The following is a 56,306-nucleotide window of genomic DNA, read 5'->3' as shown; positions in this document are numbered from 1 at the left end:
GTTCCAGCTCGGTCTTCGTCGCCATGCCCGGCATCAGAGCCCCGTCGAGGGGACCGCTGTCGCCGTGCCCTTCCATGCCCATCCAGGCCATCGGCTCGGTGCCCGACTCGACCTTCGGCAGACCCCACATGTCCAGCCAGCCCAGCATCATGCCGCGCTGGTTGGCCTGGGTGTTGGCGATGTCGTACGCCAGCCGGCGCACCTCCTCGTCCTGGGTGCGGTCCCGGACGATGAACGACATCTCGACGGCCTGCTGGTGGTGGACCGACATGTCACGGGCGAAGCCCGCGTCCGCCGAAGCCGACACAGGGGTCGCCGGCGCCTCCTCGCGCTCCGCGGAGGCGACCGTGACGGCACCGCCGGCGAAGAGCAGCGCGAGGACGACGGCGGCGATCGACGCCCCGTGCGTACGGGTCAGCTTCACTGGGTGGCCCCGACACCGCCGGTGCAGGCCGCGCCCGGCTCCGGGGTCTGCGGGCCCTGCACGTACTTGGTGAAGAAGGCGTCGACCCGGGGGTCGCTCGCGCTGTCCACGGACACCTGCTTGCCCCAGGCGCTCAGCGTGATCGCACCGGCCTGGTCGTCGACCGGGCTCATCAGCGAGTACGGGGTCTTCCCGACCTTCTCGGCCAGCTTCTTCACATCGGCCTCCGCGGCCTTCTTGCTGTACGTGACCCAGACCGCGCCGTGCTCCAGCGAGTGCACGGCGTTCATGTCGGCGATCTTCGTCTTGTAGACGTCGCCGTCGCAGTTCTGCCAGACCTGGTCGTGGTCACCGCCGACCGGCGGCTTCATCTCGTAGGTGACCGGGGTGGTCACGTGGCTGCGGCCGAGCTTCTTGGCGTCCCAGGACTTCTCGTCCTTGATGGGGGCCTTGGCGGCTGCCTCCTGCTGCTCCTTCTTCTCGGACTGCTCGTTGAGCACATAGCCGCCGAAGCCGACGAGGCTCAGGACGACCACGGTGGAGACTCCGATGGTGATGAAGCGGTTGCGGCGCTCGCGGGCCTGCTCGGCGCGGCGCATCTCCTCTATTCGGGCGCGACGGTCGGCGTTGGAGGAGCGGTTGGCGGCCATGGTGATGTCGTCCTTCTCGGATGTGGGGTGGCGGGGGGCGTGAGCCGTGGGGCTGAGCGGATGGGGCCCGTCGGCTATGTCCGCAGTACTTGAAGGACGTGCAGGTCCGGTGCGCGGGGCTGCGCGTCGGAGCGCGGCGCCCGGCCGGCGTCGTACGACGGTCCGAGGAGCGGGAACCGGCCCTCCGCATGGTGCGGGGGGTCGAGCGGCGGCGCGGTGAGCACCGCCGGGCTGAGCGAGGGGAACAGGGAGCAGTCGCCGCGGTCGTACGGGCAGACGTATTCGTCGGCACCCGTGGTCCGCTGATGGTGCGCCTGCGCGGGCTCGTCGTGGGTCACGGCGTCGCCGGCACCCAGACAGACGAAGAGCGCGGCGAGGAGCGTCGCCACGGCACTCACCAGTGCCATGGGACGCGCGCGCCGGGACAGGCGTACGAGTGGAGTGCCCCCCATGGGCGGAGATCGTAGTGGCCGGAGCGCCTGGAGGGGACAGGCGGGGGGAACGTAGGGGGAACAGACGCACGGAATCGGGCGGTCCCCCGTTACCTGAGTCACACCCGAGCAGGCACTATGGGTGTGCAACGTGCGCGAAACCATGTGGTGGGATGCTCAGGTGCCCTCCGATGTGCCCGAGGCGGTGGGAACAGGCGGCCTGACCAGCAAAGATGGGTGTGGAAATGGACAAGCAGCAGGAATTCGTGCTCCGGACGCTCGAGGAGCGCGACATCCGGTTCGTGCGGCTGTGGTTCACCGACGTCCTCGGCTTCCTGAAGTCGGTGGCCGTGGCGCCCGCCGAGCTTGAGCAGGCGTTCGACGAGGGCATCGGCTTCGACGGCTCCGCCATCGAGGGCTTCGCCCGTGTATACGAGTCGGACATGATCGCCAAGCCGGATCCGAGCACCTTCCAGATCCTGCCGTGGCGCGCGGAGGCCCCGGGCACCGCCCGGATGTTCTGCGACATCCTCATGCCGGACGGCTCCCCGTCCTTCGCGGACCCGCGCTTCGTCCTCAAGCGCATCCTGGCCAAGACCTCGGACCTGGGCTTCACCTTCTACACGCACCCCGAGATCGAGTTCTTCCTGCTGAAGGACAAGCCGCTCGACGGCACGAAGCCGACCCCCGCCGACAACTCGGGCTACTTCGACCACACCCCGCAGAACGTGGGCATGGACTTCCGCCGCCAGGCCATCACCATGCTGGAGTCGATGGGCATCTCGGTGGAGTTCTCCCACCACGAGGGCGCCCCGGGCCAGCAGGAGATCGACCTGCGGTACGCCGACGCGCTGTCCACGGCCGACAACATCATGACCTTCCGCCTGGTCATGAAGCAGGTCGCGCTGGAGCAGGGCGTGCAGGCCACGTTCATGCCGAAGCCGTTCTCGGAGTACCCGGGCTCGGGCATGCACACCCACCTCTCCCTCTTCGAGGGCGACCGCAACGCGTTCTACGAGTCGGGCGCGGAGTACCAGCTCTCCAAGGTGGGCCGCTCCTTCATCGCCGGCCTGCTCAAGCACGCCGCCGAGATCTCGGCCGTCACCAACCAGTGGGTCAACTCCTACAAGCGCATCTGGGGCGGCTCGGCCCGCAGCGCGGGCGCGGGCGGCGAGGCCCCCTCGTACATCTGCTGGGGCCACAACAACCGCTCGGCCCTGATCCGCGTCCCGATGTACAAGCCCGGCAAGACGGGTTCGTCGCGCGTCGAGGTCCGCTCGATCGACTCGGGCGCCAACCCCTACCTGACCTACGCGGTCCTGCTCGCGGCGGGCCTCAAGGGCATCGAGGAGGGCTACGAACTCCCGGCCGGCGCGGACGACGACGTCTGGGCCCTCTCGGACGCGGAACGCCGCGCGATGGGCATCGAGCCGCTGCCGCAGAACCTGGGTGAGGCGATCGCCCTGATGGAGAAGAGCGAACTGGTCGCCGAGACGCTGGGCGAGCACGTCTTCGACTTCTTCCTGCGCAACAAGAAGCAGGAGTGGGAGGAGTACCGCTCCGAGGTGACGGCCTTCGAGCTCCGGAAGAACCTGCCGGTGCTGTAGGCGCCGGTCATAAGGGGTGGATCCCCGAAACGACGATCAGGGCCGACGGTGGCGAACCGTCGGCCCTGAGCCGTTTCACCGGGCCTGGGCCGTCTCCGGGCCGTCCGCCTCGACATCCTCGAACACCAGGGGCCGGAGCCGTTGCCCAGGCAGGTACGTGAGGTGGAGCTGAGTCGCCGGCGCGCCGCTAGGCGGCGGCTTCTGTGACGAGGATGGCAGCGGTTGCCGGGCCCGGGGTGTCACCGGTCGGTGCGGCGGTTACGGCTGCCCGGACGGCGCGGGCGACTTCCAGAGGATGGTGGCCGGGCGCGACCGCGAGCTGGACCTGGATATGTCGACCGGGTGGATCGTCCTGTCGCTCCACCTTGACCGGGCGGCCTCCCAGCGGGGCGGTGAGGCGAGCGACGCCTGGCACGGCCGACGCGACGCCGGCCAGCTCCCCGATGGGCCCCCGCAAGGGCTTTGTTTCGGTCGAGGGGGCGGAGCTTCGCGTGGGTGGAGCTTTCGACGGGGGCATCTCCGGGCCTTCGTGGAGACCCGTGACGCGCAGATCCACTGCCACGATGGTCAGGCCGAGCCGTTCAGCGGCCACGTCGAGCAGAGTGGTCCTCAACTGTTCGGCGGCCTGGTGCACCGGCCGCTTCGCGGATGCGGTGAGGGCGGCCTCGATCCTGAGCGGTCCAGGCGGTAGCGCGCTGGCCGGCGGGCGGACGGCCGGTTCGGATACGGGTTCGTGCGGTGCCGGTCCAATGCGCATGCTCCTCAGCGTGACGCCGGCAGTCTCGGCGGCCGTGGGCCAGAGGGCAAGGACGGCCGCTTGCTCGGTGATCCATGTCCCGTCTTCGGGCCCTCCGAGCGGCAGCAGTCGACCCAGATGGAGCTGGTCGCGTACTGCCTGCGCCCACGCCTCGGTTTCCACTGGTCCACCCTCTCCCAGGGTTGTTCCTGCAGCTGAGCCGGGACGCTCGTGGCGCCCGTCCGACCGCCCCGGCGCGCGGTCGTTCCTCCGCGTATAGGGGGTCGGCCAGCGCGAAGCCGGTGTCGCCGACGAACCGCGCCCGGTGGCCGATCCGGCCCGCGCTATAAAATGAGGATAAAGCCAATATTGTCAGGTATGCCCGCCCAGGGAGGAATGACCTGATGACTGAGAAGTCCGACGTAAGGCACGGCGTTGCGCCCGGCTCTCGTGGCCGGACGACCATCGCCGATGTGGTGGTCGAGAAGATCGCCGGCATAGCGGCACGGGACGTGCGCGGCGTTCATGCTCTTGGCAGTGGATTCTCGCGCTCGATGGGCGCGATGCGGGAGCGGGTGCCCGGCGCCGGCAGCGGCAAGTCCGTCACCCGCGGGGTCGGTGTCGAGGTGGGAGAGGTACAGGCGGCGATCGATCTGGAGATCGTTGTCGACTACGGCGTCTCGATCACGGACGTGGCCGGTGAGGTACGGGAGAACGTCATCGCCGCGGTGGAGCGGTTGGCAGGGCGGGAAGTCGTGGAAGTCAACATCCTGGTCAGTGATGTGAAGCTGCCCGACGAAGAGGACGAAGAGGAGGAGCGGCAGCGGATCCAGTAGCCGGACGGGTTCGGCCACTGAGTGAAGGAGCGCGTGATGAGCAGAGCCGTGGTGGGCTTGATCGCCGGAATGGCGCTGGGTTTCGCAGCGTACTTCGGTGGCTTCTGGGCATTCTTGCTGGTGCTGGCGCTGGGTGCCGTCGGACTCGTGGTCGGGCGGTTGTCGGAAGGTGATCTCGAACCGGGTTACTTCGTCCGCCGCCGTGACGACCAGCAGCGGATTCGCGATGACCAGCGGCGGGCCCGGAGAGACTGGCGGCAGTGACCAGGGAAGCCGCTCGGCGCCCGGCCGTCCCCCGCGGGGAGCGGGGCGCGACCACGGTCGACGACCGGGTTGCGGCGAAGATTGCTGCCCAGGTGGCGCGCGAGGCGCTGAGGCGGTTCACCGAGTCGGCCGGTCACGTACCTCCCGACCGCCGGAAGCCACGCGTCACGGCGTCCGTGCGGCGGGCGTCGGAGCGGAATGGGGCGGGGCGGGAAGTCGATCCTGTCGGGAGTCGACCGATGCTTGGCGAGGTCCGGGCGCGTATCGCTGTGGAGCTGGGCTATCCCTCGGACATCGGGGCTCAGTGCGCTGCGGTGCGCCGACAGGTCACCGAACGGCTGAGGGCGTGGGCCGGCCTGGATGTCTCCGACCTCGTGGTGTCGGTCGAGAGGCTGCACTCGGTGCATTCGCGGCGTCCGGACCAGGAGAGGGTGACATGAGTGCGAACCCGTGGCGCCGGCCGACCGGCGACAGCGACCCTCCCGATCCTGGGGAGGCAGCTTCGCCCCGGGGGGACCCCCGGGACCCCGGCGCTTCAGCGGCAGTCCGAGAATCGGGCAAGTCGCCCCGCCGATTCTGGTCCGCGCGGCGGATCCCCGCGGTCATCGTGGCCCTGCTGCTCGTCGGAGCCACTGGACTGCTCCTGTACGACGTGGTCTCGGTGCGGGCCGGCCAGCCCGGGATGAGCTGGCGGCGGCGGCTCGCCGATGAGTTGGCCACGCGACCCTTGGACGACATCTGGATGATCGTCGGAGCCGCGGTGGCAATGGCCCTCGGGCTGTGGCTCCTCCTGCTGGCGGTGACGCCGGGGCTGCGCAAGCTGCTGCCCATGCGGCAGCCCACCGGTACCCGAGGAACGGGGGAGGTCCGCGCGGGGCTCGACCGCCGCGCAGCCGCACTGATCCTGCGTGACCGGGCCATGCGGGTGTCCGGTGTCGAGTCGGCTCGGGTCGACGTCGGGCGCCGGAAGGTCAAAGCCCAGGCGCAGGTGCATTTCCGTGAACTCGACGAGGTTCGAGCGGACCTCGATGCCGCGCTGGGCGAAGCCGTGGCGGCCTTGGGGCTCGCCCGGCCACCCACGCTGTCCGTGCGTGTCCGGCGCCCGAGGAAAGGCTGAGGTCGATCCCGATGCTCAAGACGGTGAACCGGGTGATGCTGGGGCTGCTCGGCCTTGGACTGTTCGCCCTGGGCGGCAGCGTTCTGCTGGGCGGTCTGGATCTGCAGCGCCACTGGGATTTCGACGTGCCGGACTGGTGGCCCTTCCGCGGTCCGGCCGATGTAGTGCTGGGCATCGAGGGACGCACCCAGTGGCGGGAGGAGGGCTGGTGGTGGCCGACCGTCATCGCAGTGCTCGCCGTGCTGTTGGCGTTGCTGCTGTGGTGGCTTGTTGCGCTCCTGCGCAAAGGCCAGCTGGACCGGGTCCTCGTCGACAGCGAAGACGGCGCGACTGCCCGACTCGACGGCCGTGCGCTTGAGGAAGTGATCGAGGAGGAAGCGCAGGCCCTGGACGGAGTCTCGCGGGCTCATGTCCGGCTGGCGGGCCGGCGTACCGCTCCGGTCGCACGAGTGCGGCTGTGGCTGGAACCTCACGCGGACCCGGAGCAGACCCTGGGGCGACTCAGCCGGGAAACGCTCGCACGCGCCCGGGACTCGGCAGGCCTGGACGGCCTCCCCTCGAAGGTCAGCCTCCGGGAAGTTCGCCACAGGGCCCGTCGCGTCGACTAGGGACCCTTCGCCGCATCCAGGCCGGAATCCCGCCGAGCCCGCTTGGAGCCGGGCCTCACTTCCTGCGCAACAAGAAGCAGGAGTGGGAGGAGTACCGCTCCGAGGTGACGGCCTTCGAACTGCGGAAGAACCTGCCGGTGCTGTGAGCAGAGGTCAGCGGGGGCACCTTCCGGAAACGACTCAGGGGTGGATTCCGAGCGCGCCGCGTTCCCGGGCAGCAGTCGACGGATGGCTTGGGACGAGTACGAGCACCGGATCCCGGGGCTGTGGGATGGTGGGCATGTGACCAGCTTGGAAGACCTCGTTCGGCTGCGCCGGGCCCGTGACCTGATGGACCGGGAGTACGCGGAGCCGTTGGACGTGCCGGTGTTGGCGCGGGTCGCCCTCATGTCGGCGGGGCATTTCTCCCGGAGCTTTCGCGCCGCCTTCGGCGAGACGCCCTACAGCTACCTGATGACGCGCCGGATCGAGCGGGCCAAGGCGCTGCTGCGGCGCGGGGACCTGTCGGTGACGGAGGTCTGTTTCGAGGTCGGCTGTACGTCGCTGGGGTCGTTCAGCTCGCGGTTCACCGAGCTCGTCGGCGAGAGTCCCAGCGCCTACCGGGCCCGTGACCACGGAGACGGCGCCGCCATCCCCGCCTGCATCGCCAAGATCCACACGCGACCGGTCAGGAACGGAGAAGCGAAAGCCGACCGCCGCTCGTAGCGTGAACGCATGGACATCAACCTCTCTCAGTGCTTCATCGCCGTCGACGACCACGACAAGGCGCTCACCTTCTACCGGGACGCCCTCGGCCTGGAGGTGCGCAACGACGTCGGGTTCGAAGGGATGCGCTGGGTGACGCTCGGCGCACCCTCGCAGCCCGATGTGGACATCGTCCTCGAACCGCCGCTCGCCGACCCCAACGCCTCGTCCGCCGACCGGGAGGCCATGGCGGAGCTGCTCGCGAAGGGTCTGCTGCGCGGTGTCATCTTCCGGACCGACGACGTCGACGCCACCTTCGAGCACATCCGCGCCGCGGGCGGCGAGGTCCTGCAGGAGCCGGTCGACCAGCCGTACGGCGTCCGCGACTGCGCCTTCCGCGACCCCTCCGGCAACATGGTCCGCTTCGCCCGGTCCCGAGGGCAGTGAGCCCACCCACGCGGTGTCCTGATACACGCCGTTGACGCTCCGTCGGGGACGGCGGAAACTGCCCCGATGAAGATCACCTCGTTCGTCACCGGGCGTCTGCTGCTGCACCCGCTCACCGTTGCCGAGGCCGAGCGGATCGTCGCGCGGGCGCCCGCCGAGGAGGACCGTTGGGCGCCGGGGTACCCGGCCGACGGGGACGTGGCCGGAGCACGCGGATTCCTCGGCGTGTGTGCCGCGCAGGGGGATCCGGGCGTGTTCGGGGCGTACGAGATACGGCGGCGGACGGACGGGGCCGCCGTGGGCGGGATCGGGTTCCACGGGCCGCCGGACGACGAGCGGTTCGTGACCGTCGGGTACGGGCTGATCCCGGACGTACGGGGCCTCGGGTACGCCACCGAGGCGCTGCGGGCCCTGCTCGAACTGGCCAGGGAACAGGGCGTCGCCGGCGCGAAGGGCGACGCCGATCTCGCGAACGTCGCCTCGCAGCGCGTGATGGAGGCCGCCGGGATGCGGTACGCGGGGGAGGACGAGCGGGTGCGGTACTACCGGGTGGACTTCACGCTGCCGGTGGTCTGAGGAGGAACGGGGGTCGGAGGAGGAACCGTGGCGCAAAGGGTGGTCTGAGTCGGACCGTGCGGCCCGACCGCGGACGTTGGTCCCGACTACGGACGTCGGACCGACCACGGACGGTGGACCGACCACGCGGAGGCCCTCCGGCACCGACGGGCCAGGCCGTGCCGCCGCCCCCCCCGCCCCGTCCCCCTCAGCGTTCCGACAGCTCCGCCGGGGCCTCCTGGATCACCCAGCCGTTGCCGTCCGGGTCCTGGAACGACATGAACGAGTTCCACGTCTCGCCCTTGCCGTCCTCCCAGCCCGTCTCACCCACGTGCCGGATCGGGGTGACGTCCACGCCGCGGTCGACGAGTTCCTTGCGGGCCGCCTCGATGTCGGTGACGCAGAGCTGAAGGCCGTGCAGGGTGCCCGGGACCATCGCCTTCGTACCGGGCATCGGAGGCATGCCGCTCTCCATCGCGATCGAACAGCGCGAGCCGGGCGGCGTCGCCTGGATGACGCGGATCCCCGGCGCGACCTCGGTGTCGAGGTCGATCCTGAAGCCGCACTTCTCGCCGTAGAACTCCTTGGCACGGTCGAGGTCGGTCACGGGCACCAGGACGACTTCGAGCGTCACGTTCATGGGGTCTCCTCAGAAACGCCAGCGGGTCTGGCCGTAGGGGTCGCCCTTGGTGAAGCCGAACGCCGTCCGCGGCGCCACGGCGAACACCAGGGCCGTCCCACCGTCGCCCACGAACGCGCCGTCGCGCACCTCGAATCGCCAATCGTCGCCGTACTTCTCGACGTACGCCCTGGTCAGCGCCTGCAGTCGGGTCTCGTCGGTCACCCGAACGGCCGTACCTTCGACCACCAGATCGAAGCCCTCGGCGAGCGAGGCGGTCCCGGTGGTGAGGACCACCTCCTGGTTCTCCTCGAGGTTGCGCGCCTTGCGCTCCTCGGGACCCGTGCAGAAGTGCAGCGCGCCCTCCGACCACACCGCGATCAGCGGAGTGACGTGCGGGCGGCCGTCCGGGCGGACGGTGGTGAGCCAGAAGACCTCGGCCTCGGCGAGCCGCGCGGCGGCCTCGGACCACTCGGCGGCGTGGGCCTTCGGGTCGCTGAAGCGGGGGTCCAGAGTGGTCTCCGGGTCCATGATCTCCTCCAGTGCGGTGCGGTCGGCGTTCCTACAGGGAAGACCGTGCACCGGCCCGGGACTCATCGCACGGCGGGCGTCCAGTGCAGTTTCCCGTCCAGGCCCATCGCCGCCACTCCGTCCACGACCCCGCCGGGAGCGCCGGAGAACAGGAACTTCTCCAGCGTCCAGAGCGGCCGGGTGCCCGCGCTCGCCGCCGGGGCCGTCGCCAGGACACCCGTACGGGAGCGGACCGCCAGCAGGCTCTGGCCGCCGCCCACCGGGCCGAAGCCGGCGACGCCGCCGGCCAGCTCGGTCACCGGAGAGGCGAGGGCACCGCCGGAGAGTTCGGCCGTGCGCAGGTCGCCGGATGCGGGCTTGCGGAACCAGAGCCGTACGCCCTGCCCGTCGGGGACGGGGCTCGCGCTCAGGGCCAGCGTCGTCGCCGGCAGCCCGGTCCGCAGCGGTCCCGAGAGCGGCACGCCGGGTCGCTGCTGCGACCAGGTGAGGACGGTCTTCGTCGTGCCGGCGAATGCGTGGATCCGGCCCGCCGCGTCCGTCGTGGCCACCGGGTCGCCGTGCAGGCCGTCGCCGCCCAGCGTGCGCCAGGGGCCCCACCCGCCGTCCGGGCCCTGCTCGCGCGCGGTCAGCCGGTGCCGGCTGTCGCGCAGCAGCACCGTCGCCCGGCCGGTGCCGTCCACGGCCACGGCCGGGGCGCTGATGTCGGACGTGCCGCGGGCGTCGTTCTTCTCCGGCGTGCCGAGCGACCGCCACGGTCCGAACGCGCCGCCGGGCGCGGACTGCTCGGTCGTCACCACCTCACGGCCGTACGCCTGTGCCGAGCCGAGCGTCGTACGGGTGCCGAACACCGCGATCCGGCCGTCCGGGAGTCGTACGGAGGTCACTCCGCTGTCCAGGCCGTCGCCCGGGAGCAGGACCGGCCCCTGCCAGTCGCCGGCCCCGCCCGCGGGCTTCTTCCACACCGCGAGGCGCCCGTCGAGCACCGAGAACGCGTGCAGGCCACCGTCCGTGTCGCGCTGCACCCAGGAGGTGGAGGTCCCGCGGGCGTAGCGGATGGTCTCGGTCCAGCCCCACCCGCCGGGGCGGCCGGCCACCTTGAGGTCGCCGCAGCCGGCCGGGTCGGCGCAGTCGTTGACCTCGTCGATCCAGGCGTACGTCTTCAGAGTGCTCAGCTTGGCGCCGGCCGACGCGGGGTCGAGGGTGTGCGGCAGCGTGCCGGTGGGGTACCCGAGGTAGTTCTGGACACCGAAGTGGGGACGGCCGGTGGTGTTCGCGTACCGCGCGAGGGCGGCCTGGGCGAACCGGGCGCCGTACAGGTGGTCCTGGTGGTCGGTGTACGTCCCGGTCTTGGCGTTCCGGCCCGGTGTCGGGTCCTGCATCCTGACGAAGGTGGGCCGGAATCGTGCGAGGAGTCCGGCGAGGGTGTCGATCACCTGCTCCCTCGTGTACGAGAAGTCGGTGTCGACGGGGGTGCCGGCGGCGCGCTGCGACTCGAGCGACTCGACCCGGCCGTTCCATAGACCGTTCAGGCTGTGCGGGCGGTTGCCGCTGATGGAGCCGGCCTCGCGCATCTGGAGCCAGACCAGGCTTATCTGCGGCTCGGCGCGCAGGACGTCCAGCTCCGCCCGGGCCCCGCCGGCCGTGGGGATGACGACGCGGTCCCATGGGCTGGTGCGGTTGCCGGTGGCCATCTCCGCGTACGCGGCGCGTATGCCGTTCTGCCGGGCCTCGGCGAACGCGGCCTTGTCGGGCGCGGGGCGGTGGGGGGCGCGGGGGCGGGCGTTGACCCCGTCCGACTCGCCGGAGGTCATGTATATGGAGGTCAGGGCCGCGCCCGAGCGTATGGACTGGGCGGTGTCCGGGTTCATGAAGTACAGGTCGTCGTCCGGGTGGGCCACGATCTGCGCCACGGCGACGTCGGGCGTCCGGACCGGCTTCGTCTCGCGTGCAGGGGCCGCCGCCTGACGCGGTGGGCGATCGGTCCCCTTCGGCTCCTGGCTCGTCGAGGCTCCGGAGACGGTGCCGGAGGAGAGGTGGACCAGGCCCGCCAGAGAACCGCCCACGAGCGCGGTCGTCGTGAGGGCGGAGACGAGCCGGGCGCGGGGCGTCAGGGAGGGGCGACGGAGACGGACACGCATCGACGGTATGCACTTTCGAAGGACGAACAGGGCCGGGGCAGGACTTCGGCCAGGAAGAGGGACATTCAAGGAGTACGGTTCATCGGCCGCGAATAGTGAGCAATGTGCGTGACATCACGTGTGATCCTCTGCGAAACGAAGGTGCAGAGTGGGGTGTTATGCCCCATTTCGATAGTTCTGCCCCTCGGGGCGACCGCGTCGGCCGCTGCGGATAGGCTCGATCAAGGCCCCTCGGAAGAGCGGCCGGGCGGATGGGTGGAGGGAGTCGCGGAATGACGGTGCCGGGGCGCAGAGGCAGTACCTTCACCCGGCTGCTGCGGCACGGGTTCACCGATCCGTCCGGCGCCGAACGTCTGCTGGACGTCCCCGACCTCGCCGCGCTGCGCGACGACTCCGTGCTCCTCGACGCGCTCGGCGCGACCGCCGACCCCGATCTCGCCCTGCGCGGCCTGGTCCGGCTCGTGGAGGCGCAGCCCGACGAGGAGCGCCAGACGCTCACCTCCACGCTGCTCTCGGCCAAGCCCTTCCGGGACCGGCTCCTCGGTGTGCTCGGCGCCTCCGAGGCGCTCGCCGACCACCTGGCCCGGCACCCGAAGGACTGGCAGGCCCTCGTCACCTACGAGGCCGCCGATCTGCACCCCGGGGTCGCCGAGTTCGAGCGGGGCCTCGCCGAGGCCGTCGACGCGATCACCCTGCGGGTCGCCTACCGCCGCTGTCTCCTGGCCATCGCCGCCCGGGACGTCTGCGGCACCACCGACGTCGCCCAGACCGCCGCCGAGCTGGCCGACCTCGCCACCGCGACGCTTCGCGCCGCCCTCGCCATCGCCCGTACCGCCGCCCCCGCCGACGCGGCCCACTGCCGGCTCGCCGTCATCGCCATGGGCAAGTGCGGCGGCCACGAGCTGAACTACGTTTCCGACGTGGACGTGATCTTCGTCGGCGAGGCCGTCGAGGGTGCCGACGAGGGCAAGGCGATGCAGGCCGCGACCCGGCTCGCCTCCCACCTCATGCGGATCTGCTCCGAGACGACCGTCGAGGGCACCATCTGGCCCGTCGACGCCAACCTTCGCCCCGAGGGCCGCAACGGCCCGCTGGTGCGGACCCTGTCGAGCCATCTCGCCTACTACCAGCGCTGGGCGAAGACCTGGGAGTTCCAGGCCCTCCTCAAGGCGCGGGCGGTGGCGGGCGATCCGGAGCTGGGCGCCGAGTACATCGACGCCGTCTCCCCGCTGGTCTGGCAGGCCGCCGAGCGCGAGAACTTCGTCCCCGACGTGCAGAAGATGCGGCGACGGGTCGTCGACAACATCCCGGCCGCCCAGGTCGAGCGCGAGCTGAAGCTCGGCCCCGGCGGGCTCCGGGACGTCGAATTCGCCGTCCAGCTCCTCCAGCTGGTGCACGGACGCGGCGACGCCACGTTGCACAGCGGTGGAACCCTGCACGCCCTCGCGGCGCTCGCCGCCGGCGGATACGTCGGCCGCGCGGACGCTGCCCAGCTGGACGAGGCGTACCGCTTCCTGCGCGCCATGGAGCACCGCATCCAGCTGTACCGGCTGCGCCGCACCCATCTCGTTCCCGAGGGCGACAGCGATCTGCGCCGCCTCGGCCGCTCGCTCGGCCTGCGCACCGACCCGGTCGCCGAGCTCAACAAGGAATGGAAGCGGCACGCCTCGGTCGTCCGCCGGCTGCACGAGAAGCTCTTCTACCGACCGCTGCTCGACGCCGTCGCCCAGCTCACCCCCGGCGAGACCCGGCTCAGCCCGAAGGCGGCCGGTGAGCGCCTCGAAGCGCTGGGGTACGCCGATCCCGTCGCCGCCCTGCGTCATCTGGAGGCCCTCTCCTCCGGGGTCACCCGCAAGGCCGCGATCCAGCGGACGCTGCTGCCGGTCCTGCTCGGCTGGTTCGCGGACTCCGCCGACCCCGACGCCGGGCTCCTGGGCTTCCGCAAGGTCTCCGACGCGCTCGGCAAGACCCCCTGGTACCTGCGGCTGCTGCGCGACGAGGGCGCCGCGGCCGAGAACCTCGCGCGGGTGCTCTCCGCCGGGCGTCTCGCCCCCGACCTGCTGCTGCGCGCCCCGGAGGCGGTCGCGCTCCTCGGTGACCCGGAGGGGCTGAAGCCGCGCGGGCGCGACCACCTGGAGCAGGAGATCCTCGCGGCGGTCGGCCGTGCCGGCGGCCCCGAGCAGGCGGTCGCGGCGGCCCGTGGCGTACGGCGCCGGGAGCTGTTCCGTACCGCGGCGGCCGATCTCATCGGCTCCTACGGGACGGAGGACAACCCCCGCGAGGCCGATCCGGGCGCGCTGGTCGACCAGGTCGGCCAGGCCCTCACCGGCCTCAACGCGGCGACGATCGCGGGCGCGCTGCGGGCCGCCGTACGCGAGGAATGGGGCGACAGGCTGCCGACGCGGTTCGCGGTCATCGGCATGGGCCGCTTCGGCGGGAACGAGCTCGGCTACGGCTCCGACGCCGACGTCCTGTTCGTCCACGAGCCGCGCGAGGGCGTCGACGAGCAGGAGGCCGCCCGGGCCGCGAACCAGGTCGTCACCGAGATGCGCAGACTCCTCCAGGTCCCCACGGCCGACCCGCCGTTGCTCATCGACGCCGATCTGCGCCCGGAGGGCAAGAGCGGCCCGATGGTCCGCACGCTGAAGTCGTACGAGGCCTACTACCGCCGCTGGTCCCTGGTCTGGGAGAGCCAGGCGCTGCTGCGCGCCGCTCCCATGGCGGGCGACGCGGACCTCGCCCGGCGCTTCATCGACCTGATCGACCCGCTGCGCTACCCGGCCGAGGGGCTCGGCGAGGACGCGGTGCGCGAGATACGGCGTCTCAAGGCCCGGATGGAGACCGAGCGTCTGCCGCGCGGCGCGGACCCGACGCTCCACGCCAAGCTCGGCCGGGGCGGTCTGAGCGATGTCGAGTGGACGGTCCAGCTGTTCCAGATGCGGCACGGCTGGGCCGAACCGGGCCTGCGCACCACCCGCACCCGGGAGGCCCTGGCCGCCGCCCACGCGGCGGAGCTCCTCCCCACGGAGGAGGCCCAGATCCTCGACGAGGCATGGGTCCTGGCGACCCGCGTCCGCAACGCGGTGATGCTGGTACGCGGCCGCCCGGGGGACACCTTCCCCTCGGACGGCCGCGAACTGGCGGCGGTCGGACGGTACTTGGGCTACACCCCCGGCCATGTCGGCGAGATGGTGGACGACTACCGCCGCATCACCCGCCGGGCCCGAGCAGTGGTGGAGGAGCTTTTCTACGGCGCGTGACACGCCGGGCGCCGCACCGGCGAGGCCAGGGAGGTCACGCACATGGCGATGTCCAGTGACCGCACCGGGAGCAGCGGCGTCACGTCTTCAGGTACGGCTGGAGCAGGGTGCCCCATGCCTTGTCGATCTGCGTGAACTCGTCCGGGCACCGCTCGGCACGGGACGCCGGCAGGACCCCGTCGGGGTTGCCCTGGGTCGCGACGACACCCTGGTAGGCGTTCGGATCGGAGCCGTACAGCCAGCAGATGGCGTTGTAGTACCGCTGGGCATCCAGCGAGTGCTCGCCGGCGAGCTGCCCGCCGATGTCGCCCTGCTCCGCGGCGACGGCGAGGGCGCCCCACGCCTCGATGGCGCTCACCGCGTACTCCTCGTGGACCGAGTCGCCCGAGAGCAGGAGCGTGGCGAGCTGGTCGGCGGCGTCCTCCTCCCGGCCGGTGGCGGGCAGGTCGTAGACGTCGATGAGGGCGTGCCCGAACTCGTGAAAGACGACGCTGTTGGAGATGCCGATGACATCGTCGTCGGTGGCCCGAGCCCGCTGGGCTTCGGTGCCCTCGGTGTTCAGCTCCTCGAACAGTGCCCGGTACGCCCCGGCGAGCTCGTAACAGAAGGCGATGGCCTGGGCGTCGGGGCTCCAGAAGGCGTTGGCCTCGCCGCAGCTCATCGCCACCAGGGGGACGTCGCTGGGCAGTCCGATCAGCGCGTTCACGTGCGTGGCCGCGCTCTCCAGGACCTTGTTCTCCTGGAGGAACCGCTGCTCGGCCAGATCGGCCTGGGTCTCGGCGGGTTCGTAGCTCACGACGAGAACTCCCGGGCCCGGTGAGGCCGTCGAGTGAGGCACGCCCAGGCCCAGCAGGGCAAGGGCGGTCAGCAGGGCGGTCGCCCAGGTCCGATGGAACAGCATCCTTGTCTCCGATCGTCTCCGATCCGGATCACGGCATGCAGTGACTCGCTTCGAGGGCGCGCATCTGGTCCCGCCAGGAAGGCCCTCTTTCTAGAGGATAGGCCTCTACGGGGTGTTCAGCAGCTTCCGGCAGTGCGCCAGATACCCCGCGAGCGCCAGCTCGAAGGCCGCGTCCGCGCGGCCGTCGCCGATCGCGGCCAGTGCGTCCGCGAGTCTCGGGGTGGCCGTCTCGTCGGCGAGTTCCCACATGGCCTCGGGGGCGGCCATGTCGAGCGCCGAGCCCAGGACCAGGTTCTCCAGGGCGATGATGACCGGCATGACGTCGGGCAGGGCGAAGCCCGCGTCCAGGAGCAGGCCGACGGCTCGTTCGTACTGGAGGAGCACCTTCGGTGCGCGGACCGGTGACGCGGTGAGCAGCGGGATGGCCCGCGGGTGCGCGGCGAACGCGGCGCGGTAGGAGCGCGCCCAGGCCGCCATGGCCGCGTCCCAGGGGTCCCGGTCGAGCGTGCCGCCGTCGATGGCGTCGCAGACCCGCTCGCGCAGGAGCTCCACGATCCCGTCCCTGCCGTCCACATGGTGGTACACCGAAGCCGTCTGGGTGCCGAGCCGCCGCGCGATCTGCGGGACGCTGAAGTCGCCCTGCTCGTCGACGAGTTCGAGCGCCGTCGTGGTGATGCGCTCCCGGTCGAGCAAAGGGGTCCGCGGCCGTCCCATGTACCCGCTCTCTCTGTGAGGTCTTCCCGTACACCGTGACGGAGGCTACATTGCCGCAAACCGAAAGCCTTTAGGTTTCCTTTCGCGGAAGGGCTTCCCCTCCCATGTCCTCATCGACCTCCGACGCGCCCAAGGGGCTGAGAACCGGCACCCTCTCCACCGCCGACATCTCTTTCTTCGTCGTCTCCGCCGCCGCCCCGCTCACCGTCATGGCCGGCGTCGCCCCGATCGCCGTCGTCCTCGGCGGCATCGGCGCACCCGCCGGCTATCTCCTGGCCGGCATCACCCTGGCGGTCTTCGCCGTCGGATTCACCACCATGAGCCGCCACGTGAAGAGCGGCGGCGCCTTCTACGCCTACATCACCCGCGGCCTCGGCAAGCCCGTCGGTATCGCCGCCGCGCTGCTCGCCATGCTCGGCTACAACGGCATGGAGATCGGCGTCTACGGGCTGCTAGGCACCGCCACCGCCGACACCGCCCAGGCCCTCTGGGGCGTCGACATCCCCTGGCTTCCCGTCTCTCTCGCCGGGCTCCTGCTCATCTGGTACGGCGGCTTCCGCTCCATCGACTTCGGCGCCAAGGTCCTCGGCGTGCTGCTCGTCGCCGAGACCGGCATCCTCGTCCTGCTCGCGGGCGGCGTGCTCCTCGACGGCGGTGCGGACGGGCTCTCCCTCGCCTCGTTCACGCCCGGCAACGTCCTCGTCCCCGGCAGCGCGGCCGTCCTCGCCTTCGCCTTCGCCGCCTTCACCGGCTTCGAGTCGACCGTCATCTACCGCCGCGAGGCCCGCGACCCGAACCGGACCGTCCCCCGCGCCACCTACATCGCCGTCACCTTCCTCGGCCTCTTCTACGCCTTCGTCGTCTGGACCGTCATCCAGGCCTTCGGCGACGACAAGGTGGTCCGGGCCGCGACCGACGACCCCGGAGGCCTCTTCTTCGCCGCCATCACCACCTATGTGGGCGCCTGGGCGGCCGACCTGATGCACATCCTCATCGTCACCAGCGTCCTCGCCTCGCTCCTCGCCTTCCACAACGCGATCAACCGTTACGGCCTCGCCCTCGCGGAGGAGGGCGTCCTGCCCAAGGCCCTCGGCCGCGTCCACCCCCGCCACAGCTCCCCGTACCTTGTCGGCATCCTGCAGACCGTCCTCGGCGCGGCCGTCGTCCTCGCCTTCGCGGCCGCGGGAGCCGACCCGTACCAGCAGCTCCTGCTCTGGGTGAACACCCCCGGCATGATCGGTCTGATGGTGCTCCAGCTGCTCGCCGCGCTCGCCGTGCCGCTGTTCTTCCGCCGGATCAGCCACGACGAGGGACCGCTGCGCACGGTGGTGGCCCCCGTCACCGCCTTCGTCCTGCTTGCCGGGGCGATCGCGCTCGTCGCCCTCCACGTCGAGCTGTTCACCGGCGCCTCCGCCACCGTCAACACCGTCCTGCTCGCCCTCGTCCCCGCCGTGTTCGTCCTCGGACTCCTGCTCGCGTACCGGCTGCGCCGTACGCGCCCCGAGATCTACGCGAACTTCGCCGCGGAACCCGAAGCCGAAGAGCTCGAGACCGTAGAGCCCGAAGCCGAAGAGCCCGAAACCGAGAAGACCGCAGAAGGAGCATCGTCGTCGTGTCCGCACCCGACCTCGTCCTCGTCAACGCCCGTGTCCGCGATCCCGAGCTCACCGGCGCCACTGCCGTCGCCGTCCGCGACGGACTGATCACCGCCGTCGGGGACGACACCGACGCCCGCGCCTGGCGCGGCGCGGGCACCGAGACCGTCGACCTCGGCGGCGCCACCCTCACCCCCGGCCTCACCGACGCCCACAGCCACCCCGTCTGGGGCCTGGAGATGTTCACGGGCACCGACCTCTCCGGTGTACGCGACCTCGACGAGCTGCGCGCGGTCCTCGCCACGACCGAGCGCCGCGACGGCTGGATCATCGGCTTCGCCCTCGACCACAACGTCTTCGGCGGCCGGCCGATCCACCGCGAGCTCATCGAGGACGTCCTCGGGGGCGCCCCCGCCTTCCTGCGGCTCTACGACGGCCACTCCGCCCTCGTCGGCGAGGCGGCCCTGAAAGCCGCGGGCATCCACGGGCCGCGTGCCTTCGCGCAGCGCTCCGAGATCGTCTGCGACGCCGAAGGGCGGCCCACCGGCCATCTGATCGAGCACGCCGCCATGGACCTCATGACGCCCGTGCTCCCCACCCAGCCCTACGCCGAGCGACGTGACCGGCTCGTCGAGCTGCTGACCTCCATGGCCGCCACCGGACTGACCGGCGCCCATGTCATGGACCTCGGCGGCCACGACGTGCCCGGCCTGCTCACCTCCCTGGAGGCCGACGGCGATCTGCCGCTGCGCCTGAGGCTCGCCCCCTGGTGCATGCCCGGTGCGGATCCGGAGGAGCTGGCGGAGCTCGTACGGCTCCAGGAGCGGTCGGGGCGGCTGTGGCGGGTCGGCGGGGTGAAGTTCTTCATGGACGGCACCGTCGAGGGCGGCACCGCCTGGCTGGAACACGCCGACTGCCACGGCCAGGGCACCGACGCCTTCTGGCCCGAACCGGCCGCGTACTCAGCCGCCGTACGCCACCTCCACGAGGCCGGCGTCGGCACTGCCACGCACGCCATCGGCGACGCGGCCGTCCGGCACGTCCTCGACACGGTGGAGGCACTGGGTGCCGGTGGCGCCCGGCATCGGATCGAGCACATCGAGACCGTCCCGGACGGCGAGCTCGCCCGGTTCGCCGCACTCGGCGTCGTCGCCTCGATGCAGCCCCCGCACACCGCCTACACCCGCGCCGACCACACGGACGAGTGGTCCAAGCGACTCGGTGACGAGCGGGCGGACCGCGCCTGGCGCTGCCGGGACCTTCGGGACGCGGGCGCGTACCTCGCGCTCGGCTCGGACTGGCCGATCGCCCACTACGACGCCCGTCAGGTCCTGGCCACCGCCCAGGCCCCGCGCGGCGCCGCCTCGGCCCGCCCCGGCCTGACCGGTCTCATGGCGCTGGAGGGCATGACCACGCACGCGGCGGTCGCGGCGGGTGAGGAGAAGGTCACGGGGCGGATCGCACCGGGCCACCGGGCGGATCTGACCGCGTTCACGGTCGACCCCGTGACGGCACCCGGCGACGAGACCGCACAGGCGCCGATCCGGCTCACGACGGCCGGCGGAAGGATCACGTACCGGAGCTGACCTTCGACGAGGCGCGCGCGCGGTCCGTCTCCGGCTCCTCGTCGGAGCCCGGGGGTGGACCGCCCTGCGCCACCGGTGCGGGCGTCTCCACCAGCTTGGGCAGGCGCTGCGGCAGCGCGCCGTACCAGAAGTAGGAGACGGCGAAGCCGAAGGCCAGGCAGATCATGCCGCCCACCGCGTCCAGCCAGAAGTGGTTGGCGGTGGCGACGATCACGACCAGGGTCGCGGCCGGATAGAGCAGACCGAGGATGCGCGCCCAGGGCGCCGAGGCCAGCGCGAAGATGGTCAGACCGCACCACAGCGACCAGCCGATGTGCATCGACGGCATGGCCGCGTACTGGTTCGACATGTGCTTCAGGTTGCCCGAGGCCATCGAACCCCAGGTGTGGTGCACCAGGACCGTGTCGACGAAGCTCTCGCCGTTCATCAGCCGGGGCGGCGCGAGCGGATACAGGTAGTAACCGACCAGCGCCACACCGGTGGTGGCGAACAGGACCGTACGGGACGCGGCGTAACGGCCCGGCTGCCATCGGTACAGCCACACGAGCACACCGATGGTCACGACGAAGTGCAGCGTGGCGTAGTAGTAGTTCATCGACACGATCAGCCATGTCACCGAATTGACGGCGTGGTTGACGGTCTGCTCGAAGGCCAGGCCGACGGACTTCTCCACGTCCCAGATCCAGTCGGCGTTCTTCAGCGCCTGGGCCTTCTGCTCCGGTACCGCGTTGCGGATGAGCGAGTAGGTCCAGTAGCTGACGCCGATCAGCAGGATCTCGAACCAGATCCTGGGACGTCGGGGCGCGCGAAGGCGTGCCCGCACTCCGCCACCGTCCGACATGGGTGACGGGGCAGCCGCCGTCCGGCCTTCCAAACTCTTCACGGTCGATTCACCCATAGGAGGAGAGTCTGCCAGATCCACGCCCCCCGTCCGATCATCCCTCGGACGGGTTCGGGTCGCACACGCTCCAACCTGAGAGGGAGCCCCGGCTCAGTGGTTGCCCTGATGCGGCGCGGAAGCGGTTGAACCGCGAACGACCAGCTCAGGCATGAAGACGAACTCGCTGTGCGGCGCGGGGGTCCCCCCGACCTCCTCGAGCAGTGCCCTGACCGCCGCCTGCCCCATCGCCTGCACGGGCTGCCGGATGGTGGTGAGCGGCGGATCGGTGAACGCTATGAGGGGCGAGTCGTCGAAGCCGACGACGGAGACGTCCTTGGGGACCTGGAGACCCTGCTGGCGGGCGGCCCGGATGGCACCGAGTGCCATCATGTCGCTCGCGCACACGACGGCCGTGCAGCCCGCGGAGATCAGGGCGCCGGCGGCGGCCTGCCCGCCCTCCAGGGTGTACAGCGAGTGCTGGATCAGCTCCTCGGACTCCTCGGGGGAGAGGCCGAGCCGCTCCTTCATCCCGCGCTGGAACCCCTCGATCTTGCGCAGCACGGGCACGAAGCGCTTCGGCCCCACGGCGAGCCCGATCCGGGTGTGCCCGAGAGCGGCCAGATGCGTCACGGCCAGCTGCATCGCGGCCCGGTCGTCGGGCGAGACGAAGGGCGCCTGCACCTTGGGCGAGAAGCCGTTGATGAGGACGTACGGGACACCCTTGCCACGCAGCTGGTCGTAGCGCGTCATATCGGCGGTGGTGTCGGCGTGGAGCCCGGAGACGAAGATGATCCCGGAGACGCCCCGCTCGACCAGCATGTCGGTGAGCTCGTCCTCGGTGGACCCGCCGGGGGTCTGGGTGGCGAGGACGGGGGTGTAGCCCTGACGTGTCAGGGCCTGCCCGATGACCTGCGCCAGCGCAGGGAAGATCGGGTTGTCCAGTTCGGGGGTTATCAGCCCGACGAGCCCGGCACTGCGCTGACGCAGTCGTACGGGCCGCTCGTATCCGAGGACGTCGAGTGCGGCAAGCACGGATTCACGGGTGGCCGCGGCCACACCGGGCTTGCCGTTGAGCACGCGGCTGACTGTGGCTTCACTGACCCCCGCCTGGGCTGCGATGTCGGCAAGCCGCGCGGTCATGGGATTGGACTGTACCGGTCGCATGTCAGATTGCCCACCAAACGCAGGAGTCGGCGGGAACCCGGACGTTGTGCGCGAGCGCGGCGCCGCGGCCGAATTCCCCTGCGGGGGAGGGGAGTACGGGGGCGGTGCCCCCGATTCCCCCGTCGCCGTGGGGGCCTTCGGGGGCCGGGCCGATGCCTCCTTCGGCTTTACCGGCGAGGTGCCGCGCGCGCGGGCTTTCGCCCGTCGACAGGCCGGCAACGGAGCACACACGGCCGCCGCCGTCCGGCGGAGCAGGGGCGAACCGCGGGTGGGGGGCCTCGGCCGTGGGGTCGTCGCCCTCCCCGCCATTGCCGCGCGTCGTGCTGCTCAGGAGCGGCGTTCCGGTGAGCGGAAGGTCCACCCGCCGTGCCGTCGTGTTCAGTGTGACCACGACGTCGCCGCCCCCGGCCCGGCGGCGGAAGGCGAGCACGCCCTCCGGGGCGTCCAGCCACTCGACGGCGTCGCCCGCGCCGAGGGCGGGGTGCTCGCGGCGGATCCTCAGCGCCTCGCGGTAGAGCTCCAGGGTGGATTCGGGGTCCGCCGTCTGCGCGGCGACGCTCAGCGCTCCCCACTCGCGGGGCTGCGGGAGCCAGGAGCCGGCCGGACCGAAGCCGTACGACGGGCCCTCGGCGGTCCACGGCAGCGGGACCCGGCAGCCGTCGCGCAGCCCGTCCTGGCCGTCGCCGCGCCAGAACGCCGGGTCCTGGCGGAGCTCGTCCGGCAGGTCGGCGACCTCGGGCAGGCCCAGCTCCTCGCCCTGGTAGACGTAGGCCGAGCCGGGCAGCGCCAGCATCAACAGGGCCGCCGCCCGCGCGCGCTCCAGGCTCCCGTACCGCGTGGTGTGCCGTACGACGTCGTGGTTGGAGAGCACCCAGGTCGTCGGCGCCCCCACCGACGCCGTCGCGCGCAGCGACGCGTCGACGACCGACCGCAGCGCCTCCGCGTCCCACGGGCAGTTCAGGAACTGGAAATTGAACGCCTGGTGCAGCTCGTCGGGGCGTACGTACAGGGCGAGCCGCTCCGGCGTCGGCGCCCACGCCTCCGCCACCCCGATGCGGTCGGGGCCGTACGACTCCAGGAGCCGGCGCCAGCCGCGGTGGATCTCGTGCACCCCGTCCTGGTCGAAGAAGGGCAGCCGCTGGGTGCCGATCAGCTTCGCCTGCTGTCCGCGTCCGATGTCGGGCAGGCCCTCCGCCTTGACCATGCCGTGGGCGACGTCGATCCGGAAGCCGTCCACCCCGAGGTCGAGCCAGAACCGGAGCACGGAGTCGAACTCGGCCCGTACCTCGTCGTTCGTCCAGTCCAGGTCGGGCTGCTCGGGCGCGAACAGGTGGAGGTACCAGGATCCGTCCGCGACCCGCGTCCACGCAGGGCCGCCGAAGACGGACTCCCAGTCGTTGGGTGGCTGCGCTCCGTCCGCGCCCCGCCCCGGCCGGAACACGTACCGCTCCCGGCCCACCCCGGCGAGTGCCGCCTCGAACCAGGGGTGCCGCTGCGAGGTGTGGTTCGGGACGATGTCCACGATGACCTTCAGGCCGAGCCCGTGCGCCGCGCGCACCAGGTCGTCGGCGTCCGCCAGGTCCCCGAAGAGCGGATCCACCGCCCGGTAGTCCGCCACGTCGTAGCCGCCGTCCGCCTGCGGAGAGGCATAGAACGGCGTCAGCCACACCGCGTCCGCGCCGAGACCGGCGATGTGCGGCAGCCGCTCCCGTACCCCGCGCAGGTCCCCGATCCCGTCGCCGTCGCTGTCCGAGAAGGAGCGGACGTACACCTGGTAGATGACGGCGTCCCGCCACCAGCCGGTGCGGCTGTCGCAAGGACTTGCAAGGTTCGACGGCGACGGTGAGGTGAGCTCGTGGGCCATGTGCGGTGTCCCTCTCGCGTGTTCCGGATGTGGGTCGTCTTCCTGCCCAACGAGGTCAAAGCGGACATGAAACGGGCCTGCAAGCGGTCATGAAAAGGTTTGCAGGCCGTCCCGCACCCCGCAAGAGGCCCTCGAATCCCGCTGTCAAGCGACTCGTCGGCAACCTTCAGGACACGCCGATGTAACGATCGCCGCTCCTTGCAGAAAGTTCTCGCAAGCTCTTTCGGCTCGTTTTCATCCCTGTTACGTTCCTGGCAACCCGGCGCGCCGCGAGGGAGCGGTCGCATGAGGCAGGTTCCAGCCCCTCGTCCCCCCGGGATCAGTTGAAGGAGTTCACATGCGGCGTGGCATAGCGGCCACCGCGCTGGTCGCGGCCCTGGGCGTGACCCTGGCGGCGTGCGGAAGCGATGACGGCAACAGCGGCGGCTCGAAGGGCTCGGGCGAGCTCTCCGGCACCGTGACCTGGTGGGACACCTCCACGGTGGGCAGCGAGGACAAGGTCTTCAAGAAGCTGGCCGAGGACTTCACCAAGAAGCACCCGAAGGTCACCGTCAAGTACGTGAACGTGCCGTTCGGTGAGGCGCAGAACAAGTTCAAGAACGCCGCCCAGTCCGGCAGTGGCGCCCCCGACGTGATCCGCTCCGAGGTCGCCTGGACCCCGGACTTCGCGAACCTCGGCTACCTCGCGCCGCTCGACGGCACCGCCGCGCTGAAGGACGACAAGGACTTCCTCAAGCAGGCCTCCGCCTCCACCAAGTACAACGGCAAGACCTACGGCGTGCCGCAGGTCATCGACTCCATGGGCATCTTCTACAACAAGAAGATCTTCAAGGACGCCGGCGTCGACGTCCCCAAGAGCGTCGACGAGCTCAAGTCCGTCGCCACCAAGATCAAGGAGAAGACCGGCAAGACCGGTCTCTACCTGCGCGGCGACGACGCGTACTGGTTCCTCTCCTTCCTCTACGGCGAGGGCGGCGACATGGCCAACGCCGAGCAGAAGAAGATCACCATCGACAACGCCGCCGGCGTGAAGGCCTTCTCCACCGTGAAGGACCTGGTCGACTCGAAGGCCGCGATCACCGACGCGACCAACGGCTGGGACAACATGCAGGCCGCCTTCAAGGACGGCAAGGTCGCGATGATGATCAACGGCCCGTGGGCCGTCTCCGACACCTACGCGGGCAAGGAGTTCGCCGACAAGGCGAACCTCGGCATCGCGCCGGTCCCCGCCGGCTCCGCCGGCCAGGGCGCCCCGCAGGGCGGCCACAACCTCGCCGTGTACGCGGGCTCCAAGAACCTGGACGCCTCCTACGCCTTCGTCGAGTACATGACCTCCGTCGAGGCGCAGACCACCGCCGCCAAGGAGCTCAGCCTGCTCCCGACCCGCGAGTCCGTCTACATCAAGCCGGACGTCGCGAGCAACGAGATGATCGGCTTCTTCAAGCCGGTCGTCGAGAAGGCCGTCGAGCGCCCCTGGATCCCCGAGGGCGGCAGCCTCTTCGCGCCGCTGCAGACCGAGTACACCAAGGTCCTCACCAACCAGGCCACCCCGGAGCAGGGCGCCAAGGCGACGGGTGACGCCTACCGCAAGCTCCTGAAGGACTGGAAGTAACTAGGAAGGCAGGCCGGCTGATGGCTGTGGACACCAGCAGCCAGTCGGCGGTGAAGGCCGCGGGCGACGACGCCCGCGGCCGCCACCGTGGTACTGGCACCCCCGGGGGAAAGGTGCGCCGTTCCCTCTCCACACACTGGTACGCCTGGGCGATGGTCGCTCCGGTGGTGATCGTGATCGGCGTGATCATCGGGTACCCGCTGGTACGCGGGATCTACCTCTCGCTCACCGACGCCAACGAGCGCAACGTCGCGCGGAGCATCGGCGTCAACGAGATCCCCGCGACCTACGAGTTCGTCGGCCTGGACAACTACGTCGAGGCTCTCACCGGGGGACAGTTCTTCGTCACCCTCGGCTGGACGCTGGTGTGGACGGTGTGCTGTGTCGCCGTCACCTTCGGCCTCGGCCTCGGCCTCGCCAACATCCTCAACCGCAAGATCGCCGGCCGCTCCTTCTACCGGATGATGCTGATCCTGCCCTGGGCCGTGCCCGGCTTCGTCTCGGTCTTCGCCTGGCGCTTCCTGTACGACGAGCGCCGCGGCATGCTCAACCAGATCCTCGCCGGCGGCGGCATCGACGCCGTGCCGTGGCTCAACGACCCCACCTGGGCCAAGTTCTCGGTCATCGCCGTCAACGTGTGGCTGGGCGTCCCCTTCATGATGGTCGCCCTGCTCGGTGGACTGCAGTCCATCCCCGGTGAGCTCTACGAGGCCGCCGAGATGGACGGTGCGAACGCCTGGCAGCGCTTCCGGAACATCACGCTTCCCGGGCTGCGCTCGGTGTCCACCACCGTGATCCTCCTGAGCACCATCTGGACCTTCAACATGTTCCCGGTGATCTTCCTGCTCACCCGGGGCGGACCAGGCGAAGCCACCCAGATCCTGGTCACCCAGGCGTACAAGTTCTCCTTCGAGATCAGCCCCCGTGACTTCGCCCAGTCGTCCACCTGGGGCGTCCTCATCCTGATCCTCCTGATGGGCTTCGCCGCGATCTACCGGCGAGTCCTCCGCAAGCAGGGAGAAGTCTGGTGACCACCGCACAGACCACCGCGACCAACGCCCCCCGCCGCGGCCGCCGCTCGCCGCTCGCCTCGATCGGGCTGCACACCACCCTGATCGTCGCCTCCGTGATCGCCGTCTTCCCGGTGCTGTGGGTCCTGCTCACCTCGCTCAAGCCGGCGAAGTACGCGACCACGACCGACTTCTTCAAGGAGACGACGCTCGCGAACTACACCGACCTGCTGGAGAACACCGAGTTCCTCGCATGGTTCGGCAACTCGCTGCTCATCGCGGGCCTCACCACGCTCCTCGGTGTCTTCGTCGCCTCCACCACCGGCTATGCCGTCAGCCGCTTCCGGTTCCCCGGCAAGCGCGGACTGATGTGGACCCTGCTCATCACCCAGATGTTCCCGGTCGCCGTCCTGATCGTGCCGATCTACAACATCATGGCGACGCTCGGACTGCTGAACAGGGCCGCCGGTCTGGTCATCACGTACCTCACCATCGCCGTCCCCTTCTGCGCCTGGATGATGAAGGGCTTCTTCGACACCATCCCGCGCGAGATCGACGAATCGGGCCAGGTCGACGGGCTCAACCCGTTCGGCACCTTCTGGCGCCTGATCCTGCCGCTCGCCAAGCCGGGCCTCGCGGTGACCGCGTTCTACTCCTTCATCACCGCCTGGGGCGAGGTCGCGTACGCGTCCGCCTTCATGGTCGGCGACGAGAACCTCACCCTGGCCGGCGGACTGCAGAAGTTCGTCAACCAGTACGGCGCCCAGTGGGGTCCGATGTCCGCGGCCTCGGTGCTCATCGCCATCCCGGCGGCGCTGGTGTTCCTCTTCGCCCAGCGGCACCTGGTGACCGGCATGTCCGCCGGCGCCGTCAAGGGCTGACCCTGAACACCCCACACGTACCTCCCTCCTTACCTCTCAAGGAAGACATGACCCAGCACCTCGCTGCCCCCGCCGCCGCCCCGACCACCGGCACGCACACGGGTTGGTGGAGAGACGCGGTGATCTACCAGGTCTATCCGCGCAGCTTCGCCGACGGAAACGGCGACGGCATGGGCGACCTGGAGGGCATCCGCGGCCGGCTGCCGTATCTGAAGGAGCTCGGCGTCGACGCCGTCTGGCTCAGCCCGTTCTACGCCTCCCCACAGGCCGACGCGGGTTACGACGTCGCCGACTACCGGGCCATCGACCCGATGTTCGGCAGCCTCCTCGACGCCGACGCGCTCATCCGCGAGGCGCACGAGCTGGGTCTGCGGATCATCGTCGACCTGGTGCCCAACCACTCCTCCGACCAGCACGAGTGGTTCCAGCGCGCGCTGCGCGAGGGCCCCGGCTCCCCGCTGCGCGAGCGCTACCACTTCCGCCCGGGCAAGGGCGAGAACGGTGAACTGCCGCCCAACGACTGGGAGTCCATCTTCGGTGGCCCCGCGTGGACGCGGGTCGAGGAGGCGGACGGCACCCCCGGGGAGTGGTACCTGCACCTCTTCGCGCCGGAGCAGCCCGACTTCAACTGGGAGCACCCCGCCGTACGCGACGAGTTCCGCTCCATCCTGCGGTTCTGGCTCGACATGGGCGTCGACGGCTTTCGCGTCGACGTCGCCCACGGCCTGGTGAAGGCCGAGGGGCTGCCGGACATCGGCGCGCACGACCAGCTCAAGCTGCTCGGCAACGACGTCATGCCGTTCTTCGACCAGGACGGCGTCCACGAGATCTACCGCTCCTGGCGCCAGGTCCTCTCCGAGTACGACGGAGAGCGCGTCCTCGTCGCCGAGGCGTGGACCCCGACCGTCGAGCGGACCGCGCACTACGTGCGCCCCGACGAGATGCACCAGGCCTTCAACTTCCAGTACCTGGGCACCCATTGGGACGCCGAGGAGCTGCGCCGGGTGATCGACGCCTCGCTCGCCGCGATGCGGCCGGTCGGTGCGCCGACGACCTGGGTGCTCTCCAACCACGACGTCACCCGGCACGCCACCCGCTTCGCCAACCCGGCGGGCCTCGGCACCCAGCTGCGCGAGCCCGGCGACCGTGAGCTGGGTCTGCGCCGGGCCCGGGCCGCGACGCTGCTGATGCTGGCGCTGCCCGGCTCCGCCTACGTCTACCAGGGCGAGGAGCTCGGCCTGCCGGACGTCACCGACCTGCCCGACGAGGTCCGCCAGGACCCGTCGTTCTTCCGGGCCACCGGCCAGGACGGCTTCCGCGACGGCTGCCGGGTCCCCATCCCGTGGACCGTCGAGGGCAGCTCGTACGGCTTCGGCAGCGGCGGCAGCTGGCTGCCGCAGCCCGCCACCTGGGGCGGGCTCAGCGTCGAGGCACAGGCCGGCGACCCCGGCTCCACCCTGGAGCTGTACCGCAGCGCGCTCGCCGTGCGCCGCGAACAGCCCGGGCTCGGTGCGGGCGAGGAGATCGAGTGGCTGGAGGCGCCCGAGGGCGTGCTCTCCTTCCGCCGCGACGGCTTCGTCTGCACCGCCAACACCACCGGTCGGGCCATCTCCGTCCCGCTGCCCGGCCGGTTCCTTCTCTCCAACGAGCCCGTCTCCCACGGGGAGGGCTTCGCGGAGCTGCCCGCCGACACCACCGTCTGGTGGGCGGTGTGACGATCCCCCTGCCGCGGGGCGCCGGGAACGGCGCCCCGCGGCTCGCGGACATCGCGGCCCAGTCGGGCGTCAGCGAGGCCACCGTCAGCCGTGTCCTCAACGGCAAGGCGGGGGTGGCCGGCGCGACCCGGCACCGGGTCCTCGCCGCGCTCGACGTGCTCGGCTACGAGCGTCCCGTACGGCTCAAACGCCGTAGCGCCGGCCTGGTCGGCCTGGTCGTGCCCGAGCTGACCAACCCGATCTTCCCGGCCTTCGCCCAGGTGATAGAGCAGGTTCTGGCCGGGCACGGCTACACCCCGGTGCTCTGTACCCAGATGCCCGGCGGCGCCACCGAGGACGAGCTCGTCGAGCAGCTCGAGGAGCGCGGGGTCACCGGCATCATCTTCCTCTCCGGGCTGCACGCCGACGCGAGCGCCGACCCGGAGCGGTACGTCCGACTGGCCGCGCGGGGCGTCCCGTTCGTCCTCATCAACGGCTTCAACGAACGCGTCGACGCCAACTTCGTCTCGCCCGACGACCGGGCGGCGGCGCGGATGGCCGTACGGCACCTGGTCGAGCTGGGCCACGAGCGGATCGGTCTGGCGATCGGCCCGACGCGCTATGTGCCCTCGCGCCGCAAGGCGGAGGGGTTCGCGGCCGAGCTGCACCACCTGCTCGGGATCGAGCGGGCGGAGGCCGAACGGTTCGTCCGTCCCACCCTGTTCGGTGTCGAGGGCGGACACGCGGCCGCCGACATCCTGCTCGACCAGGGCTGCACCGGGATCGTCTGCGGCTCCGACCTGATGGCGCTCGGCGCCATCCGTGCCGTGCGCGCCCGGGGACTCGACGTGCCCCGTGACGTGTCGGTCGTCGGCTTCGACGACTCTCCGCTCATCGCGTTCACGGACCCGCCGCTCACCACCGTGCGCCAGCCGGTGCAGGCGATGGCGACGGCGGCGGTGGGCGCGCTCCTGGAGGAGGTCGAGGGGAACCCCGTGCAGCGCACGGAGTTCGTCTTCCAGCCGGAGCTGGTGGTACGCGGGTCCACGGCGCAGCCGCCGGCCGGAACCTCGCTGCAACTCCTTGCGTAACTCCCTGCATCGAGGGGTCCCAAGGGTTGACCGGGGGTCGGGGCACTCGTACGGTCACGGCTGAAAACAGTTGCTGCTAGTTTCGGCAACATCTTGCGACAGTGAAGTCAGCAGGAGGACAACATGGCCAGAAAGACCGTGGCCGCTGCACTCGCCCTTGTGGCGGGAGCCGCTGTGGCCGTCACGGCGCCGATCCCCGCACAGGCCGCCCCGCCCGGTGAGAAGGACGTCACCGCGGTGATGTTCGAGTGGAAGTTCGCCTCCGTGGCGAAGGCCTGCACCGAGCAGCTCGGCCCCGCGGGCTACGGCTACGTCCAGGTCTCGCCGCCCCAGGAAAGGATCCAGGGCTCCACCTGGTGGACCGCGTACCAGCCGGTCAGCTACAAGATCGCCGGACCTCTCGGCGACCGCACCGCCTTCAAGTCCATGATCGACACCTGTCACGCGGCGGGCGTGAAGGTCGTCGCCGACTCCGTCATCAACCACATGGCGAACGCGTCGGGCACGGGAACGGGCGGGACCTCGTTCTCCAAGTACGACTACCCGGGCCTGTACTCGGGCGGCGACATGGACGACTGCCGGGCCACGATCTCGAACTACCAGGACCGGGCGAACGTCCAGAACTGCGAGCTCGTCGGCCTTCCGGACCTCGACACCGGCGAGGACTGGGTACGCGGCCGGATCGCCGCCTACATGAACGACCTGCTCTCCCTCGGCGTGGACGGCTTCCGCGTGGACGCGGCCAAGCACATGCCGGCCGCGGACCTCGCGAACATCAAGTCGCGGCTGAGCAACCCGGGCGTCTACTGGAAGCAGGAGGCGATATACGGGGCCGGTGAGGCGGTCTCCCCGAGCGAGTACCTGGGCAACGGGGATGTCCAGGAGTTCCGCTACGCACGGGACCTCAAGCGGATCTTCGGCTCGGAGAAGCTGTCGTACCTGAGCAACTTCGGCGAGTCCTGGGGCTACATGTCCTCCGGCAAGTCCGGCGTCTTCGTCGACAACCACGACACCGAGCGCGGCGGCGACACCCTCAACTACAAGAACGGCGCGACCTACACCCTGGCGAGCGTCTTCATGCTGGCCTGGCCCTACGGCTCCCCGGACGTCCACTCCGGCTACGAGTGGTCCGACAAGGACGCAGGCGCGCCCAACGGCGGCCAGGTCAACGCCTGTTACAGCGACGGCTGGAAGTGCCAGCACGCCTGGCGCGAGATCGCCTCGATGGTCGGCTTCCGCAACGCCGCGCGCGGCACGGCGGTCGGCAACTGGTGGGACAACGGCAACGACGCGATCGCGTTCGGCCGAGGCGACAAGGCGTACGTCGCCATCAACCACGAGGCCTCGTCGCTGACCCGCACGTTCCAGACCGGGCTGCCGGCCGGCACCTACTGCGACGTGCAGTCCAACACGAGCGTGACGGTGAACTCGGCGGGCCAGTTCACGGCGACGCTGGCATCGAACACGGCCGTGGCCCTGCACGTGAACGCGAAGAACTGCGGCGGCGGTACGACGACCCCGCCGCCCGCCGCCACGGGCGCCTCGTTCAACGTCAACGCCACCACGGTCTCCGGCCAGAACATCTACGTGACCGGCAACCGCGCGGACCTGGGCAACTGGTCCCCGTCCGCGGCGCTGAAGCTGGACCCGGCCTCGTACCCCGTCTGGAAGCTCGACGTCTCCCTGCCGGCCGGCACGGCCCTCGAGTACAAGTACATCCGCAAGGACGCCGCGGGCAACGTGACCTGGGAATCCGGTGCGAACCGCACCGCGACGGTCCCCGCCTCCGGCCGGATCGTCCTGAACGACACCTTCCGCAACTGACCGCTCCTCCCACCAGGGCCGCCCCGCCGGGGCGGCCCCCCTTCCCGTACCTCCAGGGAGAACCCCCGTGATACGCAAGAGAACGGCGGCCGCCGTGGCCACCGCCCTGTGCGCGGCGCTGGTGCCCGCCCTTCCCGCGGCCGCCGCGCCCCCGCCCCCACCCCCGCCGTCCGACAAGGCGCTCGCCGCTCAGCCCGCGCGTCACGACCTCACCCGGGAGCAGTTCTACTTCGTCCTGCCCGACCGGTTCGCCAACGGGGACACCGCCAACGACCGCGGAGGCCTCACCGGCACCCGCCTCGACACCGGCTTCGACCCCGCCGACAAGGGCTTCTACCAGGGCGGCGACCTCAAGGGGCTCACGAAGAAGCTCGACTACATCAAGGGCCTCGGCACCACCGCCATCTGGATGGCGCCGATCTTCAAGAACCAGCCCGTCCAGGGCACCGGAAAGGACGCGAGCGCTGGCTACCACGGCTACTGGATCACCGACTTCACCCAGGTCGACCCGCACTTCGGCACCAACGCCGACCTGGAGAAGCTGATCGACCAGGCCCACGCCAAGGGCATGAAGGTCTTCTTCGACGTCATCACCAACCACACCGCCGACGTCGTCGACTACAAGGAGAAGACCTACAACTACCTCTCCAAGGGCGCCTTCCCCTATCTGACGAAGGACGGCGTCCCCTTCGACGACCGCAGCGGCTCGTTCCCGCGCGTCGACACGGACTCCTTCCCCCGCACGCCCGTCGTCCCCGCCGACAAGAAGAACCTCAAGGTTCCGTCCTGGCTCAACGACCCGACGATGTACCACAACCGGGGCGACTCCACCTTCGCCGGCGAGTCCTCCCAGTACGGCGACTTCGTCGGCCTGGACGACCTGTGGACCGAGCGTCCCGAGGTCGTCGAGGGCATGGAGAAGATCTACCAGCGCTGGGTCCGCGACTTCGACATCGACGGCTTCCGCATCGACACCGTCAAGCACGTCGACACCGCGTTCTGGACCCAGTGGGCCACCGCCCTCGACGAGTACGCCGCCAAGCGCGGCCGCGACGACTTCTTCATGTTCGGCGAGGTCTACTCCGCCGACCCGGCGATCACCGCCCCGTACGTGACCGAGGGCCGCCTGGACGCCACCCTCGACTTCCCGTTCCAGGACGCCGCCCGCACCTTCGCCTCCCAGGGCGGCTCCGCGGACAAGCTGGCGAACCTCTTCGGCCAGGACTACCGCTACACCACCGACAAGGCCAACGCCTACGAGTCGGTGCCCTTCCTCGGCAACCACGACATGGGCCGCTTCGGGACCTTCCTCAAGCAGGACAACCCGAAGGCCGGCGACGCCGAACTCCTCCAGCGCTACCGGCTCGCCAACGAGCTGATGTTCCTCACCCGCGGCAACCCCGTCGTCTACTACGGCGACGAGCAGGGCTACACCGGCGCCGGCGGAGACAAGGACTCCCGTCAGACCCTCTTCGCGTCGAAGACCGCCGACTACCTGGACGACGACCAGCTCGGCACCGACCGCACCCACGCGAGCGACGCCTACGACGCCTCCCACCCCCTGTACCGGCAGATCGCCGCCCTCTCGAAGCTGACGCGCGAGCACCCGGCGCTGCGCGACGGCGTCCAGGAGCAGCGGTACGCCGAGGGCTCCGTCTACGGCTTCTCCCGTACCGACGCCCGTACCAGGACCGAGTACGTCGTCGCCGCGAACAGCTCCACCGAGGCGAAGACCGTCGAGATCCCGACCGGCTCCGCGGGCATGGCCTTCACCGCCGTCCACGGCGGCGACGCACGGGTCACCAGCGCCGGTGACACGAAGATCAAGGTGACCGTCCCGGCGCTCGGCTCCCTCGTGCTCAAGGCGGCCAAGCCGCTCGGCGCACCCGCAGCCACGCCCACGATCGCGCTCAAGGCCCCCGAGGCCGGCGCCACCGGCACCGCCGAGCTCTCCGCCGACGTCACCGGCGGGCAGCTGAACCGCGTCGTCTTCGCCGCCCAGACCGGCAACGGAAAGTGGCAGGTCCTCGGCTCCGCCGACCACGCCCCGTACAAGGTCACCCAGAAGGTCACCGCGCCCGCCGGAACCGCCTTGCGCTACAAGGCCGTCGTCGTCGACAGCGCCGGCCGCACCGCGAGCGCGACCGCCGCGACCACCAGCGGCGCCCCGGCCGTCGAGCAGCCGCCGACCGCCACCCAGCGCGACTACGCGATCGTCCACTACAAGCGCGCCGACGGCGACTACACCGACTGGGGCCTGTACACCTGGGGCGACATCGCCGACGGCGAAGGCACCACCTGGCCCGTCGGCAAGCCCTTCACCGGCCGTGACGCGTACGGCGCCTTCGCCTACGTCAAGCTCAAGCCCGGCGCCTCCTCGGTCGGCTTCATCGCCGTGAACAAGGACGGCGTCAAGGACACCGACGCCGACCGGACCGTCGACCTCTCCAAGACCGGCGAGGTCTGGATCGAGCAGGGCAAGCCCGAGGTCCTCAACGCCGCGCCCGAAGGTGCGTACCCGCCGCAGGACACGACGAAGGCGGTCCTGCACTACAAGCGCGCCGACGGCGACCACACGGGCTGGGGCCTGCACACCTGGACCGGCGCCGCGAACCCCACCGACTGGAGCAAGCCGCTGGAGCCGGTGCGCACCGACGCCTACGGAGCGGTCTACGAAGTCCCGCTCGCGGCCGGCGCCACCTCCCTCTCCTACATCCTGCACAAGGGCGACGAGAAGGACCTGCCCACCGACCAGTCCCTCGACCTCAAGGCCAACGGCCACGAGGTGTGGATGCTCGGCGGCCAGGAGAAGTACCTGCTGCCGCAGCCCAAGGGCAGCGGCGCCGCGCTCGACCTCACCAAGGCCCAGGCGATCTGGATCGACGGCACCACCCTCGCCTGGAACGGCAGCGACGCCGCCGCCTCCGCCGTCCTCCTCGCCTCCCGCGACGGTTCGATCGCGGTGAAGGACGGGGCGCTCGCCGGGAACCGCACGGTGCTGCGCCTGAACCCGACGCAGCTGACCGACGCGCAGAAGGCCGCGTTCCCGCACCTGAAGTCCTACGGAGCCTTCACGGTCGACCCGCGCGACCGGGACCGCATCCGCGAGGCGCTCAAGGGGCAGCTCGTCGCCGCCCAGTACGCCGCGAACGGCGCCGTCCTGACCGCCACGGGCGTCCAGCTCGCCGGCGTTCTCGACGACCTGTACGCGGCGAAGGCCACCGGGGCCGCGCTCGGCCCGGTGTTCCGCAACGGTCGCCCCACGCTCTCCCTCTGGGCCCCCACCGCCCAGTCCGTCTCCCTCGAACTCGACGGCAAGGCCGTGCCCATGCGCCGCGACGACGCCTCCGGCGTCTGGTCGGTCACCGGCACGCGCGCGTGGACGGGCAAGCCGTACCGGTACGCGGTCGAGGTCTGGGCGCCGAGCGTCCGGCAGATCGTTACCAACAAGGTCACCGACCCCTACTCCACCGCCCTGACCAGCGACTCGGCCCAGAGCCTCGTCGTCGACCTCGCGGACCCGAAGCTCGCGCCCAAGGGCTGGAAGAGCCTGGCCAAGCCCGCGGCCGTACCGCTGCGGGACGCCCAGATCCAGGAGCTCCACATCCGCGACTTCTCGATCGCGGACACCACGGCCGTCCCGGCGCACAAGGGCACGTACCTCGCCTTCACCGACGCCGGCAGCAAGGGCTCACAGCACCTGAAGGCCCTCGCCGCCTCCGGCACGTCCTACGTCCACCTGCTCCCGGCCTTCGACATCGGCACCATTCCCGAGAAGGAGTCCGACCGGACCGAGCCCGCCTGCGACCTGAAGGTGTACGCCCCCGACTCCGAGGAGCAGCAGGCCTGCGTGGCCGCCGCCGCGGCCAAGGACGCCTACAACTGGGGCTACGACCCGCTGCACTACACCGTCCCCGAGGGCTCCTACGCCACCGACCCCGAAGGCACCCGCCGCACGGTCGAGTTCCGGCAGATGGTCCAGTCCCTCAACGGCGCCGGTCTGCGCACCGTCATGGACGTCGTCTACAACCACACCGTGGCGAGCGGCCAGGCCGACAAGTCCGTCCTGGACAAGATCGTGCCCGGCTACTACCAGCGCCTCCAGGCCGACGGCTCCGTCGCCACCTCCACCTGCTGTGCCAACACCGCGCCCGAGAACGCCATGATGGGCAAGCTCGTCGTCGACTCGATCGTCACCTGGGCCAAGCAGTACAAGGTGGACGGCTTCCGCTTCGACCTCATGGGCCACCACCCGAAGGAGAACATCCTCGCCGTCCGCAAGGCCCTGGACGCGCTGACCGTCGCCAAGGACGGCGTCGACGGCAAGTCGATCGTCCTCTACGGCGAGGGCTGGAACTTCGGCGAGATCGCCGACGACTCCCGCTTCGTCCAGGCCACCCAGAAGAACATGGCCGGCACCGGCATCGCGACCTTCTCCGACCGGGCCCGCGACGCCGTCCGCGGCGGCGGCCCCTTCGACGAGGACCCGGGCGTGCAGGGCTTCGCCTCCGGCCTCTTCACCGAGCCCAACTCCTCGACGGCCAACGGCACTCCGGAGCAGCAGAAGGCCCGCCTGCTCCACTACCAGGACCTGATCAAGGTGGGGCTGACCGGCAACCTCGCCGACTACTCCTTCACGGACACCTCGGGCCGTACGGTCAAGGGAAGCCAGGTCGACTACAACGGCGCCCCGGCCGGCTACGCCGCCGCCCCCGGTGACGCCCTCGCCTACGCCGACGCGCACGACAACGAGACCCTGTACGACGCGCTCGCCTTCAAGCTCCCGGCGACCACCTCGGCCGCCGACCGGGCCAGGATGCAGGTCCTCGCCATGGCGACGGCCACCCTCTCGCAGGGCCCGGCGCTCTCCCAGGCGGGCTCGGACCTGCTGCGTTCCAAGTCGCTCGACCGCAACTCGTACGACAGCGGTGACTGGTTCAACGCGATCCACTGGGACTGCCGGGACGGCAACGGCTTCGGTCGCGGCCTGCCTCCCGCGGCCGACAACAAGGCCAAGTGGGGCTACGGAAAGCCGCTGCTCACCGCCCCGTCCCTGACGGTCGGCTGCGCGCAGATCGACGGCGCCTCGGCCGCCTACCGGGACCTCCAGAAGATCCGTACGACCGAGTCCGCCTTCTCCCTCGCCACCGCCGGGCAGGTCCAGGACGCCCTGTCCTTCCCGCTCTCCGGCACCGGCGAGACCCCGGGCGTGATCACCATGCGCCTCGGCGACCTGGTCGTGGTCTTCAACGCCACCCCGGAGCGGCAGACCCAGCGGATCGCCGCCCTGGCCGGAAAGGGCTACGGCCTGCACCCGGTCCAGGCCGCGGGCGGGGACTCCGTGGTCACGTCCGCGTCGTACGAGACGGGCTCGGGCACCTTCACGGTCCCGGCCCGCACGGTGGCGGTCTTCACCACCCGCTGACCGCGGACACACGCGACGAGGCCGGCCGGGGCTCCCCGACCGGCCTCGCCGCACGTCTCGGTCCGGCGCGCGGGTCAGCCCAGCGCCTTCTCCAGCAGGACCACTCCGTACCGCGTGCCGTCGGCGGCGAGCTTTCCCGGCTCCTCGCCGACGGCCGTGTACCCCGCGGCCTCGTAGTACGTCCGCAGCCGCGGGTTGCGCGACACACAGTCCAGCCGGGCCACCGCCCTCCCACCGGCCGTGATCCGTCCCTCGGCGTGGGTGAGGAGCGCCCGGCCCGTGCCAGCGGGTGCGGCCTCCCGGTCGGTCATCAGCCGGTGGACATAGCCCGCCACCGGAGGCTGCGGGCCCCAGGCCTGCTCGTCGTCCCACCACAGCTCGTACGCGCCGACGACCCGGCTCCCGGCCGACGCCAGCCACACCTCGCCGGCCGCGATCCGGGCCCGGAAGTGCTCCGCGCTCTTGTCGCCCGGCTTCCACTGGTCGATCCCGTGGCGCACCATCCACCGCGCCACCGCGTCGAACATCCCCACCAGAAGGTCGAGATCGAGGTCGTCCGCCTGCCGGAAGGTCACTTGTGCGCTCATGGCGATCACCGTAAAGGTGTGGCCAGACATCCGATCGACCGGGAGTGACCCCCATGCCGCAGATCATCGTGGACTACTCCGCGCCGCTCGACCGGCGCGGCTTCGCGCTCGCGCTGCACCCGCTCGTCGTGGAGACCGTCGACACACGGATCGACGCCTGCAAGACCCGTTTCCGCGAGGTCGAGGAGACGGTCGTCGGGGACGGCTCGACGAACGACGTCGTCGTCCATGTCGACATCGCGCTGCTGGCCGGCCGCACGGACGAGACGAAGGCCCGCCTCGCGGAGGCCGTGGTCGCGCTGCTGCCCGCGTACCTCAAGGAGCCGGAGGGCGTTCATGTCTCCGCCGAGGTGCGCGACCTCGAACCCTCCTACCGCAAGGCCTGACGACAGCAGCCGACCGCGGCGGTCGACCACGTCGGTCGATCACGGCCGCCGGCCTCCGCGGTCGACTACGCCGGTCGCTGTGCGGGCACCCGCGGTGCCAGGGCCGCGAGCCGGTCCACCAGGTCGCCGAACGGCCCGTCGGCCGGCTCGTCGGCGAGGATCCGGACCAGGACGTCCGCCATCTCCGTGTCGTACGCCGCGCTCACCGCCGCCAGTGCCGCGAAGTCGTGCACCAGCTGCAACTCCAGCTCGGCGCGCGGCACGCGGCGTCCGTCCAGCCAGATCAGCGCCGTCGACTCGGCCAGCGACACCCAGGAGCGGACGACCAGTTCGAGCCGGGCGGAGGGCTGCTCGACGTCCAGATGGGCCAGGATCTGCTCGTAGGCGGCCTGCCGCACCTCGTCGATCATCGCGTTGGTGGTGGAGGAACCCACCGCGGGACCGCCCCGCATCAGCGCCGCGAAACCCGGCCCGTGCTCGTCCACGAAGTCGAAGAACCGGCCCATCACCCGCAGCAGCCGCGCGCCCAGCGGGCCCTGCGGCGGCTCCAGGAAGCGGGCGGCCAGCTCGTCGGCCGCCCGCCGCAGCGCCGCCTCGTACAGGCTCTGCTTGCCGGGGAAGTAGTGGTAGACCAACGGCCGCGAGATTCCCGCGGCCGCGGCGATCTCGTCGATGGAGACCTCGTCGGGAGAGCGGTGGCTGAACAGCTCGAGAGCCACCCCGATCAGCTGCTGCTTGCGCTCCTCGACGCCCATCCTGCGTCGCACCCCGGTCGTCATGCGAACAGCCTAACCGCCGTCCGTTACGCTCCCACGACATGAGCACCTCCGGTTTGAGCCCGAAGCAGGCACGCCAACTGCGGATAGCGGCCGCGTCCGTTCTGCTGGTCGCCATGGCGGCGGTCCTGGTGATCCGGCTCGCGAGCCGCACGTCCGTCCTCGTCGTCGGCGTGTACGGCCTGGCCATGATCCTCTGTGGTGTGGTGATCGAACTCTCCCGCAACGGCCGCACCCGCCTGGGCACCTGGCTCCTGGTGGGCGGCCTCTCCGCCGCGCTCGCCTTCGACTGGCTGATCCTGCCGTAGCGGACACCCGAGACGGGCCTGCTCCGCCTCCAGCAGGCCGGCGTGATCGTGAGCGACTACGCGAGCCTGGTGGCGGAGATGCTCGCCGACAACGCCCACCCCGTCGCGCCGCACGTGTACCAGGACCTCGACATGCCCTTCGCCGCGCTCGTGGGACAGCTCGCCGCCGCGCGCTCCCGCTGAACCGCTAGAGGTCGAGCACCAGTCGTTCTCCGGCACAGCGCGAGACGCAGATCAGCATCGAGTCGCCGCGCTCCGCGTCCGTGAGCAGCTCGTCGCGATGGTCGATCTCGCCCTCCAGGACGCGCTGTTGGCAGGTGCCGCAGAAGCCCTGTTCGCAGGAGTACGCGACGCCGGGCAGCTCGGTACGGACCGCGGCGAGCACCGACTGGTCCGCCGCCACCGGCACCGTACGTCCGGAGCGGCGCAGTTCGACCTCGAAGGCGCCGCCACCGGCCGTCGCGGCGGGGGAGAAGCGCTCCAGGTGCGGGGTCCGGCCCGCGGGCATCGCGGCGGTCACCGCGTCCATCAGTCCGTCCGGGCCGCAGCAGTACACCGCCGTCTCCTCGGGGACCTCGGCGAGGAACCCGAGCTCGGGCAGGCCGGACTCGTCCTCGGCGACCACCGTCACACTCCCCCGGCCTTCGGCCGGGGGGACCCCCATCTCGCTGCGCTCCCCGCCGAGCTTCTCGATCTCGTCGAGGTACGGCAGGGTGGCGCGGCTGCGGCCGCAGTACAGCAGCCGCCAGTCGGCGCCCGCCGCCTCCGCCGCGCGCAGCATGGGCAGCACGGGCGTGATGCCGATGCCTCCCGCCACGAAGACGTACGCGGGCGAGTCGACGAGCGGGAAGCGGTTCCGGGGCCCGCGGATCTCGATCTCCGTGCCCTCGTGGAGCTGTTCGTGCACCTCGCGCGAGCCGCCCCGGCCGTCCTCGATCAGCCGGGTCGCCACCGTGTACGTATCGGTGTCGGCCGGGTCCCCGCACAGCGAGTACTGGCGCACCAGACCGGACGGCAGCACCAGGTCGACATGGGCGCCGGGCTGCCAGGCAGGCAGGCCGGTGCCTTCGAGGCGGAGCCGGACCACGCCCTCGGCGGGTTCGGTGCGCTCGGTGACCAGGACCTTCCTGGTCACGGTCGCGAGGCGGCCGCGGCCCGAGATCGGCTCGTCGAGGGCGGGCATCGGCCACAGAGGGGCGGCGTTGATCCGGCGGCGCATGGCGCGCTTGGCGAGGACCGCGGCCCCGGCGACCAGGACGACGGTACGCAGTCGGGGCATGGTCAGCGACCTCCGTTGGCGCCGGGGGAGTTGGCCAGATAGGCCACGGCCTGGGCGGTGTTCCCCTCCTGGGAGGGGTGGTAGGCCCGGCTGAGGTAGCGGGGGATGGCCCGGAGCAGATCCGGTGTGGACGGCAGCACGCCTTCCCGGCCCTTGCGGACGAGCTGGCCGACCGATGCCTTGCCGCCGATGAGCGTGGGGTCGTTCTCCATGAAGAAACGGGTGCCGCGCTGCCAGAGGAAGACCATCGCCGTGAAGGCGGTCGCCCAGGTGCGGGCGCGCCGCCGGTAGCCGCCGTCGAGGTGCATGAACAGCTCGAAGGCGACGGAGCGGTGCTCTACCTCCTCGGCGCCGTGCCAGCGCAGCAGGTCCAGCATCGTCGGGTCGGCGCCCCTGCGGTCCAGCTCCTCGGCGTTGAGGACCCAGTTCCCGAGGAAGGCGGTGTAGTGCTCGATGGCGGCGATGAGCGCGACCCGCTCCATCAGCCACCAGCGGCGCGCCCGGCCGGGCGGCAGGGTCCGGTCGCCGAGCAGCTTCTCGAAGAACCAGTCGACCTGGGCGGTGTAGGGCGTGGGGTCCAGACCGAGCTTCTTGAGGTGCGGGAGCACGTCGTCGTGCGCCTGGGAGTGCACGGCTTCCTGCCCGATGAAGCCGATGACGTCCGCACGCAGCCGGTCGTCGGTGATGAAGGGGAGCACCTGCTTGTAGACGTGCACGAACCAGCGTTCGCCGGCCGGGAGCAGCAGGTGCAGCACATTGATGGTGTGGGTGGTGAACGGGTCGCCGGGAACCCAGTGGAGTGGGGTCTCCTCCCAGTCGAAGGAGACCTTCCGGGCCTTGAGTTCGATGTGCTCCGACGCCACCGGTGCAGGCTGCGTATTAGACATGACGTCAATGTACTGAGGAGTAAGCAGTTGGCAACAGGTTCGTGCATGCGGAATCTTCGGGCTGGGACGGCGACTTGCCGCGCCGCCCTCGCCGCGTGGGCGGCGTCGCCTACCGCAGCGCGCCCACCTTCGTTCCGTCCTCCAGCGTCCCGTTCAGGTCCGCGCGGGTCCCTGCCTTCGCCTTCACCGCGAGCAGCCTGCCCTCCGTCTCGTCTTTCATCCCGCCCGTCGTGCGCAGGGACGCGAAGTCGTCGCTGCCGGCGGCCAGGACGTACCACTGCCCGCTCTTCGCCTGCCAGAGCACCCCCGAGAGAACCCGCGGCTCGCGCACCCCGCACGCCGGGGACTCCTCGGCCTTCGCCACGACGGCCGCGGTCCCGCCGGGCGCCGGGACCGCGAACTGGGCGAGCACCCTGCTGCCCGTGCCCCGCCAGGTCTCGGCCCGGGTGCACAGCCAGGCCGCCCGGCCCCCGTCCTCCGGCAGCCGCTGGGTGGCGAACTGCCAGGCGTTGACCGCCCGCACCCCGTGCGAGCGGACGGTCGCCAACTGGCAGGCCGTCCGCGCCCACACCGTCCGGGCAGCCGCCCCCGTCCCGTCCACCGGCGCGGCGGCCGGCGGCCCCGAGGTCAGCCGGGCCGGTACCAGCTCGCCCAGATCGGTCAGCAGCCGCACACCCGTCGCATCCCGCACCTGGAGCGTGTTCCACACCGAACAGCCCCGCGCCTGCGCCGGGCTGAGCATCACACGTGTCACCCCGTGCCGGTCCCGCTCCAGCAGCCAGGGCTCCTTCGCGGGCGCCAGCAGGTCCCGTACCGCCGTCTCCCGTACCCAGGGGGCCGTCAGATAGCGGACGCTCGCCGTGGAGCGCGAGACGACGAGGGCCGCCGAGCCGACCGCGTCCGCGCCGTCCGTCCGCGCGAAGTCCAGCGCCGCCCCGCCCGACCCCTCGCTCGCCCCCGCCGGCTCCGCGTACCGCACCGCCCGCAGCCCGTCGTGGAACAGCACCACCCGCGACCCGTCGACCTCCCCCGCGAACAGCAGCTGCGACGGACCCATCGGCGGCCCCACCGGCGTCCCGGGCGTCGCCGAGGACCGCACCGAACCGCCGGGCCGCGCCCAGACCGCCAGCGCCCGCCGCAGCAGGGCCCGGTCGTCGGCCAGACCGCCGCGCGCCGGCCACACCGAGAAGTCCGTACGCGCCGAGCTCTGCCAGAACCCCGCGGGGACCCGCTTCAGCGTCGCCGGGTCCAGCGCCGCCTCGGCCGCCGGATTGCGCGCGTACGAAGGCGCCGCGGCACCGTTCCTCCCCCAACCGTCCCCCGGCAGACCGAGCAGCGTCCCGCAGACCACCACGGCCGCCGCCGCGGCGAGCGCGGCCCTGCCGTGCTGGCGGCGGCGCATCAGATCCGTCGGCCGGGCCTGCAGCGAGCACGGATCGAACTCGGGCGAGTCGAGCAGGGCGTACAGCGCCTCGACACCGTCCGCCTCCTCCAGCGCGGCCCTCGCGTCCTCCTCCGGGACCCCCGCCGCCACGAGCACCCGCAGCACCTCCGGGTCGCCCTGCCGCTCCAGACCCCGCAGCACGTACACCGCGCGCGCCGGCCCGGACAGCGCGGAGAGCCGCTGGTCCAGGGCCAGTTCGTCGGCGCCACCGGCACGCGGGAACAGTCGCAGCCCCCACACGTGCGGCAGCAGCGGCGGGAACTGGGCCCGTCGCGGCAGCGCCCGGCGCCGCAGCGGCAACCCCGCGATCAGCGCCTGCCGCAGCGCCTCGACCCGTACGTACGCGTACCCGGGGTCGACGGCGTCCTCGGTACGGCGCGGTCCCGGGATGTCGGCACCCGACGTCCGGCGGCGCGGCAGTGATCCCTGGACCAGCGCGTGTGCCGTCAGCACCCGGCGGTTGCGCCCGAGCGAGGGCGGCAGTACGAGGTAGGCGATCCGGACCAGCCGCGGATAGTGCTCGACGAGCGCGGCCTCGGCCTGTTCGACATCGACAGGACCGAGGGGGGAGGGGGCGAGTTCCTGGGTGCTCACATTCAGCAGAACGAGCGAATCATCCGATGGTCACCCCGGGTCAACCCGGTCGGACGGCCCCGCTCCGGATCCCCCGGAGCGCGGATTTCCGGCCGGTCGCGGACCCGAGGTCGACGTCCGGACGGATTCGGTCGCCCCCCGACCTCACGCCTCGTACACCGTCAGCCGCTCGCGGATCACGGCCGTCATCTCGTCCGGGACACCCAGCCCCTCCCGTACGTACTTCTCCATCGAACCGTGCCGCACCGCCACCTCGTCGAGCGCCGCCTCCAGGTAATCCGGTACGACCCCGATCAGCGCGAGCGCAAGCTCCGGGTCACCGCCCTGTGCCGTGAACCCCTCGATCATCGGCGCGAAGGCCTGCCGGACGGCCGGGTTGACCGACAGGTACTCCGCCATGACCGTCTCCTCGTCCGCGCCGAGCAGCGACAGCACGATCGTCGCCGCCCAGCCGGTACGGTCCTTGCCGGCCGTGCAGTGGAAGAGCAGCGGACCGGCGTGCGGATCGCCCAGCTCGCCGAGGAAGGCCCGATAGGAAGCGCGCGCGGAATCGGAGCTCACGAAGGCCCGGTAGGTCCGGCGGAAGGCCTCCTGCGCCCGGCCCCCGCCGAGGTACTTGTCGGCCAGCGCCGGGTCGGTCAGCAGCTGCTTGAGCCGGGCCGCGGGCGGCAGGCCGCTGGTGGCGAGATGGTCGGCGAGCACGTCCGCGACGAGCACCCGCCCGCCCGGCGGAAGGTGGTCGGGCCGGTCGGCGCGTTCGTTCTCGGTGCGGAAGTCGACGACCGTACGGATGCCGAGCGCCGCCACCGCGGGTTCGGCGGGGTCGAGCCGGTCGAGCTGGGCGGAGCGGAAGACCCGGCCCTCGCGGACACTGCGCCCCTCGCCGAGGGGGAGCGAGCCGAGGTCCCGGAGGTTGGCGACGGTGGCGGCGGGGATGGCGGGCATGGCGTCGACTCCTCCATATCGGGACCTATCGGACAAGACCGTAACCGATCGGATTTCCCTTCTCCCGGCGCGACCGGGCGGGCAGGATGGGCGGATGCTGATGCGTACGCGACGAACGGTGGCAGTGGCGGTGCTCGTGATGCTGGCGGGCTGCGCGTCCACGCCCGAAGAGGCGAGCGGGACCTTGGAGCAGATCGCCACGAAGGCGGAGTGCGCGCCGGACGTCCAGACGGACGCGGCCGAGCTGCGCCAGGCGAAGTGCGCGACGGACGACGGGACGTACGTCCTGACCACCTTCGCGACCGACCGGGGCCAGCGCGAGTGGCTCAACCAGGCCAAGGACTACGGCGGTTCATATCTCGTCGGCCGCAAGTGGACCGTGTCGGGCGACACGGGGACCGTGGAGAAGGTACGCGAACGGCTCGGCGGTCAGGTCGAGACCACCGAGCCACACGGGGCGCACACGTCCCAGTCGCCGCACGCGTCACACTCCGCCGGACACCACTAGAGCACGACCGGGGCACCACTGAGGGGGTGTCCGGCCGACCGGGCCGGACACCCCCTGGGAGCCTGTCCACGACGCGGGCCTAGGCGCAGCGGCGCCCCTCGTTGATGCAGCTCACCACCTTCCGCATCAGCCGGTCGTCGAAGACGTTGATGAAGTCGCCATGGTCGGTGATCGGCTTGTGCAGCTGCTCGGGGAACGAGTCGACGGCGAAGCCGGGCCCGGGCGGAACGTCGTAGACGATCCGCTGCACCAGCTGGGGGATGGCCCGGAAACCGTTGCCGCAGCGCCCGCTCGCCGGGTCCGCGAAGGCCACGTGCGTGCGATGGTTGGCGCTGTCGGTGTTCCGGCCGTCCCAGCAGCTCTGGAACTTGAACGTCCGCACCACCTTGCTGCCCTGCGGACAGATCGGGTACTTGTCCTTCAGCTGCCGGTCCTCGAAGCCGGTGCACGACCACGAGGCGTTGGCATTGGCGTCGCCGTTGGTGAACGCCTTGGCGTCGCCGGTGATGATGCGCAGGAACCGAGGCATCGCGGTGACCTTGGAGACCGGGCTGCCGACGAAGTTCAGCGTGACCTGCGCGGGCGTCTGGATCTCGCCGACGTTCTGGTCCTTGCCGCCGCCGTCGGCCTGGGCGTCGTCCTCCGCCTGACCGTTCTGGAGCCGCAGGACCGGCCAGTAGTACGTGGACCGGTCGCCCTGGTTGCGGCAGGTGGTCCGGCCCCGGGCCAGGTCGTCGTCACTGGCGAAGGCGTCGTTGGCCTGGTTGCCGACGTAGTCGTGCATGTGGTGGGCGCCGTTGCTCACACCCGGCGCGACGATGACGTTGTCCGGGTTGAACTTGCCGTTCTCGTTGCGCCCGCAGTTGGTCGCGAACGTGCCGCGCGAGGCGCCGCGGCGCTGCTGGGGACGCTTCACATTCGGCTGCACGGACTGGATGTCGACGAAGTCGGAGGCCTCGGGGCCGTTTCCGGACTGCCCCTCCGGCTCCTCCTGCCCCTCCCCTTCACCGTTGTCGCCGCCGTCACCCTCGCCGGCGCCGTTGTCGCCACCCTCGTCGTCGGCGCGCAGCGTGCAGGGCGCCATGCCGTCCAGCTGCTTGCCGGTCAACTGCGTGATCCGCTGAAGGATGTTCAGCCGCTCGTTCTTGAGCGGGGTGAGGATCTGCTGCTCGGCGAAGACGGGATCGCTCTCCACCCGCTCCCTGTTGTCGGCGAAACGCTGGTACGCGACGGTGATCTGACTGTCCAGCGTGGCGAGTTCCCGGTCCACCGAAGCCCGAGCGGACTCCGGCACCTCGGTCAACTCCTGGGCGACATCGGGACAGTCGATCGTCGAGACCGCATTCGGCCGGTCCGGCGGCGGCGGATCGCCCCAGCCTTGGCCGGCCGAAGCATACACATTGGCGGCGATCAGGCCGCCCCCGCCCAGAATCAGGGCGACGGAGGCGGCCACCGCTCGTTTCGCGCGTGTCGAACGTTTTCTTGTGCGTCGCATGGGACTTCATACGGACGGCAGGGCCCATGCGTTCAACCGAGTTGATACGGACATCAGTCCGAGCGCAATCGGCCCGGTCGCGTCCGTCCGATCGGGGTCACTCCGGTCACGTCGGTTTGGTCTGGGTCACTCCGGCGCGTCGGTTTGATCGCGTCAGTCCGCGAGGAGCGCCGCCTCCCGCTCCGGATCGAGGCCCACCTGCGGCCGGTCCGGCCGCTGCGGCGCCGACCCGCCGATCGACTGCAGCCAGGCCCAGGTGTCCTCGACCGTCTCGGCCACCGGGCGGCAGCGCAGCCCTGCCGCGAGCGCCTTGGAGACATCTGCGGTGTGCATCGCGTCGTACATCTCGCCCGGCGGAATCCACACCGGCAGGTCGGACCAGGGCTCGACCCCGGCCTCGAGCAGCTTCTCCGGTTCGGTCCAGCGCAGTTCGGCGTCCGAGCCGGTCGCCCGCACACAGGCGTCGAGCAGCTCGCCCGTCGTGGTGTGCCCGGGCGCCGAGACCAGGTTGTACGGGCCCGAGAGCCCGGCCTCCGCCGCGTCGAGCGTCCACTCGGCCAGATCACGGGCGTCGATGTACTGGAGCGGCAGCTCGCGCGGACCCGGCGCGAGGACCGGACCGCCCCGGGCGATCCGGCCCAGCCACCACGGCAGCCGGCCGATGTTCTCGTACGGGCCGATGATCAGCCCCGCGCGGACGAGGAGGGAGCGGTCCGTGCCGAAGGCATCGACCGTCGCCAGCTCGCCGCCCCGCTTGGCTTCGCCGTACGGCACCTCGCCCGCGTCCGGCGAGCCCTCGACCAACGGACCGTCCTCGGCCTGACCCGCGGCCGGCGGCCAGGCGTAGACGGAACGACTCGACACGTAGACGAAGCGGTCCACCCGGTTCTCGAGCAGCCGGGCCGCGTCCCGGACCACCGAGGGCGCCGCGGACCAGGTGTCCACGACCACGTCCCAGGAGGACTTCTCGTCGTCGGTGAGGGCGGCCATCCCGCCCGGAGCGATGCGGTCGCCGATCAACGAGACGGCCCCCGCCGGTGGTTCGTACCGGCCACGGTGGAAGACCGTCACCTCCCAGTCCCGCGCGAGTGCGGCCTCGGCGACAGCGCGCCCCACGAACTCGGTACCACCCAAGATCAAAAGTCTCATGCCACGACTGTGCCTCGCAGGACGGAGCAACGCCCAGCCATTCCTCTACAGGAGAAATGCGGGCGCGGGCGGGAGAAATGGGGAGGTGGTCTCCCGCTCCCGGCCACGGGGTGTCACCATGGCCGAATCATGACCGATGCCCGCTCGCCGATACGCGCCCTGCGAGCCGCGCTTTTCGCGGCGGTGTGCGTGTCATTGGCTGCTGTGGGGCATTCGTCCATGTCTGCGCACGACCTGCCCGCGGGATCGCTGTACACCGCCTTCGCCGTCACCACCGCCCTCGCCTGGCCGGCCACCGGCCGCCGGCGCGGGGCGTCCACGATCTCCGGCGGCCTGGTCGCCGTACAGGCGGCCCTGCACCTGATCTTCTCCGCGGGGGAGGAGCGGGGCACCACGGACCACACGGCGATGGCGGACCACGCGGCCATGGACCACACGGCCATGGACCCCTCGATGCTTCCGGCGATGGAGATGGCCGCCGGCCACTCCTCCCTCGGCATGATCGGCGCCCACCTCCTCGCCGCCCTGGTCTGCGGGCTCTGGCTGGCCCGAGGCGAGGCCGCGCTCTTCGCACTCGCCCGGACCGTCGGGGCGCTCGCCTTCACCCCGCTGCGGCTGCTTCTCGCCGTCGTCCGCGTCCCCGAACTCCCGCACCCCGTACGCCCGCGCCCGCACACCCGCCGACTGCACGGCGTCGTCCTCGCGCACACCCTCTCCCGGCGCGGCCCGCCCCGGCTGTCCGTACCCCGCGCCACAGCCCTCGGAGCACACGTCTGACCCGGGGGCCGATTCCCCCTGTCGACACCGACTCCTAGGACAGTCATGACCATTGACGATCCCGCGCGCCCGGACACCGCGGAAGCGCCCACCACCACCGACGCGCCCACCGACGCGCCCACCGACGCGCCCACCGACGCGGCCGCCGCGGGCGGCGGCCGAAAGGGGACCTGGAGCGCCCTGCGCCCCCTCGTCCTGCGGCTGCACTTCTACGCCGGCGTGCTCATCGCTCCCTTCCTGCTGATCGCCGCCGCCAGCGGCCTGCTCTACGCGCTCTCGTTCCAGGCCGAGAAGATCGTCTACGCGCACGAGCTGGAGGTCCCCGTCGGCGACAAGGTCCTGCCGCTCTCGCAGCAGGTCCACGCCGCCACCAAGGTCAACCCCAACGGCACCGTCACCGCCGTCTGGCCCTCCTCCGAGCCCGGCGCCACCACCCGCGTCCTCATGGCCGACCCCGACGTCGAGGAGGGCAAGTCCCTCGCAGTCTTCGTCGACCCGTACACCGCCGAGATACGCGGACAGCTGCCCAGCTACGGCGGCTCCGGCGCCCTTCCGCTGCGCACCTGGATCGACGAACTCCACCGCGATCTGCACCTCGGCGACCTCGGCCGCAACTACAGCGAGCTGGCCGCCAGCTGGCTGTGGGTGATCGCCCTCGGCGGTCTGGCGCTCTGGATCGGCCGCAAGCGCAAGAACCGCCGGTCCCTCGTCATTCCGGAGCGCGGCCCGAAGTCCCGCCGCCGCACGCTGTCCTGGCACGGCACGGTCGGTCTGTGGGCCGTCGCCGGACTGATCCTGCTCTCCGCGACCGGTCTGACCTGGTCGCGGTACGCGGGCGAGAACATCGGCGCCGTCCAGGACCAGCTCGGCGGCGCCACCCCGACCGTCTCCGCGGTCCTCGAAGGCGCGGCCGGCGGCTCCTCGGAACACGAGGGCCACGGCGGCGGTCACCAGGCCCCGGCCGCCAAGGGCCCGGACGTCGGCATCGACCGGATCGTCGAGGCGGCCCGCGCGAAGGGCATCGAGGGCAAGATGTCCGTCGTCCTGCCCTCCGAGGGCAAGGGCTATGTCGTCAAGGAGACCGACACCCAGTTCCCCGTCCACCTGGACTCGGTGGCGGTGAACCCGGCCGACGGCACGGTCATGGACGAGCTCCGGTTCGCCGACTACCCGGTGCTCGCCCAGCTGACCCGCTTCGGCATCGACGCCCACACGGGCGTCTTCCTGGGCCTGTTCAACCAGCTGGCGCTCGCGGCCCTGGCGCTCTCGCTGATTCTGCTGATCCTGTGGGGCTACCGGATGTGGTGGCTGCGCCGCCCCGGCCGGCCGGTCGCGCGCGGGGCCTGGCGGAAGGTTCCGGTGACGATGCTGCTGCCGCTGCTCGCGGCGACGGCCCTCGTGGGCTGGTTCGTCCCGATGCTGGGCATCAGCCTGCTGGCGTTCCTGGTGGTCGACCTCGCCCTCGGCCTGGTGGCCAGGGCGAGGTCCCGGGCCTGATCAGGGCGTGTACTTGTAGCCGACCCGCCGCACGGTCCGGATCGTGTGGCGGTGCTCGGCACCCAGCTTGCGGCGCAGCCGGGCGACATGGACGTCGACGGTCCGCCCGTCGCCCACATGCCCGTACCCCCAGACCGTCGTGACCAACTGGTCGCGGGTGTGCACCCGGTGGGGGTGGGCGACGAGGTGGGCGAGCAGTTCGAACTCGAGGTACGTGAGATCCATCGGCTGCCCGTCCAACACGGCGATCCGCTGCGTGCTGTCGATGGCCACCGGCCCCTGCTCCTCGGCCACGGGGCCGGGGGCCGGCGCGGGCGCCTCCTGGTCGACGGGCAGCAGCACCAGGTACCCGACCATCGGCGGCCGCCCGGGCAGTGTGGGCAGCGCGTTCGGAGGGGCGGGAAGCAGCGTGGCGCCCGGCGGCAGGAAGTCCGCGACCCGGGAGAGGTCGACGACCTCGTCGGGATCGACGGCACGAAGCCGGGGCCGGAGGGGACGGACGGCGGTCAGGGACGCGGTACCGGTCTGGGTGTGGGCCATGAGGGCTCAGCTCTTTCGCGCGAAGAAACGAACGGACGGGGTGTCGTACGTCATGCGCGTCGGCCGAAGGCCGCGGAACCGGACGGAGGCCGGTCGGGCGTTAAGGGGTCGACGCGTTCCTCACGCGTCGACAGCACCGGTCGAAGTCGTGGTGCTGCCGGGAAGGCCAGAACGGCTCGAGGTCGTGGCGACCCGTCGCGGTGTCGTTCTGCTTGCTGGCCATATCCCTAGTCTACTACTGGGAAATGGCTGTGAGCAGCCCCTCCCCGGCCAATTCCTTCGTTCAAGTCCCGCCCGGGCTCTCCGTCTCAGCCCACGAGACGCCTTCGCCAGTCCAGTCCCGTCACCAGGACCGCCTGCTCCGGCGAGCCGTCCCACTCGACGGTCAGTCCCCGCTCGCGCAGCGCGGACGTGACCTCCCGCCCGACGGCCGCGGTGGTCTCCGCCGAGCCGTCGAACCCGCCGTACAGCAGATACAGCGGACCACCCGCAGCGACGCCCTCGGTGCACTGGGAGTGGAAGAAGACGAACCCGCGTGAGTCCGCGGGCCCTTCCTCGCGGATCTCCGCCAGCCCGCAGGAGCGACAGCAGGCGAAGTTCTCCCGTGCCACGATGCCGGCCGGGGCGAGCGCCGTGAAGGCCTCCGTGATCCGCTCCGGATCGGTCGCCCCCGACCAGTCGGCCATCTCCTTGACGCGCTCCAGCCAGAGCCGGTCCGCCAGCGCTTCGGCCTGTGCGCGAGTCACCGGTCGTACGGCACCCTCGACCAGGTAGCCCTCGGCCGCCTCCGCCAGCGATGCGCGGTCGTCGTATCCGCAGACCAGCAGCTCCCGCACCCGTCGGGCGAGCACATCCTGCACGTCGTCCGGCAGTTCGGGTACGGGCGCGGGCAGCGGCAGCTTCGCGTCCGCCCACACGATCCCCTCGTCCCAGCCGAGCGCGCCGCGCGCCCAGGCCGCCATGACCTCGGCGACCCTCCCCGGAGCCGTCACCTCCGTCACGAAGTGGTGCCGCGGAGTGCCCGCGCGGTGCTCGAGCTGGTAGCAGCCGCCGTTCTCGTGCCACACCTGAATGAAGACGTCCGGAAGGTCCGGAATCCGCTGCACGACCAGGAAATGGTCGCCCTCGTCGCCGATGCGCCGCACCAGGGCGCCGAGCCCGTCCTCGTCGACGCGGACGTGCCGCTGGAGGTTCTCTGTCCTCACGGTGATGTCGAGCATGGACCTACTGTCCCAGTCGCCACCGACAACGCCGAGGGGCGCCCACCGCGAACGGTGGGCGCCCCTTCGGGATCCGGGTGGATCAGACCTGGCCGGCCTTCTCCAGGGCCTCGCAGCAGGTGTCCACCAGGAGGCGGGTCACCGTGTACGGGTCCACGTTCGCGTTCGGGCGGCGGTCCTCGATGTAGCCCTTCTGGTCCTGCTCGACCTGCCACGGGATACGGACCGAGGCGCCGCGGTCCGAGACGCCGTAGGAGTACTTGTCCCACGGGGCGGTCTCGTGCAGACCCGTCAGACGGTCGTCGATGCCGGCGCCGTAGTTCTTGACGTGGTCGAGCGGCTTCGAGCCCTCGCCCAGCGACTCGCACGCGGTGATGATCGCGTCGTAGCCCTCGCGCATCGCCTTCGTGGAGAAGTTGGTGTGCGCGCCCGCGCCGTTCCAGTCGCCCTTCACCGGCTTCGGGTCCAGCGTCGCCGAGACGTTGAAGTCCTCGGCCGTGCGGTAGAGCAGCCAGCGGGCCACCCACAGCTGGTCCGCGACCTCCAGCGGCGCCAGCGGGCCGACCTGGAACTCCCACTGACCCGGCATGACCTCGGCGTTGATGCCGGAGATGCCCAGACCCGCCTTCAGGCAGTTCTCCAGGTGCGCCTCGACGACGTCACGGCCGAAGATCTCGTCGGCGCCGACACCGCAGTAGTAGCCGCCCTGCGGGGCCGGGAAGCCGCCGACCGGGAAGCCGAGCGGGCGCTCGCCGTCGAAGAAGGTGTACTCCTGCTCGATGCCGAAGATCGGCTCCTGCGCGGCGTACTTCGCGTAGACCTCGGCCAGCGCGGCACGCGTGTTGGACTCGTGCGGCGTCATGTCCGTGTTGAGGACCTCGCACATCACCAGGATGTCGGCGCCGCCGCGAATCGGGTCAGGGCAGACGAAGACCGGCTTGAGAACACGGTCCGAGGCGTGGCCCTTGGCCTGGTTCGTGCTGGATCCGTCGAAGCCCCAGATCGGCAGCTCCTCCAGGGTCGCGCCCGCGCCCGGCAGAATCTTCGTCTTGGAACGAAGCTTCGCGGTCGGCTCGGTGCCGTCGATCCAGATGTACTCAGCCTTGAAGGTCACGGGGCCTCATCCTTTGGCGTGCTGCTGCGGGGTTTGCTGCGGCTCGCGACGCTGCGAGAGCTGCGTTGTGTGTCTGCGCGCAGCTTCGCAACACGGGATTTCCCGCCCGTTGCCCGTTTGTGAACCCCGTGTTACCGGCGTCCCGGCATGGTCACGTCACCTTGGTGAACCCCTGAGGCGGCGACCGTGGGCGCCCGGGCCGCTCACCAGGAGCCATGCCGTGCTTGGATCCAAGATCGACGGTAAACCAAGCAGTTTGGCTCCCGAAGCAGGTCCCTGTCTTGATTTTCGCGAAGTTCCTCGGCCTTGGGCAGGCTGGCCAGGGAGCGTGGAAGGTATGCAGCTGCGCTACAACTTTCGCGTGTATCCGGATGCCTCACAGCGCTCCGCGCTGGCGAAGGCGTTCGGGTGTGCTCGTGTGGTGTGGAACGACTGTCTGCGTGATCGCAGAGAGGCGCATGCGGCGGGCCTGCCGTATGTGAAGTCGGCGGAGTTGTCCCGAGTGCGTATGACGCAGGCTAAGCGCACGGAAGAGCGCGCTTGGCTGGCCGACGTGTCGGCGGTCGTGCTGCAACAGTCCCTACGGGATTTGGACACCGCCTACAAGAACTTCTTCGACTCCGTCGGCGGGAGACGCAAGGGGCGGAGGGTATCCCCACCCCGGTACAAGTCGAAGAAGGACACGCGCCAGTCGATCCGGCTGAACACCAACGCCTTCTCCCTCCGGGAGGACGGCCGCGTGTATGTGGCCAAGATCGGCACCCTCAAGGTGAAGTGGTCGCGGCGGCTTCCGGCCGCACCCACGTCCCTCACGGTCATCTTGGATTCGTCCGGTCGGTACTTCATGAGTTTTGTCGTGAACACCGAACCGGAGGTTCTGCCCGAGGTCGAGTCCGAGGTCGGTATCGACCTCGGACTCACTACCTTCGCCGTCTTGTCCGACGGCACGAAAATCTCGTCTCCGAGGTTCCTGCGTCGCTCCGAGAAGAAGCTCAGGCGGCTGCAGAAGGACCTGTCCCGGAAGCTGCAGGGGTCGAAGAACCGAGCCAAGGCTCGGATCAAATTGGCGCGGCAGCACGCCAAAGTGGCCGACCGGCGTCGGGACTGGCACCACAAGGCATCCACACGGATCATCCGCGACAACCAAGCGGTGTATGTGGAAGACCTCGCGGTAGCCGGGCTTGCCCGCACACGCCTGGCCAAGTCCGTACACGACGCTGGATGGTCCGCGTTCGTGAACATGCTGGAGTGCAAGGCTGTCAGACACGGACGGTACTTCGGGAAGATCGGCCGCTTCGAGCCGACCTCCCAGGTCTGCTCCGCCTGCGGCATCAAGGACGGCCCCAAGCCCCTCCATATCCGCGAGTGGACCTGCAAAGCATGTGGAGCCGTCCACGACCGCGACGACAACGCATCCAAGAACACCCTGGCCGCCGGACGGGCGGACAGGCTAAACGCCTCGCAGAGCGCGGGTAGGACAAGGACGAGAGTCCCGGCACCGCGCGATGAAGCAGGAAGCCACTGGGACGGTCACGCGACCGGGGCAGGGATCCCTGCCCCATAGGGCAGGGGGCACGTCAATCAGCCTTCCTGCTTATCGCGGAGGCGCTGTGCGACCGCATGGGCATGGAGCAGTGAGCCGAGGCCGGCGGCCTCGACACGCCGTACGAGCTCGGCATACGTCGTTCCGAGCGCCTCCGCCGTGCGGCCCAGATGCCAGTCGCCGTCCGCGAGACGGTGCAGCAGGTGGCCCCGTCTGATCTGGTTCTCGGAGAGCCGGAACGTCTTCAGGTACAGCGTCCGGCCCTTGCGGTCGGTGATCAGCTCGCCGATGTGCTGCTCCTGGCCCGCCCGCTGGAACGGAGGGAGGAAGCGGTACAGATCATAGGAATTCATTCGGTACACCCGCTCGAAGGCGTACGAGGTCCCCAGCAGGTCCCGCGCCATCAAGCCGTCGTGCGCCTCGGCCCAGGACCGTTCCTGCGCCCGGGCCGCCGCCCGCAGATCCGCGAGGGTGCGCACGGAGCCAGCCTCGTCCCGGATGCGCGCCGTGAACTCCGGCACCGGGGCGCCGTAGAACGCGTACTGGTGGACCAGCTCCCCGTACAGGTCCTCGACCAGGGTCGGGTGGAGGACGCGGTAGTCGTCCGGGTGGGGGGCGACGAAGGCGGCGGCCAGGGCGTCGGCGACGTACAGCATCAGCCCGCACTGCCCCGGGTGGATCTCGAAGATCCGCAGCGCCTCCGCCAGCCCCGGCACGGTCCACCCCGCGTACGCCGCCTCGGCCCGCGGCGACAGCCCCCGGCGTACCGCCTGCTGGGACCACTCGTCCCAGACGACGGACGGGCCGCCGAAGTGGAGCGCCAGATAGCCCTCCAGGGCGAGGTGGAGAGGCAGGAAACGCAGCCGCTTCTCCGCCCGCCCGTTCCTGTGCCCGCGCTTGGCGAGACGGTGGTGGCGGCGCACGGGAACGGCACGCGGGTCGTCGTCCCCGAGCCGGGTCCCGTACGTCGCCGATTCGGCGCCGTCCCCCGACCAGTCCGCGACGAAGCCGTGCGGAATGTACGAGGTGTACGTCGTACGGTCCCCCAGGTCGACCGAGCCGCCGGCCCCGTACACCTCACGATGGAGCCGCAGCCCCTCCACCGGCTCGGCCCTCACGAGCGGGACCAGCCGGACACCGCCCCAGACCTGCGCGGGGCGGACCTCCAGACCGGTGAGATCGATCCGCGTCATCGAGACGCCCCCTTCAGGAACAGCTCCACCCTCCGGTCCAGATAGGCCATGAGCTCCGCGAGTCCCGTCCGCCCCTCGGCGAACTGCGCGATCTCCACCAGCGCGGCCAGGTCCTCCGCGTCCCGGATCCCGGCCGTCGGCACGCTCGGCGCCAGCCGGCGCACGTCGAAACCGGCCGCGTCGTATACGGGGTTCACATGGACCGCGCTCGTCCGGCGCTCCGGGTCGAGCCGGGTACGCCAGACGCGCAGCACCTCGCCCGCGAGGCCCGGCGGGGCGTTGTCCCAGCCGTCCGAGACGATCACCAGCCGGTCGGGGGCGGCGGCCGGGCCCTCCAGGGCGTCGAGGATCCTCGTCCCCAGCGGAGTCGGTCCCCACGGCCGCACGAGCAGCGGATCGGTGGCGCCCGAGGTCCAGTGCGCGGAGTACACCCCCGGTGCCGCGAGCGCTTCGAGGAGGAAGTGGCAGCCCAGGGCGACCGCCAGCGGGCGGCGCCGCTTCACGGCCGAGCCGGAGGCGGAGTAGCTGTCGTCGAGGACCGCCGCGACCCGTCCCCAGGTCCCGGCGTACGGCCCGGCCACGCGACGCGCGGCCGCCCGCAGCGCGGCCGTCAGCTCGGCGCGCCGTGCCACCCTCTCCCCGAAGGGGAGGGAGAGGACGTAGAGCGCGAGCCGGGTCAGCGGCATGACGGTCAGATCGCTCGCCCGCTCCGTCCGCAGCCGTTCGAGGCGGGTCATCCGGGGCGCGATCCGCTCCAGGAAGAGCGCCCGCGGTACGCCGTGCTTCGCGGCGAACCCTTCGGCGACGGTGAACGGCAGCTCGTACAGCGCGCCCTGCTCGTAGTGCGCGCGGCGGTGGGCGTCCAGGAAGGCGTGCTCGTAGCGGACCCGGCGGCCGGGCGCGAAGAGGAAGTCGC

51 protein-coding genes and 1 pseudogene (2 of these 52 only partly in view) are annotated in these 56,306 nt (G+C 70.9%); 27 read left to right on the top strand and 25 right to left on the bottom strand.

Annotated features, from left to right (window positions below):
- The 3 genes from ACZ561_RS30200 to ACZ561_RS30190 all read right to left on the bottom strand — a co-directional run.
- A protein-coding gene (locus ACZ561_RS30200; protein WP_471001012.1) for a DUF305 domain-containing protein crosses the window boundary here: on the bottom strand, window positions 1-418 show its 5' portion. Its footprint begins 218 nt before the window's first position; the window shows 418 of its 636 coding nt (coding positions 1-418); the start codon lies at window positions 416-418; the stop codon falls past the left edge of the window.
- A 2-nt stretch (window positions 419-420) separates the two neighbouring features.
- Window positions 421-1,074, bottom strand: a complete 654-nt coding sequence (locus ACZ561_RS30195; RefSeq protein ID WP_471000890.1) for a DUF3105 domain-containing protein — start codon at window positions 1,072-1,074, stop codon at window positions 421-423.
- A gap of 74 nt (window positions 1,075-1,148) precedes the next feature.
- A complete protein-coding gene (locus ACZ561_RS30190) occupies window positions 1,149-1,526 on the bottom strand; it encodes a hypothetical protein (RefSeq protein WP_471000887.1) in 378 nt (125 codons plus the stop codon).
- A 224-nt stretch (window positions 1,527-1,750) separates the two neighbouring features.
- Between ACZ561_RS30190 and ACZ561_RS30185 the strand changes: the two genes are divergently transcribed.
- A complete protein-coding gene (locus ACZ561_RS30185; protein WP_352188302.1) occupies window positions 1,751-3,112 on the top strand; it encodes a glutamine synthetase family protein in 1,362 nt (453 codons plus the stop codon).
- Between the two features lie 187 nt (window positions 3,113-3,299).
- Here the strand turns inward: ACZ561_RS30185 and ACZ561_RS30180 are convergent, their stop codons facing one another.
- Complete coding sequence (locus ACZ561_RS30180; RefSeq protein WP_471000884.1) at window positions 3,300-4,031, bottom strand: hypothetical protein; 732 nt, start codon at window positions 4,029-4,031, stop codon at window positions 3,300-3,302.
- Window positions 4,032-4,252: 221 nt separating this feature from the next.
- Here ACZ561_RS30180 and ACZ561_RS30175 point away from each other — a divergent pair, with 221 nt between their 5' ends.
- The 9 genes and pseudogenes from ACZ561_RS30175 (at window position 4,253) to ACZ561_RS30135 (ending at window position 8,380) form a co-directional block, all read left to right on the top strand.
- Complete coding sequence (locus tag ACZ561_RS30175) at window positions 4,253-4,684, top strand: Asp23/Gls24 family envelope stress response protein (protein ID WP_471000881.1); 432 nt, start codon at window positions 4,253-4,255, stop codon at window positions 4,682-4,684.
- A gap of 36 nt (window positions 4,685-4,720) precedes the next feature.
- A complete protein-coding gene (locus ACZ561_RS30170) occupies window positions 4,721-4,948 on the top strand; it encodes a hypothetical protein (RefSeq protein ID WP_471000878.1) in 228 nt (75 codons plus the stop codon).
- A complete protein-coding gene (locus ACZ561_RS30165) occupies window positions 4,945-5,388 on the top strand; it encodes an Asp23/Gls24 family envelope stress response protein (protein ID WP_471000875.1) in 444 nt (147 codons plus the stop codon). The genes ACZ561_RS30170 and ACZ561_RS30165 overlap by 4 nt, the downstream gene beginning before the upstream one ends.
- Window positions 5,385-6,065 (top strand): DUF6286 domain-containing protein, encoded by a 681-nt coding sequence (locus ACZ561_RS30160; RefSeq protein WP_471000872.1) that lies wholly within the window; start codon window positions 5,385-5,387, stop codon window positions 6,063-6,065. The genes ACZ561_RS30165 and ACZ561_RS30160 overlap by 4 nt, the downstream gene beginning before the upstream one ends.
- A gap of 11 nt (window positions 6,066-6,076) precedes the next feature.
- Complete coding sequence (gene amaP / locus ACZ561_RS30155) at window positions 6,077-6,673, top strand: alkaline shock response membrane anchor protein AmaP (RefSeq protein WP_471000869.1); 597 nt, start codon at window positions 6,077-6,079, stop codon at window positions 6,671-6,673.
- A gap of 59 nt (window positions 6,674-6,732) precedes the next feature.
- Window positions 6,733-6,819 (top strand): annotated as a pseudogene (locus ACZ561_RS30150) (glutamine synthetase); the annotation flags it as partial.
- Window positions 6,820-6,955: 136 nt separating this feature from the next.
- Window positions 6,956-7,378, top strand: a complete 423-nt coding sequence (locus ACZ561_RS30145) for a helix-turn-helix domain-containing protein (RefSeq protein ID WP_471000866.1) — start codon at window positions 6,956-6,958, stop codon at window positions 7,376-7,378.
- A 9-nt stretch (window positions 7,379-7,387) separates the two neighbouring features.
- A complete protein-coding gene (locus ACZ561_RS30140) occupies window positions 7,388-7,804 on the top strand; it encodes a VOC family protein (protein WP_471000864.1) in 417 nt (138 codons plus the stop codon).
- 66 nt (window positions 7,805-7,870) lie between these two features.
- Window positions 7,871-8,380, top strand: coding sequence for a GNAT family N-acetyltransferase (locus ACZ561_RS30135; protein WP_471000862.1), 510 nt, complete (start codon window positions 7,871-7,873; stop codon window positions 8,378-8,380).
- Between the two features lie 187 nt (window positions 8,381-8,567).
- Here ACZ561_RS30135 and ACZ561_RS30130 read toward each other — a convergent pair whose 3' ends face one another.
- The 3 genes from ACZ561_RS30130 to ACZ561_RS30120 form a co-directional block, all read right to left on the bottom strand.
- The gene (locus tag ACZ561_RS30130; RefSeq protein WP_471000860.1) at window positions 8,568-8,999 is read right to left on the bottom strand and encodes a VOC family protein; all 432 of its coding nucleotides are present in this window, start codon (window positions 8,997-8,999) and stop codon (window positions 8,568-8,570) included.
- A 9-nt stretch (window positions 9,000-9,008) separates the two neighbouring features.
- Window positions 9,009-9,509, bottom strand: coding sequence for a pyridoxamine 5'-phosphate oxidase family protein (locus ACZ561_RS30125; RefSeq protein WP_471000857.1), 501 nt, complete (start codon window positions 9,507-9,509; stop codon window positions 9,009-9,011).
- A gap of 62 nt (window positions 9,510-9,571) precedes the next feature.
- A complete protein-coding gene (locus tag ACZ561_RS30120) occupies window positions 9,572-11,647 on the bottom strand; it encodes a PIG-L family deacetylase (RefSeq protein ID WP_471000854.1) in 2,076 nt (691 codons plus the stop codon).
- A gap of 272 nt (window positions 11,648-11,919) precedes the next feature.
- On the opposite strand from ACZ561_RS30120, the gene ACZ561_RS30115 reads away from it, so the two are divergent.
- Window positions 11,920-14,907: a bifunctional [glutamine synthetase] adenylyltransferase/[glutamine synthetase]-adenylyl-L-tyrosine phosphorylase gene (locus ACZ561_RS30115; protein WP_471000851.1), complete on the top strand. Its 2,988-nt coding sequence runs from the start codon at window positions 11,920-11,922 to the stop codon at window positions 14,905-14,907.
- 79 nt (window positions 14,908-14,986) lie between these two features.
- On the opposite strand, the gene ACZ561_RS30110 is transcribed toward ACZ561_RS30115, so the two are convergent.
- Window positions 14,987-15,808, bottom strand: a complete 822-nt coding sequence (locus ACZ561_RS30110) for a DUF4344 domain-containing metallopeptidase (protein ID WP_471000848.1) — start codon at window positions 15,806-15,808, stop codon at window positions 14,987-14,989.
- 105 nt (window positions 15,809-15,913) lie between these two features.
- Window positions 15,914-16,522: a TetR/AcrR family transcriptional regulator gene (locus tag ACZ561_RS30105; protein ID WP_471000846.1), complete on the bottom strand. Its 609-nt coding sequence runs from the start codon at window positions 16,520-16,522 to the stop codon at window positions 15,914-15,916.
- A 104-nt stretch (window positions 16,523-16,626) separates the two neighbouring features.
- Here ACZ561_RS30105 and ACZ561_RS30100 point away from each other — a divergent pair, with 104 nt between their 5' ends.
- Both ACZ561_RS30100 and ACZ561_RS30095 read left to right on the top strand, forming a co-directional pair.
- Window positions 16,627-18,225: an APC family permease gene (locus ACZ561_RS30100; RefSeq protein WP_471000843.1), complete on the top strand. Its 1,599-nt coding sequence runs from the start codon at window positions 16,627-16,629 to the stop codon at window positions 18,223-18,225.
- Entirely contained in the window at window positions 18,135-19,703 is a 1,569-nt protein-coding gene (locus ACZ561_RS30095) for an amidohydrolase (RefSeq protein ID WP_471000840.1), read from the top strand. The genes ACZ561_RS30100 and ACZ561_RS30095 overlap by 91 nt, the downstream gene beginning before the upstream one ends.
- Here ACZ561_RS30095 and ACZ561_RS30090 read toward each other — a convergent pair.
- From ACZ561_RS30090 to ACZ561_RS30080, 3 genes are all read right to left on the bottom strand, one after another.
- Window positions 19,687-20,601: a phosphatase PAP2 family protein gene (locus ACZ561_RS30090; RefSeq protein WP_471000837.1), complete on the bottom strand. Its 915-nt coding sequence runs from the start codon at window positions 20,599-20,601 to the stop codon at window positions 19,687-19,689. The two genes, ACZ561_RS30095 and ACZ561_RS30090, sit on opposite strands and share 17 nt — an antisense overlap.
- Before the next feature lie 93 nt (window positions 20,602-20,694).
- On the bottom strand, window positions 20,695-21,723 hold the full coding sequence (locus tag ACZ561_RS30085) for a LacI family DNA-binding transcriptional regulator (protein ID WP_329121277.1): 1,029 nt from the start codon (window positions 21,721-21,723) through the stop codon (window positions 20,695-20,697).
- A 25-nt stretch (window positions 21,724-21,748) separates the two neighbouring features.
- Complete coding sequence (locus ACZ561_RS30080) at window positions 21,749-23,611, bottom strand: glycoside hydrolase family 13 protein (protein ID WP_471000833.1); 1,863 nt, start codon at window positions 23,609-23,611, stop codon at window positions 21,749-21,751.
- A gap of 337 nt (window positions 23,612-23,948) precedes the next feature.
- Between ACZ561_RS30080 and ACZ561_RS30075 the strand changes: the two genes are divergently transcribed.
- From ACZ561_RS30075 to pulA, 7 genes are all read left to right on the top strand, one after another.
- A complete protein-coding gene (locus tag ACZ561_RS30075) occupies window positions 23,949-25,223 on the top strand; it encodes an extracellular solute-binding protein (protein ID WP_471000830.1) in 1,275 nt (424 codons plus the stop codon).
- Between the two features lie 20 nt (window positions 25,224-25,243).
- Window positions 25,244-26,254, top strand: coding sequence for a carbohydrate ABC transporter permease (locus tag ACZ561_RS30070; RefSeq protein ID WP_471000827.1), 1,011 nt, complete (start codon window positions 25,244-25,246; stop codon window positions 26,252-26,254).
- Window positions 26,248-27,114, top strand: coding sequence for a sugar ABC transporter permease (locus ACZ561_RS30065; protein WP_376438007.1), 867 nt, complete (start codon window positions 26,248-26,250; stop codon window positions 27,112-27,114). Before ACZ561_RS30070 ends, ACZ561_RS30065 begins: the two co-directional genes overlap by 7 nt.
- A gap of 47 nt (window positions 27,115-27,161) precedes the next feature.
- A complete protein-coding gene (locus tag ACZ561_RS30060; RefSeq protein ID WP_471000824.1) occupies window positions 27,162-28,829 on the top strand; it encodes a glycoside hydrolase family 13 protein in 1,668 nt (555 codons plus the stop codon).
- On the top strand, window positions 28,817-29,899 hold the full coding sequence (locus ACZ561_RS30055; protein ID WP_471000821.1) for a LacI family DNA-binding transcriptional regulator: 1,083 nt from the start codon (window positions 28,817-28,819) through the stop codon (window positions 29,897-29,899). Before ACZ561_RS30060 ends, ACZ561_RS30055 begins: the two co-directional genes overlap by 13 nt.
- Before the next feature lie 123 nt (window positions 29,900-30,022).
- Window positions 30,023-31,723: a carbohydrate-binding module family 20 domain-containing protein gene (locus ACZ561_RS30050; RefSeq protein WP_471000818.1), complete on the top strand. Its 1,701-nt coding sequence runs from the start codon at window positions 30,023-30,025 to the stop codon at window positions 31,721-31,723.
- Between the two features lie 67 nt (window positions 31,724-31,790).
- On the top strand, window positions 31,791-37,148 hold the full coding sequence (gene pulA, locus ACZ561_RS30045; protein WP_471000815.1) for a pullulanase-type alpha-1,6-glucosidase: 5,358 nt from the start codon (window positions 31,791-31,793) through the stop codon (window positions 37,146-37,148).
- Between the two features lie 74 nt (window positions 37,149-37,222).
- On the opposite strand, the gene ACZ561_RS30040 is transcribed toward pulA, so the two are convergent.
- Window positions 37,223-37,735 (bottom strand): GNAT family N-acetyltransferase, encoded by a 513-nt coding sequence (locus ACZ561_RS30040; RefSeq protein ID WP_471000812.1) that lies wholly within the window; start codon window positions 37,733-37,735, stop codon window positions 37,223-37,225.
- 53 nt (window positions 37,736-37,788) lie between these two features.
- Here ACZ561_RS30040 and ACZ561_RS30035 point away from each other — a divergent pair, with 53 nt between their 5' ends.
- Window positions 37,789-38,121: a 5-carboxymethyl-2-hydroxymuconate Delta-isomerase gene (locus tag ACZ561_RS30035; protein WP_471000809.1), complete on the top strand. Its 333-nt coding sequence runs from the start codon at window positions 37,789-37,791 to the stop codon at window positions 38,119-38,121.
- A 65-nt stretch (window positions 38,122-38,186) separates the two neighbouring features.
- On the opposite strand, the gene ACZ561_RS30030 is transcribed toward ACZ561_RS30035, so the two are convergent.
- Window positions 38,187-38,900, bottom strand: a complete 714-nt coding sequence (locus tag ACZ561_RS30030; RefSeq protein WP_471000806.1) for a TetR/AcrR family transcriptional regulator — start codon at window positions 38,898-38,900, stop codon at window positions 38,187-38,189.
- 38 nt (window positions 38,901-38,938) lie between these two features.
- Between ACZ561_RS30030 and ACZ561_RS30025 the strand changes: the two genes are divergently transcribed.
- Entirely contained in the window at window positions 38,939-39,205 is a 267-nt protein-coding gene (locus ACZ561_RS30025; RefSeq protein WP_329121299.1) for a hypothetical protein, read from the top strand.
- A gap of 42 nt (window positions 39,206-39,247) precedes the next feature.
- Window positions 39,248-39,388, top strand: coding sequence for a hypothetical protein (locus ACZ561_RS30020; RefSeq protein WP_471000803.1), 141 nt, complete (start codon window positions 39,248-39,250; stop codon window positions 39,386-39,388).
- A 4-nt stretch (window positions 39,389-39,392) separates the two neighbouring features.
- On the opposite strand, the gene ACZ561_RS30015 is transcribed toward ACZ561_RS30020, so the two are convergent.
- From ACZ561_RS30015 to ACZ561_RS30000, 4 genes are all read right to left on the bottom strand, one after another.
- Entirely contained in the window at window positions 39,393-40,490 is a 1,098-nt protein-coding gene (locus ACZ561_RS30015) for a PDR/VanB family oxidoreductase (protein WP_471001009.1), read from the bottom strand.
- Complete coding sequence (locus ACZ561_RS30010) at window positions 40,487-41,371, bottom strand: metal-dependent hydrolase (RefSeq protein WP_471000800.1); 885 nt, start codon at window positions 41,369-41,371, stop codon at window positions 40,487-40,489. The genes ACZ561_RS30015 and ACZ561_RS30010 overlap by 4 nt, the downstream gene beginning before the upstream one ends.
- A gap of 109 nt (window positions 41,372-41,480) precedes the next feature.
- Window positions 41,481-43,409: a hypothetical protein gene (locus tag ACZ561_RS30005; protein ID WP_471000797.1), complete on the bottom strand. Its 1,929-nt coding sequence runs from the start codon at window positions 43,407-43,409 to the stop codon at window positions 41,481-41,483.
- Window positions 43,410-43,553: 144 nt separating this feature from the next.
- Window positions 43,554-44,354, bottom strand: coding sequence for a tyrosine-protein phosphatase (locus tag ACZ561_RS30000; protein ID WP_471000794.1), 801 nt, complete (start codon window positions 44,352-44,354; stop codon window positions 43,554-43,556).
- Between the two features lie 100 nt (window positions 44,355-44,454).
- On the opposite strand from ACZ561_RS30000, the gene ACZ561_RS29995 reads away from it, so the two are divergent.
- Window positions 44,455-44,862 carry a hypothetical protein gene (locus tag ACZ561_RS29995; protein WP_376437977.1) on the top strand — a complete coding sequence of 136 codons (408 nt, stop codon included), beginning with the start codon at window positions 44,455-44,457 and terminating at the stop codon, window positions 44,860-44,862.
- A 79-nt stretch (window positions 44,863-44,941) separates the two neighbouring features.
- Here ACZ561_RS29995 and ACZ561_RS29990 read toward each other — a convergent pair whose 3' ends face one another.
- Together ACZ561_RS29990 and ACZ561_RS29985 are read right to left on the bottom strand one after the other, a co-directional pair.
- Window positions 44,942-46,357 carry a DUF1996 domain-containing protein gene (locus ACZ561_RS29990; RefSeq protein WP_471000791.1) on the bottom strand — a complete coding sequence of 472 codons (1,416 nt, stop codon included), beginning with the start codon at window positions 46,355-46,357 and terminating at the stop codon, window positions 44,942-44,944.
- 153 nt (window positions 46,358-46,510) lie between these two features.
- Window positions 46,511-47,506 (bottom strand): NAD-dependent epimerase/dehydratase family protein, encoded by a 996-nt coding sequence (locus ACZ561_RS29985; RefSeq protein WP_471000788.1) that lies wholly within the window; start codon window positions 47,504-47,506, stop codon window positions 46,511-46,513.
- A 219-nt stretch (window positions 47,507-47,725) separates the two neighbouring features.
- Between ACZ561_RS29985 and ACZ561_RS29980 the strand changes: the two genes are divergently transcribed.
- A complete protein-coding gene (locus ACZ561_RS29980; RefSeq protein WP_471000785.1) occupies window positions 47,726-48,283 on the top strand; it encodes a hypothetical protein in 558 nt (185 codons plus the stop codon).
- A 45-nt stretch (window positions 48,284-48,328) separates the two neighbouring features.
- Window positions 48,329-49,780 (top strand): PepSY-associated TM helix domain-containing protein, encoded by a 1,452-nt coding sequence (locus tag ACZ561_RS29975; RefSeq protein ID WP_471000782.1) that lies wholly within the window; start codon window positions 48,329-48,331, stop codon window positions 49,778-49,780.
- On the opposite strand, the gene ACZ561_RS29970 is transcribed toward ACZ561_RS29975, so the two are convergent.
- The 3 genes from ACZ561_RS29970 to glnII form a co-directional block, all read right to left on the bottom strand.
- A complete protein-coding gene (locus ACZ561_RS29970) occupies window positions 49,781-50,320 on the bottom strand; it encodes a winged helix-turn-helix domain-containing protein (RefSeq protein WP_471000779.1) in 540 nt (179 codons plus the stop codon).
- Between the two features lie 308 nt (window positions 50,321-50,628).
- Window positions 50,629-51,540 (bottom strand): DUF6891 domain-containing protein, encoded by a 912-nt coding sequence (locus tag ACZ561_RS29965; RefSeq protein ID WP_471000776.1) that lies wholly within the window; start codon window positions 51,538-51,540, stop codon window positions 50,629-50,631.
- Between the two features lie 82 nt (window positions 51,541-51,622).
- On the bottom strand, window positions 51,623-52,654 hold the full coding sequence (gene glnII, locus ACZ561_RS29960; protein WP_376437989.1) for a glutamine synthetase: 1,032 nt from the start codon (window positions 52,652-52,654) through the stop codon (window positions 51,623-51,625).
- A 337-nt stretch (window positions 52,655-52,991) separates the two neighbouring features.
- On the opposite strand from glnII, the gene ACZ561_RS29955 reads away from it, so the two are divergent.
- Window positions 52,992-54,218, top strand: coding sequence for an RNA-guided endonuclease InsQ/TnpB family protein (locus ACZ561_RS29955; protein WP_471000774.1), 1,227 nt, complete (start codon window positions 52,992-52,994; stop codon window positions 54,216-54,218).
- A 17-nt stretch (window positions 54,219-54,235) separates the two neighbouring features.
- Here the strand turns inward: ACZ561_RS29955 and ACZ561_RS29950 are convergent, their stop codons facing one another.
- On the bottom strand, window positions 54,236-55,390 hold the full coding sequence (locus tag ACZ561_RS29950) for an ARPP-2 domain-containing protein (RefSeq protein ID WP_471000772.1): 1,155 nt from the start codon (window positions 55,388-55,390) through the stop codon (window positions 54,236-54,238).
- Window positions 55,387-56,306, bottom strand: partial view of a hypothetical protein gene (locus tag ACZ561_RS29945; RefSeq protein ID WP_471000768.1) — the 3' portion only. It continues 514 nt past the right edge of the window; the window shows 920 of its 1,434 coding nt (coding positions 515-1,434); its start codon lies beyond the right edge, outside the window; it ends in the stop codon at window positions 55,387-55,389. Before ACZ561_RS29945 ends, ACZ561_RS29950 begins: the two co-directional genes overlap by 4 nt.

The organism is Streptomyces sp. NPDC039609 (genome assembly GCF_055596705.1).
This window is presented reverse-complemented; position numbering and strand designations above follow the sequence as displayed.

What these genes read in the sequence shown, in the direction of transcription:
- ACZ561_RS29965 (WP_471000776.1), bottom strand. Translation starts at nt 51,540, where the DNA reads ATGCTCGACATCACCGTGAGGACAGAGAACCTCCAGCGGCACGTCCGC.
- ACZ561_RS30135 (WP_471000862.1), top strand. Translation starts at nt 7,871, where the DNA reads ATGAAGATCACCTCGTTCGTCACCGGGCGTCTGCTGCTGCACCCGCTC.
- ACZ561_RS30175 (WP_471000881.1), top strand. Translation starts at nt 4,253, where the DNA reads ATGACTGAGAAGTCCGACGTAAGGCACGGCGTTGCGCCCGGCTCTCGT.
- ACZ561_RS29955 (WP_471000774.1), top strand. Translation starts at nt 52,992, where the DNA reads ATGCAGCTGCGCTACAACTTTCGCGTGTATCCGGATGCCTCACAGCGC.
- ACZ561_RS30000 (WP_471000794.1), bottom strand. Translation starts at nt 44,354, where the DNA reads ATGCCCGCCATCCCCGCCGCCACCGTCGCCAACCTCCGGGACCTCGGC.
- ACZ561_RS30195 (WP_471000890.1), bottom strand. Translation starts at nt 1,074, where the DNA reads ATGGCCGCCAACCGCTCCTCCAACGCCGACCGTCGCGCCCGAATAGAG.
- ACZ561_RS30025 (WP_329121299.1), top strand. Translation starts at nt 38,939, where the DNA reads ATGAGCACCTCCGGTTTGAGCCCGAAGCAGGCACGCCAACTGCGGATA.
- ACZ561_RS30085 (WP_329121277.1), bottom strand. Translation starts at nt 21,723, where the DNA reads ATGACCGCGCGGCTTGCCGACATCGCAGCCCAGGCGGGGGTCAGTGAA.
- ACZ561_RS30075 (WP_471000830.1), top strand. Translation starts at nt 23,949, where the DNA reads ATGCGGCGTGGCATAGCGGCCACCGCGCTGGTCGCGGCCCTGGGCGTG.
- ACZ561_RS30050 (WP_471000818.1), top strand. Translation starts at nt 30,023, where the DNA reads ATGGCCAGAAAGACCGTGGCCGCTGCACTCGCCCTTGTGGCGGGAGCC.
- ACZ561_RS29980 (WP_471000785.1), top strand. Translation starts at nt 47,726, where the DNA reads ATGTCTGCGCACGACCTGCCCGCGGGATCGCTGTACACCGCCTTCGCC.
- amaP (WP_471000869.1), top strand. Translation starts at nt 6,077, where the DNA reads ATGCTCAAGACGGTGAACCGGGTGATGCTGGGGCTGCTCGGCCTTGGA.
- ACZ561_RS30160 (WP_471000872.1), top strand. Translation starts at nt 5,385, where the DNA reads ATGAGTGCGAACCCGTGGCGCCGGCCGACCGGCGACAGCGACCCTCCC.
- ACZ561_RS30060 (WP_471000824.1), top strand. Translation starts at nt 27,162, where the DNA reads ATGACCCAGCACCTCGCTGCCCCCGCCGCCGCCCCGACCACCGGCACG.
- ACZ561_RS29995 (WP_376437977.1), top strand. Translation starts at nt 44,455, where the DNA reads ATGCGTACGCGACGAACGGTGGCAGTGGCGGTGCTCGTGATGCTGGCG.
- ACZ561_RS30100 (WP_471000843.1), top strand. Translation starts at nt 16,627, where the DNA reads ATGTCCTCATCGACCTCCGACGCGCCCAAGGGGCTGAGAACCGGCACC.
- ACZ561_RS30115 (WP_471000851.1), top strand. Translation starts at nt 11,920, where the DNA reads ATGACGGTGCCGGGGCGCAGAGGCAGTACCTTCACCCGGCTGCTGCGG.
- ACZ561_RS30140 (WP_471000864.1), top strand. Translation starts at nt 7,388, where the DNA reads ATGGACATCAACCTCTCTCAGTGCTTCATCGCCGTCGACGACCACGAC.
- ACZ561_RS30105 (WP_471000846.1), bottom strand. Translation starts at nt 16,522, where the DNA reads ATGGGACGGCCGCGGACCCCTTTGCTCGACCGGGAGCGCATCACCACG.
- ACZ561_RS30070 (WP_471000827.1), top strand. Translation starts at nt 25,244, where the DNA reads ATGGCTGTGGACACCAGCAGCCAGTCGGCGGTGAAGGCCGCGGGCGAC.
- ACZ561_RS30125 (WP_471000857.1), bottom strand. Translation starts at nt 9,509, where the DNA reads ATGGACCCGGAGACCACTCTGGACCCCCGCTTCAGCGACCCGAAGGCC.
- ACZ561_RS30170 (WP_471000878.1), top strand. Translation starts at nt 4,721, where the DNA reads ATGAGCAGAGCCGTGGTGGGCTTGATCGCCGGAATGGCGCTGGGTTTC.
- ACZ561_RS29990 (WP_471000791.1), bottom strand. Translation starts at nt 46,357, where the DNA reads ATGCGACGCACAAGAAAACGTTCGACACGCGCGAAACGAGCGGTGGCC.
- ACZ561_RS29975 (WP_471000782.1), top strand. Translation starts at nt 48,329, where the DNA reads ATGACCATTGACGATCCCGCGCGCCCGGACACCGCGGAAGCGCCCACC.
- ACZ561_RS30035 (WP_471000809.1), top strand. Translation starts at nt 37,789, where the DNA reads ATGCCGCAGATCATCGTGGACTACTCCGCGCCGCTCGACCGGCGCGGC.
- ACZ561_RS29985 (WP_471000788.1), bottom strand. Translation starts at nt 47,506, where the DNA reads ATGAGACTTTTGATCTTGGGTGGTACCGAGTTCGTGGGGCGCGCTGTC.
- ACZ561_RS30010 (WP_471000800.1), bottom strand. Translation starts at nt 41,371, where the DNA reads ATGTCTAATACGCAGCCTGCACCGGTGGCGTCGGAGCACATCGAACTC.
- ACZ561_RS30130 (WP_471000860.1), bottom strand. Translation starts at nt 8,999, where the DNA reads ATGAACGTGACGCTCGAAGTCGTCCTGGTGCCCGTGACCGACCTCGAC.
- ACZ561_RS30110 (WP_471000848.1), bottom strand. Translation starts at nt 15,808, where the DNA reads ATGCTGTTCCATCGGACCTGGGCGACCGCCCTGCTGACCGCCCTTGCC.
- ACZ561_RS30030 (WP_471000806.1), bottom strand. Translation starts at nt 38,900, where the DNA reads ATGACGACCGGGGTGCGACGCAGGATGGGCGTCGAGGAGCGCAAGCAG.
- ACZ561_RS30080 (WP_471000833.1), bottom strand. Translation starts at nt 23,611, where the DNA reads ATGGCCCACGAGCTCACCTCACCGTCGCCGTCGAACCTTGCAAGTCCT.
- ACZ561_RS30120 (WP_471000854.1), bottom strand. Translation starts at nt 11,647, where the DNA reads ATGCGTGTCCGTCTCCGTCGCCCCTCCCTGACGCCCCGCGCCCGGCTC.
- ACZ561_RS29950 (WP_471000772.1), bottom strand. Translation starts at nt 55,390, where the DNA reads ATGACGCGGATCGATCTCACCGGTCTGGAGGTCCGCCCCGCGCAGGTC.
- ACZ561_RS29970 (WP_471000779.1), bottom strand. Translation starts at nt 50,320, where the DNA reads ATGGCCCACACCCAGACCGGTACCGCGTCCCTGACCGCCGTCCGTCCC.
- ACZ561_RS30190 (WP_471000887.1), bottom strand. Translation starts at nt 1,526, where the DNA reads ATGGGGGGCACTCCACTCGTACGCCTGTCCCGGCGCGCGCGTCCCATG.
- ACZ561_RS30185 (WP_352188302.1), top strand. Translation starts at nt 1,751, where the DNA reads ATGGACAAGCAGCAGGAATTCGTGCTCCGGACGCTCGAGGAGCGCGAC.
- ACZ561_RS30040 (WP_471000812.1), bottom strand. Translation starts at nt 37,735, where the DNA reads ATGAGCGCACAAGTGACCTTCCGGCAGGCGGACGACCTCGATCTCGAC.
- ACZ561_RS30090 (WP_471000837.1), bottom strand. Translation starts at nt 20,601, where the DNA reads ATGGGTGAATCGACCGTGAAGAGTTTGGAAGGCCGGACGGCGGCTGCC.